The organism is Acinetobacter sp. YH12063 (genome assembly GCF_013419715.1).
Classification (GTDB): domain Bacteria; phylum Pseudomonadota; class Gammaproteobacteria; order Pseudomonadales; family Moraxellaceae; genus Acinetobacter; species Acinetobacter amyesii.
Genome location: NZ_VOZO01000008.1, coordinates 57,672 through 115,342, shown reverse-complemented (window position 1 = coordinate 115,342; position 57,671 = coordinate 57,672). Strand labels below are relative to the sequence as shown.

At 41.1% G+C, this 57,671-nt stretch carries 54 protein-coding genes (2 of these 54 cut by a window edge); 21 read left to right on the top strand and 33 right to left on the bottom strand.

The features are described 5' to 3' along the window. Window positions 1-436, bottom strand: the 5' portion of a protein-coding gene (fur, locus tag FTU12_RS10670) for a ferric iron uptake transcriptional regulator (protein ID WP_078193101.1). The gene continues 2 nt to the left of window position 1, outside the view; the window shows 436 of its 438 coding nt (coding positions 1-436); its start codon is at window positions 434-436; the stop codon is cut by the window's left edge — 1 of its three bases falls inside, at window position 1. A 112-nt stretch (window positions 437-548) separates the two neighbouring features. Between fur and FTU12_RS10665 the strand changes: the two genes are divergently transcribed. Further along, window positions 549-947: an outer membrane protein assembly factor BamE gene (locus tag FTU12_RS10665; RefSeq protein WP_078193102.1), complete on the top strand. Its 399-nt coding sequence runs from the start codon at window positions 549-551 to the stop codon at window positions 945-947. A 43-nt stretch (window positions 948-990) separates the two neighbouring features. Here the strand turns inward: FTU12_RS10665 and FTU12_RS10660 are convergent, their stop codons facing one another. From FTU12_RS10660 to FTU12_RS10620, 9 genes are all read right to left on the bottom strand, one after another. Next, window positions 991-1,317, bottom strand: coding sequence for an RnfH family protein (locus tag FTU12_RS10660; RefSeq protein ID WP_111885267.1), 327 nt, complete (start codon window positions 1,315-1,317; stop codon window positions 991-993). After that, the gene (locus FTU12_RS10655; RefSeq protein ID WP_180114332.1) at window positions 1,317-2,399 is read right to left on the bottom strand and encodes a hypothetical protein; all 1,083 of its coding nucleotides are present in this window, start codon (window positions 2,397-2,399) and stop codon (window positions 1,317-1,319) included. The genes FTU12_RS10660 and FTU12_RS10655 overlap by 1 nt, the downstream gene beginning before the upstream one ends. A 141-nt stretch (window positions 2,400-2,540) precedes the next feature. Beyond that, window positions 2,541-2,996 (bottom strand): bacteriohemerythrin, encoded by a 456-nt coding sequence (locus tag FTU12_RS10650; protein WP_078190032.1) that lies wholly within the window; start codon window positions 2,994-2,996, stop codon window positions 2,541-2,543. Between the two features lie 263 nt (window positions 2,997-3,259). Beyond that, window positions 3,260-4,108, bottom strand: a complete 849-nt coding sequence (locus FTU12_RS10645; protein ID WP_111885279.1) for a class II glutamine amidotransferase — start codon at window positions 4,106-4,108, stop codon at window positions 3,260-3,262. Between the two features lie 209 nt (window positions 4,109-4,317). After that, window positions 4,318-5,226: an acetylglutamate kinase gene (gene argB / locus FTU12_RS10640; RefSeq protein ID WP_078190033.1), complete on the bottom strand. Its 909-nt coding sequence runs from the start codon at window positions 5,224-5,226 to the stop codon at window positions 4,318-4,320. Window positions 5,227-5,236: 10 nt separating this feature from the next. Then, window positions 5,237-6,661, bottom strand: coding sequence for a phosphomannomutase/phosphoglucomutase (locus tag FTU12_RS10635; RefSeq protein ID WP_180114331.1), 1,425 nt, complete (start codon window positions 6,659-6,661; stop codon window positions 5,237-5,239). 545 nt (window positions 6,662-7,206) lie between these two features. After that, window positions 7,207-7,659 (bottom strand): dUTP diphosphatase, encoded by a 453-nt coding sequence (gene dut, locus FTU12_RS10630; protein ID WP_111885270.1) that lies wholly within the window; start codon window positions 7,657-7,659, stop codon window positions 7,207-7,209. 62 nt (window positions 7,660-7,721) lie between these two features. Then, entirely contained in the window at window positions 7,722-9,761 is a 2,040-nt protein-coding gene (locus tag FTU12_RS10625; protein ID WP_180026556.1) for a UvrD-helicase domain-containing protein, read from the bottom strand. Window positions 9,762-9,898: 137 nt separating this feature from the next. Continuing rightward, window positions 9,899-10,531 carry an OmpA family protein gene (locus FTU12_RS10620; RefSeq protein WP_078193108.1) on the bottom strand — a complete coding sequence of 211 codons (633 nt, stop codon included), beginning with the start codon at window positions 10,529-10,531 and terminating at the stop codon, window positions 9,899-9,901. Between the two features lie 247 nt (window positions 10,532-10,778). Here FTU12_RS10620 and FTU12_RS10615 point away from each other — a divergent pair, with 247 nt between their 5' ends. The 6 genes from FTU12_RS10615 to FTU12_RS10590 all read left to right on the top strand — a co-directional run bounded on the left by FTU12_RS10615 (window position 10,779) and on the right by FTU12_RS10590 (window position 15,356). Next, window positions 10,779-11,702 carry an acyltransferase gene (locus FTU12_RS10615; RefSeq protein ID WP_180114330.1) on the top strand — a complete coding sequence of 308 codons (924 nt, stop codon included), beginning with the start codon at window positions 10,779-10,781 and terminating at the stop codon, window positions 11,700-11,702. Between the two features lie 15 nt (window positions 11,703-11,717). Next, on the top strand, window positions 11,718-12,782 hold the full coding sequence (locus FTU12_RS10610) for a preprotein translocase subunit SecA (protein WP_373684117.1): 1,065 nt from the start codon (window positions 11,718-11,720) through the stop codon (window positions 12,780-12,782). A 125-nt stretch (window positions 12,783-12,907) separates the two neighbouring features. Further along, window positions 12,908-13,627, top strand: coding sequence for a septum site-determining protein MinC (gene minC, locus FTU12_RS10605; RefSeq protein ID WP_078193110.1), 720 nt, complete (start codon window positions 12,908-12,910; stop codon window positions 13,625-13,627). Window positions 13,628-13,692: 65 nt separating this feature from the next. Beyond that, the gene (minD, locus tag FTU12_RS10600; RefSeq protein ID WP_067670152.1) at window positions 13,693-14,505 is read left to right on the top strand and encodes a septum site-determining protein MinD; all 813 of its coding nucleotides are present in this window, start codon (window positions 13,693-13,695) and stop codon (window positions 14,503-14,505) included. 2 nt (window positions 14,506-14,507) lie between these two features. Then, window positions 14,508-14,780 (top strand): cell division topological specificity factor MinE, encoded by a 273-nt coding sequence (gene minE, locus FTU12_RS10595; RefSeq protein WP_078190039.1) that lies wholly within the window; start codon window positions 14,508-14,510, stop codon window positions 14,778-14,780. A gap of 288 nt (window positions 14,781-15,068) precedes the next feature. Next, complete coding sequence (locus tag FTU12_RS10590; RefSeq protein ID WP_067766167.1) at window positions 15,069-15,356, top strand: PA4642 family protein; 288 nt, start codon at window positions 15,069-15,071, stop codon at window positions 15,354-15,356. 82 nt (window positions 15,357-15,438) lie between these two features. Here FTU12_RS10590 and FTU12_RS10585 read toward each other — a convergent pair whose 3' ends face one another. Further along, window positions 15,439-16,341, bottom strand: coding sequence for an AEC family transporter (locus FTU12_RS10585; protein WP_180114329.1), 903 nt, complete (start codon window positions 16,339-16,341; stop codon window positions 15,439-15,441). Between the two features lie 104 nt (window positions 16,342-16,445). On the opposite strand from FTU12_RS10585, the gene FTU12_RS10580 reads away from it, so the two are divergent. Beyond that, window positions 16,446-17,342, top strand: coding sequence for a LysR family transcriptional regulator (locus FTU12_RS10580; RefSeq protein WP_168379094.1), 897 nt, complete (start codon window positions 16,446-16,448; stop codon window positions 17,340-17,342). A gap of 42 nt (window positions 17,343-17,384) precedes the next feature. Here FTU12_RS10580 and FTU12_RS10575 read toward each other — a convergent pair whose 3' ends face one another. After that, the gene (locus tag FTU12_RS10575; protein ID WP_180114328.1) at window positions 17,385-20,498 is read right to left on the bottom strand and encodes a DNA translocase FtsK; all 3,114 of its coding nucleotides are present in this window, start codon (window positions 20,496-20,498) and stop codon (window positions 17,385-17,387) included. A gap of 253 nt (window positions 20,499-20,751) precedes the next feature. Between FTU12_RS10575 and trxB the strand changes: the two genes are divergently transcribed. From trxB to FTU12_RS10560, 3 genes are all read left to right on the top strand, one after another. Next, window positions 20,752-21,705, top strand: coding sequence for a thioredoxin-disulfide reductase (trxB, locus tag FTU12_RS10570; protein WP_180026552.1), 954 nt, complete (start codon window positions 20,752-20,754; stop codon window positions 21,703-21,705). A gap of 110 nt (window positions 21,706-21,815) precedes the next feature. Continuing rightward, on the top strand, window positions 21,816-22,547 hold the full coding sequence (gene aat / locus FTU12_RS10565) for a leucyl/phenylalanyl-tRNA--protein transferase (RefSeq protein ID WP_180114327.1): 732 nt from the start codon (window positions 21,816-21,818) through the stop codon (window positions 22,545-22,547). A 21-nt stretch (window positions 22,548-22,568) separates the two neighbouring features. Continuing rightward, complete coding sequence (locus tag FTU12_RS10560; RefSeq protein ID WP_168379088.1) at window positions 22,569-23,384, top strand: arginyltransferase; 816 nt, start codon at window positions 22,569-22,571, stop codon at window positions 23,382-23,384. Between the two features lie 84 nt (window positions 23,385-23,468). Here the strand turns inward: FTU12_RS10560 and rimI are convergent, their stop codons facing one another. The 7 genes from rimI to FTU12_RS10525 all read right to left on the bottom strand — a co-directional run bounded on the left by rimI (window position 23,469) and on the right by FTU12_RS10525 (window position 31,334). Further along, window positions 23,469-23,927: a ribosomal protein S18-alanine N-acetyltransferase gene (gene rimI, locus FTU12_RS10555; protein ID WP_168379089.1), complete on the bottom strand. Its 459-nt coding sequence runs from the start codon at window positions 23,925-23,927 to the stop codon at window positions 23,469-23,471. Window positions 23,928-24,045: 118 nt separating this feature from the next. Then, window positions 24,046-24,927: a metal-dependent hydrolase gene (locus tag FTU12_RS10550; protein ID WP_168379090.1), complete on the bottom strand. Its 882-nt coding sequence runs from the start codon at window positions 24,925-24,927 to the stop codon at window positions 24,046-24,048. A 216-nt stretch (window positions 24,928-25,143) separates the two neighbouring features. Continuing rightward, entirely contained in the window at window positions 25,144-26,334 is a 1,191-nt protein-coding gene (gene tuf / locus FTU12_RS10545) for an elongation factor Tu (RefSeq protein ID WP_180002848.1), read from the bottom strand. 93 nt (window positions 26,335-26,427) lie between these two features. Continuing rightward, complete coding sequence (gene fusA, locus FTU12_RS10540) at window positions 26,428-28,563, bottom strand: elongation factor G (protein ID WP_180114326.1); 2,136 nt, start codon at window positions 28,561-28,563, stop codon at window positions 26,428-26,430. A gap of 131 nt (window positions 28,564-28,694) precedes the next feature. Next, window positions 28,695-29,165, bottom strand: coding sequence for a 30S ribosomal protein S7 (gene rpsG / locus FTU12_RS10535; RefSeq protein ID WP_005011815.1), 471 nt, complete (start codon window positions 29,163-29,165; stop codon window positions 28,695-28,697). Window positions 29,166-29,343: 178 nt separating this feature from the next. Further along, on the bottom strand, window positions 29,344-29,718 hold the full coding sequence (gene rpsL / locus FTU12_RS10530; RefSeq protein WP_000246374.1) for a 30S ribosomal protein S12: 375 nt from the start codon (window positions 29,716-29,718) through the stop codon (window positions 29,344-29,346). 155 nt (window positions 29,719-29,873) lie between these two features. Continuing rightward, complete coding sequence (locus FTU12_RS10525; protein WP_180114325.1) at window positions 29,874-31,334, bottom strand: EcsC family protein; 1,461 nt, start codon at window positions 31,332-31,334, stop codon at window positions 29,874-29,876. Between the two features lie 273 nt (window positions 31,335-31,607). Between FTU12_RS10525 and FTU12_RS10520 the strand changes: the two genes are divergently transcribed. Both FTU12_RS10520 and hemJ read left to right on the top strand, forming a co-directional pair. Beyond that, window positions 31,608-32,837: a beta-ketoacyl synthase N-terminal-like domain-containing protein gene (locus FTU12_RS10520; protein ID WP_180105703.1), complete on the top strand. Its 1,230-nt coding sequence runs from the start codon at window positions 31,608-31,610 to the stop codon at window positions 32,835-32,837. Between the two features lie 68 nt (window positions 32,838-32,905). Then, the gene (hemJ, locus tag FTU12_RS10515; RefSeq protein WP_078190051.1) at window positions 32,906-33,358 is read left to right on the top strand and encodes a protoporphyrinogen oxidase HemJ; all 453 of its coding nucleotides are present in this window, start codon (window positions 32,906-32,908) and stop codon (window positions 33,356-33,358) included. A 69-nt stretch (window positions 33,359-33,427) separates the two neighbouring features. Here hemJ and FTU12_RS10510 read toward each other — a convergent pair whose 3' ends face one another. From FTU12_RS10510 to FTU12_RS10480, 7 genes are all read right to left on the bottom strand, one after another. After that, a complete protein-coding gene (locus FTU12_RS10510) occupies window positions 33,428-34,690 on the bottom strand; it encodes a hypothetical protein (protein WP_180114324.1) in 1,263 nt (420 codons plus the stop codon). Between the two features lie 108 nt (window positions 34,691-34,798). After that, on the bottom strand, window positions 34,799-35,272 hold the full coding sequence (gene lysM, locus FTU12_RS10505) for a peptidoglycan-binding protein LysM (RefSeq protein WP_180008199.1): 474 nt from the start codon (window positions 35,270-35,272) through the stop codon (window positions 34,799-34,801). A gap of 191 nt (window positions 35,273-35,463) precedes the next feature. Beyond that, window positions 35,464-35,700, bottom strand: coding sequence for an acyl carrier protein (acpP, locus tag FTU12_RS10500; protein WP_078190054.1), 237 nt, complete (start codon window positions 35,698-35,700; stop codon window positions 35,464-35,466). Between the two features lie 85 nt (window positions 35,701-35,785). After that, complete coding sequence (gene fabG / locus FTU12_RS10495; RefSeq protein WP_180008197.1) at window positions 35,786-36,520, bottom strand: 3-oxoacyl-ACP reductase FabG; 735 nt, start codon at window positions 36,518-36,520, stop codon at window positions 35,786-35,788. Then, the gene (fabD, locus tag FTU12_RS10490) at window positions 36,517-37,497 is read right to left on the bottom strand and encodes an ACP S-malonyltransferase (protein ID WP_168379587.1); all 981 of its coding nucleotides are present in this window, start codon (window positions 37,495-37,497) and stop codon (window positions 36,517-36,519) included. Before fabD ends, fabG begins: the two co-directional genes overlap by 4 nt. Before the next feature lie 204 nt (window positions 37,498-37,701). Further along, a complete protein-coding gene (rpmF, locus tag FTU12_RS10485) occupies window positions 37,702-37,884 on the bottom strand; it encodes a 50S ribosomal protein L32 (protein ID WP_004279227.1) in 183 nt (60 codons plus the stop codon). Window positions 37,885-37,961: 77 nt separating this feature from the next. Beyond that, window positions 37,962-38,519: a DUF177 domain-containing protein gene (locus FTU12_RS10480; RefSeq protein ID WP_078190057.1), complete on the bottom strand. Its 558-nt coding sequence runs from the start codon at window positions 38,517-38,519 to the stop codon at window positions 37,962-37,964. Window positions 38,520-38,616: 97 nt separating this feature from the next. Here FTU12_RS10480 and FTU12_RS10475 point away from each other — a divergent pair, with 97 nt between their 5' ends. The 3 genes from FTU12_RS10475 to FTU12_RS10465 all read left to right on the top strand — a co-directional run bounded on the left by FTU12_RS10475 (window position 38,617) and on the right by FTU12_RS10465 (window position 40,395). Beyond that, the gene (locus FTU12_RS10475) at window positions 38,617-39,279 is read left to right on the top strand and encodes an elongation factor P hydroxylase (protein WP_180114323.1); all 663 of its coding nucleotides are present in this window, start codon (window positions 38,617-38,619) and stop codon (window positions 39,277-39,279) included. Window positions 39,280-39,368: 89 nt separating this feature from the next. Beyond that, on the top strand, window positions 39,369-39,986 hold the full coding sequence (locus tag FTU12_RS10470; RefSeq protein ID WP_078190059.1) for an L-threonylcarbamoyladenylate synthase: 618 nt from the start codon (window positions 39,369-39,371) through the stop codon (window positions 39,984-39,986). 103 nt (window positions 39,987-40,089) lie between these two features. Further along, window positions 40,090-40,395, top strand: coding sequence for a hypothetical protein (locus FTU12_RS10465; protein WP_180114322.1), 306 nt, complete (start codon window positions 40,090-40,092; stop codon window positions 40,393-40,395). A 35-nt stretch (window positions 40,396-40,430) separates the two neighbouring features. Here the strand turns inward: FTU12_RS10465 and FTU12_RS10460 are convergent, their stop codons facing one another. Further along, a complete protein-coding gene (locus FTU12_RS10460; RefSeq protein WP_180026726.1) occupies window positions 40,431-41,150 on the bottom strand; it encodes a GNAT family N-acetyltransferase in 720 nt (239 codons plus the stop codon). Between the two features lie 339 nt (window positions 41,151-41,489). Between FTU12_RS10460 and FTU12_RS10455 the strand changes: the two genes are divergently transcribed. The 3 genes from FTU12_RS10455 to rluB are packed head-to-tail and all read left to right on the top strand — an operon-like array spanning window position 41,490 to window position 44,037. Beyond that, the gene (locus FTU12_RS10455) at window positions 41,490-42,284 is read left to right on the top strand and encodes a ScpA family protein (RefSeq protein ID WP_180114321.1); all 795 of its coding nucleotides are present in this window, start codon (window positions 41,490-41,492) and stop codon (window positions 42,282-42,284) included. Beyond that, entirely contained in the window at window positions 42,281-42,877 is a 597-nt protein-coding gene (gene scpB / locus FTU12_RS10450; protein ID WP_168379583.1) for an SMC-Scp complex subunit ScpB, read from the top strand. The genes FTU12_RS10455 and scpB overlap by 4 nt, the downstream gene beginning before the upstream one ends. 41 nt (window positions 42,878-42,918) lie before the next feature. Next, window positions 42,919-44,037 carry a 23S rRNA pseudouridine(2605) synthase RluB gene (gene rluB, locus FTU12_RS10445; RefSeq protein ID WP_180114320.1) on the top strand — a complete coding sequence of 373 codons (1,119 nt, stop codon included), beginning with the start codon at window positions 42,919-42,921 and terminating at the stop codon, window positions 44,035-44,037. A gap of 50 nt (window positions 44,038-44,087) precedes the next feature. Here rluB and FTU12_RS10440 read toward each other — a convergent pair whose 3' ends face one another. The 6 genes from FTU12_RS10440 to FTU12_RS10415 form a co-directional block, all read right to left on the bottom strand. Further along, window positions 44,088-45,827, bottom strand: coding sequence for an ABC transporter ATP-binding protein (locus tag FTU12_RS10440; protein WP_180114319.1), 1,740 nt, complete (start codon window positions 45,825-45,827; stop codon window positions 44,088-44,090). Window positions 45,828-45,840: 13 nt separating this feature from the next. Further along, complete coding sequence (locus FTU12_RS10435; RefSeq protein WP_078190066.1) at window positions 45,841-46,980, bottom strand: ABC transporter permease; 1,140 nt, start codon at window positions 46,978-46,980, stop codon at window positions 45,841-45,843. Window positions 46,981-46,987: 7 nt separating this feature from the next. After that, window positions 46,988-47,926 carry an ABC transporter permease gene (locus FTU12_RS10430; protein ID WP_078190067.1) on the bottom strand — a complete coding sequence of 313 codons (939 nt, stop codon included), beginning with the start codon at window positions 47,924-47,926 and terminating at the stop codon, window positions 46,988-46,990. 10 nt (window positions 47,927-47,936) lie between these two features. Continuing rightward, window positions 47,937-49,952 carry a M3 family metallopeptidase gene (locus FTU12_RS10425; protein WP_078190068.1) on the bottom strand — a complete coding sequence of 672 codons (2,016 nt, stop codon included), beginning with the start codon at window positions 49,950-49,952 and terminating at the stop codon, window positions 47,937-47,939. 23 nt (window positions 49,953-49,975) lie between these two features. Then, window positions 49,976-51,739 carry an ABC transporter substrate-binding protein gene (locus tag FTU12_RS10420; RefSeq protein ID WP_373684160.1) on the bottom strand — a complete coding sequence of 588 codons (1,764 nt, stop codon included), beginning with the start codon at window positions 51,737-51,739 and terminating at the stop codon, window positions 49,976-49,978. Window positions 51,740-51,806: 67 nt separating this feature from the next. Continuing rightward, complete coding sequence (locus FTU12_RS10415) at window positions 51,807-53,534, bottom strand: ABC transporter substrate-binding protein (protein ID WP_180114354.1); 1,728 nt, start codon at window positions 53,532-53,534, stop codon at window positions 51,807-51,809. A gap of 772 nt (window positions 53,535-54,306) precedes the next feature. Here FTU12_RS10415 and FTU12_RS10410 point away from each other — a divergent pair. Continuing rightward, a complete protein-coding gene (locus FTU12_RS10410) occupies window positions 54,307-57,018 on the top strand; it encodes a TonB-dependent receptor (protein WP_180114317.1) in 2,712 nt (903 codons plus the stop codon). 148 nt (window positions 57,019-57,166) lie between these two features. Beyond that, window positions 57,167-57,671: the 5' portion of an energy transducer TonB gene (locus FTU12_RS10405; RefSeq protein ID WP_180114316.1), read on the top strand. Its footprint extends 194 nt past the window's final position; the window shows 505 of its 699 coding nt (coding positions 1-505); the start codon lies at window positions 57,167-57,169; the stop codon falls past the right edge of the window.

Below are 57,671 nucleotides of genomic sequence, written 5' to 3'. Positions count from 1 at the left end.
ATTTTTTACGATACGCTTCTTGGCATTCAGGCGCATCACAATAGCCATAAAGATTTAATGAGTGACCTGTAAGTTGGAAACCAAATTTTTCTGCCACTTGATGTTGCTCATGCTCAATCACATCATTAGTAAATTCCACCACTTTATTGCAGTTTTGACACACAATATGGTCATGGTGATCTTCTTGCATAATCTCAAAAACAGAATGATTGTTTTCAAAATGATGGCGTTGAATAATACCTGCAGCTTCAAACTGTGTTAACACGCGATACACAGTTGCTAAACCCACATCTTCACCCTGTTCAAGTAAAGTCTTATAAATATCTTCTGCGCTTAAGTGATGTTGTCTTGAATTTTCAAGCAATTCCAATATTTTAATTCGTGGAAGTGTAACTTTAAGTCCAGCTTTACGTAAATCTTGATTTGAAATAGGCATGAAAAAAGGTCTCTCAACAAAATTAAAGTTGGAATATGCAACAAAGTGTAGATGCAGTATGATCTATCCTTGGATCAAATGCATCATAATTAATTTGGGATAGTTTAGCAAAATGCAAAAAATCATGCTGACGTTATTCGTCACTTCATTGCTCGTAGGCTGTTCAACCTTGGGCGTTTATAAAGTTGATATTCCACAAGGTACACCTTTAACTCAAGCACAAGCGGCTAAAATTCAAGTGGGAATGAGCCACCAACAAGTTCGCTTTTTGCTAGGTAGTCCAACTGTTGCCGATCCAATGAATCCGTTACGTTGGGACTACATTTATAAGTATACCCCAGGAACATATGCTAAAAAAGCCAAGATTCCTGCTGCACATGGTCAACACTTAAAAATCTTCTTTGACCAAAACGGTATCGTTCAAAAAATTGAAGGCTTAGAAACCATTCCAGAGTCTCAACCTGGCTTACCAGGTTCTAAAGAAGCGATTTTAACTGCGCCACCACTATAGTCGCTTTCAGATAAAAATAAACCCCTAAATTTAGGGGTTTTTTTTATAAGTACAATTGTTTGAAACGATTGCCTCGACAATAACGGCCAACGGGATTTTTCTTGGCGCGATTACGACGAATATCTTTCGGATTAATGGTTAATGCACGATAGATTTCGACACGATCACCTGCTTCAAGTAACTGAGATGAATCGCTTACACGCGCCCCGAAGATTCCTAGTGTTAATTCTTCGGGTAAATCCACTTGTTTTCGAATGCCACTTTGCACAATAGCATCTTCAACCGTCATACCGGGATTAAAGCTCAGCGGAATTAATATCTGCTGTTCCACGCTCGCATAAGCGACCCATACTTGTAACTGAGCTGTCATTAGAATAACTGCCCAATCACAGCCACCAATGCCAATATTATTGACAAGGGCACTACGATACGTACGGCAATACGCCAAATATTATAAAAGGTTTCATGACTGAAGTTCATTGACTTACGTAGATGACTAATCTTCATAATCCAACCTGCGAAAATCGCATAAATCAGACAAATAATTAAGCCCCAAATCAACAAGGCAATATTAAATACTGGAACAACAGTGCTCAGTGCCCATACAAAAACCGCAACCAATAAAATCGCCCATTGCACCACTACGGCCAATTGGCGTTGTTGTAATTGTTCACGTGCCATCTGAATCAGTAATGCTGCAGCAGCGACTAAACCCACAACCAATGCTAAAGCAGGTACTTGTGCTTTTGCTGCGAAAAAAGCAAAGGCAACCACTGCCAAGAGTTGAGCAATCCAAATTGGAAATACCGTTTTGCTTGCAATCTCTTGTTGCTTCACGGCTGGCAAACTTGACTGCCAGTATAAGCCCATCCCCAAACCACTTGCTACGAGCGCCAAGACAGTTGCATTGCCCCACTCACTAAATTCGAGTGTAGTCATTTTCCATTCTGGCAATGCCGTTCCCATAACATTCGCCAAGACCACTGCAGCAATCACACCTATAGTGGTCAAGATCACTAAAAATTGGCGTGGTACAAATGATAATGCAAATGCAATCACTGCAAGGACAGCTAAAATAACGCTATAAGCAAAACCATTGGCTGTAAAAGTTGCCACATATTGCGAAGCGGCTGAAAGCATGGCACCTGCTAGAAATGGAATAAATACTACGGCAAGCCACCCCACCAAACGCCATTTTGGCGAAGCATCTGCATCACGTGTCAGCGAAGACAGCGCTTGGACTGCTGTGGTTTTTGAACGTTTTGCTAACGCAATCTCCAAATAACATAGCGGTAAAGCTAAAATAAGCATTGTACCTAGCCACAACAGCCAGAAATCTAGCTGACGTTCAATTTGAATACCTGTTACCGGTGCTAAAGTTGCAATAATGATAAAAGATAAACAGAACGCCATCAGTGGCGATAACCATTTCGACATCGCATTGTCCTGCATGACAAATTCCTTTGAAAATTCTAGCGCTATTTTGCCTTGCCGTGCCTTGAAAATCAAAAACAAAAAGCAAACCACCTTAAAGGTGATTTGCTGCGCAAATGATATTATAAGAATTTAATTGTTTTTATTTCATTTTTGGGCTTATGAAAAGAAACGAGCAAACCAATTTTTGCCTTTTTTCTTTTCTTTTTCTTTGATGATACCCATCATATTTTCTTTAACCGCACCGACATAATCAGCATCATCGTGCTGAATATGGTTAATCAGCCATTTTGAAAGCACTTCATGTAATTCATTTTCAATCGCATGCCCCATTTCAAAACGGTCGCGGTAAGATTCAATTTTTTTAATAAATAAATCATGTACGCGTTTATGTGGCACACGATATTTATACCCCGCTTCTTCTTGTAAAGATTCTTCGAAGGTAAAATGTGATTGCGTGTAATCAATAATGTTTTCCAGAATTTGTTTTACACGATCACGATCTGTATTTGCGTCAATGCCATCAATTTCATTGATGTAGTCAAGAATCCGTTTGTGTTGATCGTCAATCACATCGATACCAGTATTGTATTCTGGAACCCATTTCATTTTCATTACGACCACCTATAAATATGAAGGACTTATCACGTAAATTTCATCATATAATTAAAGAACTTAAATAAAAATGAAGTAAAAAGGTTGGTTTTAATTGAAATACTGCCATTTATATTGTAATCAATTGTTTTTATTATGTTAATTTATTTAATCCCGAGTATAAAGCTAAGATATTTTTTAATCAATTCAATATCTTAGAAAACACCCTTAATTCAATAAAGTGTAAGATATTCATTTTTATAATGAATATCTTTCATTCAAAATTAATACTGATCTGCACGTGTGACACGTTTTAAAGATGGGTCCAGCCGCTCACGTTCTAAACGTTCAACAACCGTCTTTGCAGCACGTATTGGACGGCCATGTTGAAATAAAATCATTTCACCCGGCTCAAATGCTGTCCAAACTTCGTTTTGCGTTAGGGGTTCAGTGGTAATCACGGCAACACGGTCTTCAGGCGTGGTGACTTCACTAAAATCGACTTCAACATCAATATCAATCAACTGTGCAGGTTGAAATGGGAACTCTCGAACCAACCAATGCAGCTTGGTAATCGCATAACTAAATAGCGCCTGCCCATTCGACAAACAAAAATTAAAGGTGCCATGTTCTGCAATTTTCGGAGAGATTTCTAATAACAGGTCAAACACCTGATCAAGTGTAGGTTCGGTATAACCAAAACGTTTCACCATTTGCTCAAGCAAATAGCAAAAGGCCAATTCACTGTCGGTATTGCCGACGGGGCTGAAGCGCCCCGTGAGCTCAGGCTGAAAGCCATGTAGGTCGCCATTATGTGCAAAAATCCACTGTCTGCCCCACAATTCACGACTAAATGGATGTGAGTTTTCAAGATTAATTTTGCCTTGTGTCGCTTTACGAATGTGTGCAATCACATTGCGAGATTTAATCGGGTAGTTTCGGATCAGCTCAGCAATCGGAGACTCTACAGCAGATTGATTGTCGACAAATAAACGACATGCTTTATCTTCAAAAAAAGCGATACCAAAGCCATCACAATGATCTGAGGTAATTCCTGCTCGCTGCGAAAATCCCCGAAACGAAAAAGTAATATCGGTAGGAGTCGCACAATTCATTCCGAGCAGCTGGCACATATCGATCATTTCAGCAGTAAATCTATGATTTCTCTATTGTGCATGACAGTTTTAGTTGTTGTAAATCTAAAATCGGCGCCATTGTAAGAGTTTTTATAATCCAACAGGGCAAATACATTATTTGATCTTTTCAAATCTCACTTAGCCAACTGATAAATAATAAAAAAGCCTCAAAAGAGGCTTTTTTATATCAAAAAATGCTAAGTATCTTAAGCTTTTTTCACATTGGTTCGATTGGTGATTAAAGTCCCCACACCATGATCTGTAAAGATTTCAAGTAATGTTGCATGAGGTACACGACCATCAACGATATGCGCGCTGATTACGCCGCCTTTGACTGCATCTAATGCACAGCCAACTTTCGGAATCATGCCGCCATAGATCACGCCAGTTTCAATCAAACGATCGACTTCTTGGGTGGTTAACCCAGTCAGCAGATTTTTATTTTCGTCTAAAACACCCGTGATATTGGTCAATAAAATTAGCTTTTCCGCACCCAATGCTTCCGCCACTTTACCTGCAACCAAGTCAGCATTGATGTTATAGGTATTGCCGTCTTCGTCTACACCTAATGGTGCAATCACAGGAATAAAATCGCTTTGGGTAAACATTTCAAGTACGTCAGTTTTCACACCAACCACTTCGCCAACTAGACCTAAATCAATCTGTTTTACTGAACCATCTTCGGCAGTTTTTTCCATCAATAATTTTTGCGCACGGATCAAATTACCATCTTTACCGGTTAAACCAATTGCACGGCCACCGTGTTTATTGATTAAGTTCACAATCGATTTGTTCACGCTGCCGCCCAAGACCATCTCGACAACTTCCATCGTTGCAGGATCAGTCACGCGCATACCGTCGATACGATCAGACTCACGGCCTAATTGTTTGAGGAATGAATCCACTTGTGGACCACCGCCATGTACCACAATCGGATTTAGACCAACCGTTTTCAGCAATACGATATCACGTGCAAATGAACTCTCAAGCTCAGGATCGGTCATGGCATTACCACCATACTTCACTACCAGCGTCTTACCCGCAAAACGTTGAATATACGGCAAAGCTTCCGTCAGGATTTGTGCTTTGTCGATGCCAGTATGTTGATGTGGCATTTGCCTCTCCTTATTGAGCATCTGGAATGTCATGAGCAATGTCTGGATAGTGCTCAACTAACATGAAAACAAACAGATCTCGTATTTCTTTTAAGCGTGCTGATGAGTTGGCATCAAAGCGTAAAGTGAAATACTCACCTGTATTCGATGCTCGAATGATGCCAAATCCATCATCAAAATCAAGGCGTATTCCATCAATTTTACTGATTTGTGCCAGAATTCGCGTAGAATTGGCTTCAACCTGCTTTAAAACTTCCGCTGGATCATGCTGATGCGTACTGACATATAAATCTTCGGTACTAAAGCGCTCTGGATATTTCGCCAAAGCTTCTGACAATGTCAGTCCCTGAGCTTGAATATATTCTAAGACTCTTAGTGCAGCATATAGACCATCGTCATAACCGCCGCCGCGGCCGTCATTAAAAACATAATGCCCTGCGTACTCTCCGCCAAAAACCGCTTTGCCTTTAGATTGGGAAATATATTTTCGCAAGAAACTACTGCCCGTTCGAATCATGACAGGCTGCGCATCTAGATCAGACACGGTATCCCGAATCATTGTTGAACATTTCACATCAAATACCACCTCTGCATGTGGTTTTTGAGTCAAACAAATTTCAGCAAATAAACACAATAATCGATCTGCAGAAACGACTTTGCCTGTTTCATCAATCAGCACTAAACGATCACCATCACCATCTAAAGCAATGCCAATATCGGCTTTTTGTAGCTGTATGGCTTGGCGGAGATGGGTTAAATGTTTGAGCTGTGATGGATCTGGAGCATGATCAGGGAAATGTCCATCAGCTTGGCAACGTAATGCCAAAACTTCACAGCCTAATTTGTTTAATAATAAGGCTGCACAATGCCCAGCTGAACCATGCATGCCATCGATCACAACTTTAAGCGGTTGCTGTAAATGAATGTCATCTAAAATAAATTTCTGATAGGCCAAACAATATTCAGGTTTGATTTCGTGTGGCTCAAGTTCAGTCATCAAGTGCACGCGTTCCGATGAAAAACAATTTCGTGCTTCGACTGCAACGTGTTGAATCATCTCCGGACAAGGTGGCTCACCTTTGATAATCCACTTGATACCATTATCTGATTTTGGATTATGGCTCGCCGTCACCATAATGCCATTGCCTTGAAATTGTCCCGCAATAAAATACAACATCGGGCTTGAGCAGCAGCCAATAATTTCCGCTTCAAGGCCAGCATCATGGCAGACTTTTTGAATTATTTTTGCATAGGTTGGACTGGTTAAACGCGCATCATAGCCAATGGCAAGTCTCTTTTGCCCTACATCTAAATATTGTTTGACTAAGCCACAAGCAATTGACTGAACTAAATCAGCATTTAAGAGCGATATTTTCCCGCGAATGTCATATGCACGAAAAATATGTTGCGGAAAGTGACTAAACAGTGAACCCATACTATGTTCTTCTAATTACATCTTTATTAATTAAAAAATCTAAAATTCTATTGAGAATTTAAGCTTTTAATTAAAGGATAAAATCCTGAAAAAAAGTGTAGCTTTTTTATAACAAATTTAGTTAACAATCAATTAATAATATTTAAATACTGATCTAAAAATTACACTCACATTTATCCACTAATTTATTTTTAAAATTAAATCAATAACTTACATTAATAAAAATATCAATTTATCATTTAGTCTTAAATATTTTATTTTTCAAATATTTTTGATTATTTATTTAAATGTGTATAAATATAGTAAATCGATCAAATTTAAACCAATACACAAAATTCTAATTATTCTTTACCCTCACCCCTAAAATATAAACCAAGTAAACTCATCAGAATTAAAAATCCTAATAAGATCCAAAGTACTCTAAATATAGATTTGAATTTGAATAAAATGATATAAATAAAAACCATCACGAGGATGGTTTTTTATTAGCTACTTGATTGTAGGCATTTACTTGTCAACACACTGGAGCAAAAGTCTTGCGCTGATTAGTTTTTACCTGTATGACCAAAACCGCCTGCACCACGTTCAGTGGCTTCAAACTCATCCACAATATCAAACTGAGCTTGTACAACTGGCACTAAAACATATTGTGCTAAACGCTCACCCGGCTCTAGGCTAAATGCCGTTTGGCTACGGTTCCAAACAGATACCATCAATTCACCTTGGTAGTCTGAGTCAATCAAACCGACCAAGTTACCCAACACGATTCCGTGTTTATGACCTAAGCCTGAACGCGGCAAAATTAAACCTGCAAAGTTAGTGTCTTCGATATAAATCGATAGGCCTGTTTTTACCAGAACAGTTTGACCCGGCTCAATCACGGTAGTCTCTTCTACACATGCACGTAGATCAAGGCCTGCCGAACCTGCTGTTGCATAAGTTGGCATTGGCCATTCTGTACCTAAACGTGTGTCGAGAACTTTAACTTGAACTTTCATGGTTCATTCCTGTTTCAATAAAACGAATTTTCAAAAAATAAAAATAATCTACGCTTTAAGCTTTAACGCTTAATCAGCGCACGTAAATTTTCTAAATAATGCTGTGCTTGCTGTTTAGGATCGATATCCCCTGCTAGCTTTTTCTTGCGCCCTAACCACTCCAATTCATCTTGTGGCAGTTCGTCCAAGAAACGGCTTGGTGTCATTTGCCGCATTTGACCACCGGCTTTACGTTGCTCTGCTAGAGTCATGGTTAAGCCTTGACGTGCACGAGTAATCCCCACGTACATCAAACGTCGTTCTTCCTCGACCGTGTCGGCAGCAATGGAATTTTTATGCGGCAGAATTTCTTCTTCCAGACCAATCAAATAAACGAATGGAAATTCCAGACCTTTCGACGCATGAAGTGTTAACAAATTGACTTTATCGGTGTCTTCTTCTTCTTGTTGCTGTTCTAACATATCGAGCAGCACCATTTTACGAATCACACTTTCAATGTTCTTTTCATCTACATCTTCAGCGCGGTTTATCAAACTTTGAATACTGCTATATAGCACTTCAATATTATCCAGTTTGGTTTTTTCCTGCGCAGGTGTAGCTGCAGATTCTTTAACATAGTCGATATAACCTGCTTCAATCATCATGCGACGAATGATCGGAACAGGTTCATCATCTTCTACTAATTCACGAGTAAAGGTCGAAATAAAGTCCGCAAATTCGGCCAATTGGGTTGTGGCTTTTTTCGGAATCGCCATGCTTAAGCGCTGGTCACCTGCTGCACTGAGTAAGGATAAATTACTTTCCTGCGCAAATAAGCCAAGCTTTTCCAAAGTCACAGGACCAATCGCACGTTTTGGCGTATTGATAATTCGTAAAAATGCACTGTCATCTTCAGGGTTGATGATCAAACGTAAGTAGCTCATCAAGTCCTTAATTTCAGCACGAGCGAAGAAAGACTGACCACCCGATAATTTATACGGGATCTGCATTTGGCGTAGCTGTGTCTCTAGAGCACGCGCTTGGAAATTACCACGGTATAAAATGGCGTAGTCTTTCCAATTTTTACCGTTCATCAGCTTGTGCGTAATCAAGTCTTTTACGACGCGTTCTGATTCATCATCGTCATTACGACAAGTAATCACGCGGATCACTTCACCATGGCCTTTATCTGACCAAAGCTTTTTATCGAAAATATGTGGGTTATTGCCAATAACTGTATTGGCAGCTTTTAAAATACGACTGGTCGAGCGATAGTTTTGCTCAAGTTTAATCACTTTCAGATTACGGAAATCTTCCTTCAATAAAGCCATATTCTCAGGCTTAGCACCACGCCATGCATAAATCGATTGGTCATCATCACCTACCGCGGTGAACTGTCCCATGACACCCACGAGTAATTTCACCAAGATATATTGCGCGGTGTTGGTATCTTGATATTCGTCGACCAATAAATAGCGGATTCGATTTTGCCAACGATCACGCACTTCTGCATTTTCTTGTAATAAGCGCGTCGGCATGACAATCAAATCATCAAAATCCACAGCATTGTAGGCACGTAAATTACGCTCATACAGTTGATACAAATGTGCAAATTGAACGTCTTCTGCTGTTTCACAGGTGGTGTGCGCTTGCTCTGGTGGAATCAAATCGTTTTTCCAATCTGAAATCATTTTCATGGCTTTGGCAATCAGCTCTTTACTTTCTGCACCGGATAAATTGTCGCGATGCATTAAGTCCATCAAAATGCGTTTGCAGTCATCTGCATCTAAAATTGAAAAGTTATTTTTGAGCGGTGTATTTTTTAATTCCAAACGAAGCATGTTTAGCCCGAAGTTATGGAATGTAGAAACCGACAGCCCTTTTGCCTCTTCACGGCTCATCAGCTTCGTCACACGCTCTTTCATTTCACGCGCAGCTTTATTGGTAAAGGTCATCGCGGTGATACGGTGCGCAGGAATACCACAATGCTTCACCAAATAGGCAATTTTACGGGTAATCACCGATGTTTTGCCTGAACCTGCCCCTGCAAGTACTAACAAGGGTCCTTGAGTGTATTTCATTGCTTCAAGTTGCTTGTCGTTCAACTGACTTGCCAGTGACATAGTCTTTCCTCTTATTAATTCGAGGATGATTATAGTCATCTGAAACGATCTTGCCTAATGCAAAATGTATTTTATCGGTCATTAAAAATGCCATAAAAAAAGCCACCCGAGGGTGGCCTTTCGTTTCGAACTAAAACTTATTTAGTTTCGTAAACTGAGATTTCTACGCGACGGTTTTGTTCACGACCTGCAGCAGTTGAGTTATCCGCTACTGGAGAAGTTGAACCGTAACCACGTGCAGTAATACGAGTTGAAGAAATACCTTGAGACGCTAGGTAGTTTTTCACTGAGTTTGCACGGTTTTGAGAAAGTGGGTTGTTGATCGCATCAGTACCAGTGTTATCTGTGTGACCATGTACAACGATTGCAAGTTTGTTTGCAGTACCGTCTTCACGCAATACTTTAGCAACATCATTCAATGCAGATTGGAACTGAGATTGAATAGTTGAAGAGTTAGTTGCGAAAGTTACTGATGGCATAACAAGGTTGATCGAACCATCTGGATTACGACCTACGTCAACACCAGTACCAGCCAATTCTTGTTTAAGACGTTTTTCTTTCTTATCAAGAAGAAGACCTGCACCACCACCAACTACAGCACCAATTGCAGCTGCTTGACCCATTTTGTCTTTATCAGCATTAGAATAAGCAATACCAGCACCTAAAAGAGCACCTAAACCAGTACCGATCGCTGCTTTGTCATATTCCATATTTTGACAACCAGTAAGTGCCATTGCCCCAACTACTGCCGAAATTACTAGTGCACGCATTGCATGCCTCCTTCTTTGTGTTTTGTTGTATGGTTGAAATGATGAAGTAAAACAAATGGCTGAACCATTGATTTTTTGTTAATAATAAAACGTTTAGTTACAATTTGTAATATGAATACGAGATTTAATTGTTAATTCCATCACAATTTCTTCACAGTTCAGCAGATGCCCTTTTTTATTTAATCAACTCGAACTATATTTATTAGAATCAATCATTATTTGGACAATTTCCGCTAGGACTTTTTATATGTCATCTCAAACAAATAAGCAACCGACACTAAAAAAAATTAGCAAAGGACTTACCGTCGGTTCTATTATGACAGGCAGTACTTTTTTCCATGGCCCTCCTGTTTTAGCACTGGGTCTAACCAAACTCTTTAAAAAATCAAAAAAGGTTGATGAAACCAACATAAAAATTACCAACAGTTGGCTCACGGTCAATAACTGGTTAATTGATCACGTTTTACCCAACACAAAATGGGATATCACCATCGATGAAGGCCTCGACTTAAATTTGCATGGTCGCTATCTCATGACCTGTAACCATCAGAGTTGGGTCGATACAACAGTTAACCAATATTTTGGTTTAACCCGTATGCCTCTGACGCGTTTCTTTACCAAATGGGAACTCATTTTCATTCCATTTGTTGGACAAGCTTTTAAAATTTTAGGCTTTCCAATGATGAAACGACACAGCAAAGAACAAATCGCGAAAAATCCTGAACTTAAATATCGAGATATGGAAGAAGCGCGTAAATCTTGTGAACAGTTATTGAGCCAGCCTTTTACCCTGCTGAACTATTTGGAAGGCACTCGCTTTACCCCTAAAAAACATGCGCAGCAGCAATCACCGTATCAAAACCTTCTTAAGCCGAAAGCGGGTGGTTTAGCACTGGCACTCAATATTTTAGGGGATCAAGTTGATGCTCTCGTAGATATGACCATCGTCTATCCAAATGGTGCACCAGGTTATGGCGAATTTTGGCTCGGTGAAGTTCCGCGTATCGCCGTGGATTTACGTAAAATTGAAATTCCAACGTGGGTGCATGGCGGCAACTATGAAGATGATGCAGAATTCCGTGAAAAATTTCAGCATTGGGTAGATGAGCTGTGGACGGAGAAAGACCAACTCATTACTCGTATGAAAGCTAAATACTCAGTTACTGAATAATTAAGAAGAAGTTTTATGTCGCAGAACAGCATGCCGCAAAACAAGAAATCTAAATATCATCATGTCAATCCAGACAGTTGGTCATTCAAACTGTTTTTGATTTATGACATATTCATGGTGTTTATTATTGTTTTTAACTTGTTCTGCCTGTGCATGAACTTTTTCCTCATGAGCAATCTTGGCAGTTGGTTCTTTAACAGTATCCACCTGCCCGATGTGCTGAGTTTTTACCGTGAACATTTGCATCCGTGGGTGATTACCACCGAAGCGTGGTTCATTATCTTTTTGATTGTAGAACTGTTGGTGCGTTGGGCGATTGCCATCATCAACAAGCACCATCAGCGCTGGTTCTTCTTCCCGTTTATACATTGGTACGAAATTTTAGCTATTGTGCCGCATTTACGTTTCCTGCGTTTATTTCGTGCGGGCATTATTGCTTATCGACTGTACGAAATGGGCTATCAAATCGTGCCTTCTGCATGGCAGAAAAAGGCATTGTTCTACTATCGAGTCGTGATGGAAGAACTGTCAGATCGTGTGGTACTTACCGTGTTAGATGGTGTTAAGCATGAGCTCAATACCAGTACAACCCATAAAGACCTAATTAGTAATCTTGTGCAGCATCACCGTGAGATGTTCACCCAAGTTTTAGCTGAGATTTTGCAAGAAAATTTAAGCAAAGAGCTACGTACTGAACGTGAATTGATCGCCAAAAATGTCGGACAAATCGTCAGTCAGGCCATCGAAGATACCCCAGAACTCACGCAGCTATTGCGCTTAGTGCCAATCGTTGGCAGCCGCATTGAACAGCAGATTCAAAGTATCGGGCAACGTTTGGGTGAAAATATTACCCAAGGTTTAATTTCCCCATTGGCTTATCCCAATACATCGACGGCTCAAAAACCCAATCTATATTTAGACATTTCACAGCGTGTTAGCCGTATTGAGATCGAAAATAATGCCCAGCTGGATGAGTTGGTTCGCTCTGCGGTTTTTGAAAGTCTAGAGGCTATTCGTAAGCAAGTGAAAGTAAAACAGTGGCAGCAGATTATGCAGGAACAGGACCAAGCTACAGAATAAACACTTAGTCAAAAATAATTGCGAACTCCGCTAGAGTATTCATGCAAATTGTTCTAGGATTTGCTCTATTTACAACATAACTACTTCGGCACAAAAGTAATAGTTAGAAGTCTCAAGGATTCAATATGGCTGATATACGGATAAAAGGCAAAATGGTCAATGCGATTCGCATTCACCTCGATACCAATGATCATGATGCGATCCGCCAGCAACTTACTCCAATGTTCCAAAAGGCTTTTCCACCCGGAACATTAGCCGTGATTGAAAGTACGGTTGATCAAGAACTAATTGCACTGATTCAACTACTTATTAGTATTGAAATTCAACCGATTGGTGTCACTGAAGGTCCGCTATCGGACCAAGCACGTGCTATCCAATTTCCCGTGGTTCCTGCGGATCGAAAACTACAACAAGTTAAACCGACACGCGAACAAGTGGTTGAAGAACCCGCGCCTGCAGAAGAAAAAACCGAAGATAAAATTGCTGCAGTCGAAGTACCAACCATTCGTCATGCTACGTCGTATCACAATGAAATCTTGCGTACAGGTCAATGTTTAGTCCAAGACCATGGCGATATCATTATCAATGCTGGGATTAATAGCGGTTCAGAAGTAATTGCTTCAGGAAATATACATATTTATGGTAGTGCTCGTGGTAGAGTCATTGCCGGAGCTGGTGGGAACACGGCTGCACGTATTTTCTGCCATTCATTAGAAGCTGAATTGGTTTCAATTGCAGGGACTTACTGTGTCGCTGATGACATTCCACCTCATGTGGTCAAACAGCCAGTACATATTTATTTGAATGACCAGCAAGAGCTAGTATTTGAAGCTTTGCAATTTTAATGTATAAATAATCACCAAACCCCTAATTAAAAAAGGGGATTTAAACCATAACAGGAGTGGATTCGGTGGCGAAAATTGTTGTCGTAACATCAGGTAAAGGTGGCGTAGGTAAAACAACTACAAGCGCATCTTTTGCAACAGGTTTAGCCCTTCGCGGCCACAAAACTGTTGTGATCGACTTTGATGTGGGTTTACGTAACCTTGACTTGATCATGGGCTGTGAACGCCGCGTTGTATATGACTTTGTAAACGTATTGAATAACGAAGCTCGATTACAACAAGCGCTTATTCGCGATAAAGATATTGAAAATCTCTACATTCTGCCAGCATCTCAAACACGTGATAAAGACGCATTAACAGATGAAGGTGTAGCACGTGTAATGGACGAACTTTCTCAAGAGTTCGATTACATTATTTGTGACTCACCTGCGGGTATCGAACGTGGTGCAATTTTAGCAATGTATCATGCTGATGAAGCGATCATTGTGACGAACCCAGAAATTTCTTCGGTACGTGACTCTGACCGTATTATTGGTATGCTCGACAGCAAAACCAAAAAAGTAGAACAAAACGAAGGTCGTATCCGTAAGCATCTATGTATTACACGTTTCAATCCAGAACGTGCGGATAAACAAGAGATGTTGACGATTGATGACATTTCAAAAGATATTTTACGCGTACCGACTTTAGGTGTTATTCCTGAATGTAAAAGCGTTCTACAAGCATCAAACGAAGGTAAACCAGTGATTCTGTTTACAGAAGAAGCGGCTGGCCAAGCGTATGATGACCTTGTTGCACGTTTCCTTGGTGAAGAGCGCCCTTACCGTCACATTACGGTAAAACCTAAGGGTTGGTTAGCACGTCTATTTGGAGCGTAATCATGGCAGGATTTTGGAGCAAACTTTTTAGCAGCGACGAGAAACCCTCAAGCGCACAAACGGCAAAAGACCGTTTAAAAGTCATCGTGGCATCTGAAAATGGTTTAGGTAAACGCCTCAGCCAAGACAAGATTGACATGATGAAAAAAGAAATCATGCAAGTAGTAAACCGCTATGTTCGTGGTGTAGATGAGCAACATATTCAAATGTCTGTTCGTTCTGAAGCGAATATTGAAATGCTTGAAATGAATATCAATTTGCCTGAAGAACGTTAATCTGAATTCTGATTAGCCAAGTAAATTGAATCAAGGCAAAATGTGAGGCTGGATCAGTAAAGTGCTGCTTTACCCAGCCGCAAGATGAGAAGCTTTGCTTCGAGTGGGCTGGATTAGTTTTATTCCTTTGTTAGATCAAAAGCTTTGCTTCGAGTAAACGGGATAAAAAAAATAACTTTAGATCCAACCATAAAATGAGTCGCTTAACTTAGAGATGGCGAATAAAACCATTTTACTTGCGTACTCATTTTTGCCTTTTTGTATTTTTAAACCAGCAAGGAGATTGCGATGGCATTATCTCAGCCAGCAACATTCAACGAAGAATGGTCAGATGAGCGTGTATTTGCCTACCTTACTCAGCTTCCTCCTGAAGGAGTGAATGGCGACTTTCACGTGCTTTACCATGCTTTCAAACATATGCGTCCAAATGACTATGAGCGTCTTTTGACTCAATTCGTTGCCGATGGCCGTGATGTGAACGCAACTAATCCTGAAGGTCAGCGTATTCATGACGTGATTGCTCAATACCCACGTCAAAGCGCAGGTTTCCTCGAAGTATTGGCAAAATTTGCTTAATTTCGAGTAACAAAAAAAAAGCCCGCATCATGCGGGCTTTTTTTATCTGATTTAAAATTAGCATTATTGAATATCATCATAATCAATGCATAGTCAACATGAGCAATGGAAACATCAAGCCAAAACCAATGGTTTGTACACTAATAATGGCCGCCATCAGTTGTGAATCACCTTGATAATAGCGTGTCAAAATATAAGACGATGATGCAGTTGGCAAAGCAAAAAAGACCACTAAAATCATTCGCTCAAAATCAGTCAGACCCATCCAAGTACTCAATAGATAAGCCATACATGGCATTAACATGAGGCGCCCTATCGTATTTAAACTTAAACGACGTAGATCGGCGCGCATTTGCTGAAACTGTAATGCTGCCCCAACGGAAAGTAGTCCGAGCGGTAAACTCATGGCTGCCAATATTTTTAATAATTCAGGTAAGCCTTTAAACAGACTCAAGCCTGATAAATTAAACAATACCCCTGCCACACAGCCTAAAATTAAGGGATTTTTTGCGATGGACTGACAGGTCTGCCCCAATTGCTTCACACTTAAATTTGAAAAAGCCAAGACTGAAATAATATTGACTAAGGGCACAGCAACGGCAATTAACATGGCAAACATCTGCATGCCTGTAGAGCCAAATAAAGCGCCCATTAGGGATAAACCAATATAGGTATTAAAACGGATATGACTTTGGATATACACGCCAAAACGCTGCACGGGAATATGCATAAACTGCTTGATCCCCCACAACACGATGCTGATCAAACAGGTGCCCGCAACCAGTACTGTCAACATTCGTGAAACAGTGTTCATATCCAATTGCACGGCTGATACATTCAAAAAAAGCAGCACAGGAAATAAAACGTAGTAATTGAGTTTTTCTGAATTTGCCCAGAATTCATCCTGAACAAACTGTGTGTATTTAAGCACATAGCCCATCGCTATTAATGCAACGAGGGGAAACAATGCGACGACGATATTCATGCTGTACGCCTTGAAATAAACAAGCTATTTCATCTTTAACCATTTATGTAGCACAATATAATCCTCATCTAGACTCATAACAAAATGAGCAATTACTCATGGCAATGACATTTTCTCAGCTTGAAATTTTTATTAAAGTCGCAGAACAACAAAGCTTTACTCTCGCTGCTCGGCAACTGGGAATTACTCAGTCGGCTGTCTCTCATGCATTAAAGTGTTTAGAGCAACATTGGAATGTCAGCTTATTTAGCCGTGAGCAAGGCGAAATAAGCCTGACCCACATTGGTCAGCAGTTATTGCTGCATGCCAAAGAAGTCATCAATACCGCACAAATCATGCAACAAGAAGTGCATGCCGCACATGGTATTCAACAAGGAACACTGAGAATTGGTTCTTTTGGTTCTTCTAGTTCGATTCATCTGCTTCCAGAGCTGCTCAAAGCGTATCGGGAGCGCTATCCGCATATTGAAATCTATGTCGAAGAAGGTACCGATGCAGAAGTGTCACGTTGGATTTCTGAACGTCAGATTGATGTTGGTTTTGCCGTACTCCCTAAGCCGCAGCTGTTCACTTTCCCCCTAATTCAAGACATTTTCATTGCCTTGATTCCAGATAGTTATTCAGTTTCCAAACACAGTCATTTAAATATCCAAGACCTGCAAAACTACCCCTTTATTATGACCCGTGCAGGCAGCCAGTCCCATGTGGAAAAACTGCTTAAACAACACCACATACAACCTAAAATCACCTATCAAATGTCGCAACTGCTAACCATTTTAAACATGGTGAATTTACAGGAAGGGATTGCTATTGTTGCGGATATGGCGATGCCTACTGAGCTGTTGGCGCTACATCCACATGTGGTTAAACGTCCACTCTTTCCAAATACCCAACGGCAGATTGGACTCGCCGTAAAAAATCAAAAACTCATGAGCCCGGCTTGCAAAGCCTTTATCGAACTGGCCCAGTCCATGTTCTACCAAGATGAGTTCTCAATCTAAAAATAAAAAAACCTGCCGAAGCAGGTTTTTTTATTTTAGGACTTAGACCAAAATATCTCGTTTACCATTTGGCCCCATCCCACTGACGATGCCATTTTCTTCCATCTGATCAATAATCCGTGCAGCACGGTTATAGCCGAGACTGAATTTACGCTGTAAAGATGACGTCGATGCTTTACGTGTTTCTAAAACGAAACTAACACATTGATCATACAACGCATCACGGTCTGATCCGCCATCACCATCTTCAAAACCGCGAGATGTCGGCTCTTCATCATAAGGCGTGAGGATTTCATCGACATAATTCGGTTCACCGCGCTCACGCCATGCATCACAAATACGGTTCACTTCATCGTCTGAAATAAACGCGCCATGTACTCGTTCAGGTTCAATTTTACCCGGTCCGAGGAACAACATATCACCATGACCCAGTAAGTCTTCCGCACCACCAGCATCTAAGATAGTACGTGAATCCAGTTTACTGTTCACACGTAGCGCAGCACGGGTTGGAATATTGGCTTTGATCAAACCCGTCACCACATCTACGGTTGGACGCTGTGTCGCCAACAGCAAATGAATCCCTGCTGCACGTGATTTTTGTGCAAGACGGGTAATCATTTCTTCGGCTTTTTTACCCACTTGCATGATCATGTCAGCAAATTCGTCGGCAACAATTACGATCAACGGCATTGGCTGTAAACGTGGCGCACGACTTTGGGTTGCAGAGTCATCTGGCTTCCAAGTTGGATCAATCAGATCTTCACCATTGGCCATTGCTTCTTCAATTTTGCGGTTAAAGTCAGTCAGCTTACGCACTTTCATCAAGGACATCAGCTTATAACGACGCTCCATTTCATTGACACACCAGTTCAATGCACTCACCGCATCTTTCATGTCGGTTACAACAGGCGTTAATAAATGTGGAATATCGTTATAGTTGGCAAGTTCCAACTGTTTCGGGTCAATCATGATGAGACGCAGTTGCTCAGGTGTGTATTTCAACAACATCGATAGCAACATGGCATTGACTGCGACTGACTTACCAGAACCTGTAGTACCTGCCACCAACATATGCGGCGCTTTCGCCAAATCGGCCAAGACAGGATTACCCGAAATATCTTTACCCATCGCCATACTAAGTAAGGCATTTGGATCACGGTATGCCGGCGTTTCTAACAGTTCAATAAGACGAACCATTTCACGTGAACTATTCGGAACTTCAATCCCGATATACGGTTTACCCGGAATGACTTCCACCACACGTACAGAGGCCATAGACATCGAACGTGCCAAGTCACGTGAAATATTGGTCACTTTCGACGCTTTCACACCAGGTGCCAAATCAAGTTCAAAACGTGTCACGACAGGTCCCGGCTGTGCCTCTACAACTTTGGCTTTGACATTAAACTCTTGTAGTTTAATTTCTAAAAGTTCAGACAGGCGAGACAATTGCTCTGCAGTGAAATTGACTTTCTTATTTGGGTCAACCGGATCTAAGATTTCCAAGCCCGGCAAAGTCGGTAAATCCAAGCGTTTTTGTGCCACTTGCATCGCACGTGACATTGGACGACCAGAAGCATCAGTTAAAGGCGCATCAAAGTCAAAATCATCTTCGAGATCTAAATCGATGTCTTCAGGTTTGCCCGCCGTTTCTTGCCACACTTCACGGAAAGCATCTTTATTCGAGCTGATTAAGGCTTTTTCATCATCAGATACAAAAGTCTGCGGCTGCGTATTGATTTCAGCACGAACCAAAGGCGTAGATTGCGCGTAACTACTGGTTGTACGAACCGGCTGCGCCTGTTCTATCGCTCGCTCTGCTTCTTCAACCAGCAAATCATCGAGATCATTAAATTCAGTTTCAGCACTGATATTTTTTTGTGTGGTCAGCGGTGTAATCTGTGCAGCAGCTACACCTAAACCTGCAACTGTGGCAGCAGCACCTGTAGCAAAGTCATTTGAATGCGTTGCAGGACTTTCACTTTGCGCTGTATTAAATGGGCTATGTACATCCGTCGCTGTTTTACTATTCGGGACAGCCGCTAACAGCTCATCAAAGATCTCATCATCATCCCAATCTACTGATTTTTTAGCCGCTGTCACCGCTTCTGTCGGAGAAGTCGAATGCACATCTGCTGTTTTGTTGAAATATTCAGTTTGATTGGCAGGCTGCTCTTCTTCTGCAGCTTTCAGTAAAGCATCAATATCTTGTTTGTGGCGTTGGTCATCATTGGAATGTAATGCGCGCCAAACTTCACCTGTTGCAACAACACGTTGTTGATCTTGTTCAAGCTGATGCACTTTCGCCAAGGTATGTTCAAAATCTTCATCAGATGGTGTAGCAGTCTCTGCCAAGTCGACTGCAGATGAATGTTGTGCGTTCCATTCTTTGTCTGCCCATTCTTTATCGGCAATATCATCAAATAAACGTTCAGCGACGCGATCACGTACCACAGGATCGACATCGACCGCATGATGTTCATCGGCTGGTGTTACTGGTGCAACCACTTTTGATGCATGCGCAGCAGCACTCTCTTTTTTAGTCGTTGGCACTGTACGGTCAAAAGCGGTATCGCCTTCAGGGACATTACGATAGAACAAATCTTGCAGATAAGCTGGTGTGGATTTCATGGTTGCCCATGTCTTATTCCACTTAATGCCAAAGGCCAAAGTGAACAACATGATCCAAAATGCAATAAGAAATATTGCTGCACCATAGACCGTTAATATTTGTTCAAGACTTTGACCCAGTTCATAGCCAATGATCCCGCCCGATGCATTTTCTAAAGTATCTTCAGGGACATTCCAAAACAGGAAAAGTAAACTTGAAGTTGCCAGTAAAATAAAGAACTGAGCGGCATAGCGAAATGGACGGTTTAGAAAACTACGTGGCCACCACACTTGAATTGCTTCGAGAAATAAATAGACAGGTATCAGCAGACTTGCCCAACCTAAAAATCCATAGAGTAAGTCAGCTATCCATGCACCTGCGACGCCGCTGGCATTTGAAACTTGCTGAGTATCACTGGATAAATGCATCCATCCCGGATCAAATGGCGTATATGTGACTGTTGCAAGGAACAGATATATCCCAAATGAAACAAGGAATAATGTCATTATTAAGCGCTGTGCATATGCACCCGACACCGCTGTCATATACGTTCCTGTAACCAATTCTTCATGAATGTTTTTGTCATTACCCACAACAAAAATGGGCTGAATCTAAACCTGTTATTATGCACCTGTTCAATAAAAAAGATGCAAGATAATTTAAGTATAGTTGTTAACTTTATTCTATATAGCTCAAAACGATTTCGATGATCAATAATATCGACTTTAATCTCACACAATCGTTTCAAACTTTGACGTATAATTCCACAAATTATCATATAAAAAAAGGATTCTACGGATGAGCGCTCGTCACTCACGTCTAATTATTTTAGGTTCTGGTCCTGCAGGTTATAGCGCTGCGGTATACGCTGCCCGTGCAAACCTGAAACCGACACTCATCGCAGGTATTCAATTAGGCGGTCAATTGACTACAACGACAGAAGTAGACAACTGGCCAGGTGGTGCAGAAGGTTTAACAGGCCCTGCCCTAATGGAACAAATGCAAGCGCATGCTGAACGTTTTGGCACAGAAATTGTGTATGACCATATCAACGAAGTAGATCTCAATGTTCGTCCGTTCGTGCTTAAAGGCGATATGGAAGAGTTTACTTGTGATGCATTGATTATTTGTACAGGTGCAACTGCACAATATTTAGGTCTTGAATCAGAAGCTGCTTTCATGGGTCAAGGCGTGAGTGCATGTGCAACATGTGACGGGTTCTTCTACAAAAACCAAAAAGTTATGGTTGTCGGCGGCGGTAATACTGCTGTGGAAGAAGCGCTGTATCTTTCAAACATTGCTTCTCATGTCACTCTTGTACACCGTCGTGACACTTTACGTTCAGAGAAAATTCTGCAAGATCATCTTTTTGCAAAAGAAAAAGAAGGTAAAATCAGTATTATTTGGAATCACCAAGTGGATGAAGTCATTGGCGATAACACCGGTGTGACTTCTGTACGTATTAAATCTACGCTAGATGATTCAACTCAAAATGTTGATGTCACTGGAATGTTTGTGGCGATTGGTCACAAACCAAACAGCGGTATTTTTGATGGTCAATTGAACCTACGTGATGGCTACATCCAAGTTCAAAGCGGAACTGCGGGTAATGCAACACAAACGTCTATTCCGGGTGTATTTGCTGCGGGTGATATTGCCGACAGCATTTACCGTCAAGCCATTACTTCTGCAGGTTCAGGCTGTATGGCTGCACTCGATGCTGAAAAATACCTTGATGCACTCGGTGAATAATCTTTTGCTTAAGTCATTTGCTTAGCTAAACAGTTTTAAAAATTAGCCGACCTGATGGTCGGCTTTTTTATGTATGATAAAAATCCGTATACCTCAATAAGAAGCTTGGCATGCCGATACTCCCTCCTTCTGAATTTACTTTCCCCGAACCTGTTGAATGCGATCCCGAAGGTGAAGGTTTAATTTGCATCGGTGCTGACCTCTCCCCTTCCACACTGTTTGAAGCCTATAGTCACGGTTTTTTCCCGTGGTTCAGTGAAGGTGATCCAATTTGTTGGTGGTGTCCTGAACCCCGCTGCATTATTCGACCGCATGACTATCATCCGAGTAAATCGTTATTACGCAGCATGAAAAAAATGGACTATAAGATCACCATTAATCATGCGTTTGAAACTGTGATTCGCTCATGTTCTTTGCCGCGTAGTTATGCCAATGAAACATGGATTTCAGAAGATATTATTCAGGGATATTCTGCGCTGTTTGACGCAGGCTATGCTTATAGCATTGAAGTTTGGGAAAACGAGACTGTTGTAGGTGGCCTCTATGGGGTCAATATTGGTCATGGCTGCTTTGGCGAGTCTATGTTTAGTACACGAACAGATGTCTCTAAAATGGCGTTTTACACCTTAATGCTCATCGGGCAAGAGAATCAGTTGCCATGGATTGATTGCCAATTGGTCAACGATCACCTCTTAAGCTTAGGTGCGAGTACACTTTCTCGCCAACAATACCTTAATTCGTTACAAGATGTTGTTAAACAACCCTCTATCGATTGGAAAAAGTATCAGGACAGTGTATTTTCAAGTAAAACAATAGCGCAATGGGCAAGTCTCAGCGCATGACAATAAAAGAGGGATATTACGATGAATTCCTATCAACCGAAGTCCCTGTTGAACGAATTACAGTACTACATCACGCCTCCGCATGATTGTAGCTACTTAGAAAATAAATCTGCCCGGATGGTCTTTCTTGACCCTGTCCATCGTATTGATGTGGTCACGTTATCTGAACTTTCCCGCATGGGTTTTCGTCGTAGTGGTGATTTTGTCTATCGCCCTGAATGTCATCTTTGTCGCCAATGTCTGTCCTCACGTGTGCCTGTTCTTGAATTTCAAATGAACAGCGTGCAAAAAAAAGCGTGGAAACGGAATCAAGATTTAACGGTGAAAATTAGCCGCCCTCAAGATGCCGATGCAAAGCATTATGCCCTGTACGAACGCTATATCAATGAACGGCATGCTGATGGTGATATGTACCCACCCAGCCAAGATCAATTTGAAAAATTTTTAATCAATAGCTGCACTGACAGTTTCTTTTTAGAGCTGTGGTTGGATGAGCAACTGATCAGTGTATCTACCTGTGATCCACTCGATGATGGTATTTCAGCGGTATATACCTTTTTTGATCCTGATGAAAGCCGTCGCTCATTAGGTACTTTTGCCATTCTGAAACAAATCGAGCATGCACAAAAGCTTGGACTGCAATATGTCTACTTGGGCTATTGGGTGCCCGATTCGCAAAAAATGAATTATAAATCTCAGTATATTCCACTGGAACTTCTGCTTGATGGACAATGGCGTCGACTCAACCGACCACTGACCCAAGAAGAAATCAGCCAACTGGGGGATTCCCTTATGACCACCCTGCCTTCTGGTTGGAATAATCCTATTATTAAATAAAAGCGATCAACAAAAGATATTCAATAAAAAAGCATCCGTTTATTCACGAATGCTTTCTTTAAATCTGACTACGCTTCACCACTTTTATTTAAATAAAGCTGCAAAATCATCACTACAAGCCTTCACCATAATAATGGCATGTTCTCGTGTTCCATCGGCATTTGGATAATAATTCTTTCGCAAATCGATTTGATGAAAATCCGCTTTTTCATATAAACGGATCGCAGGTTGATTACCTTCTCGTACTTCTAAGAAGATTTGAATGGGGTTATTTTTGAGTAAAGCAATAGATTCATCGAGCAATTGAAAACCTAAGCCTTTGCCTTGCTGGCCCGGATCGATCGCCATTAGCAATAAATTTGCTTCATCCAAAACGGGTTGTAAAATGCAAAAACCTACAACTTTTCCTTGTCGCTCAATCACTGTACTTTGATAGGCAGCAATCGATTCTTGAAATTGTTTTATGGTCCAAGGATGGCTTTGTACGCGGCGCTCGATATCGTAAACCTGCTGTACATCAGCGTCTTGCATCAAACGAATCATCTTCGTTTATCTTTCTATAGCTAGGGTATGCGCATTATAAAAAGTTTGCCTCTAAAGTTGAATAAAAAAAAAGAGCGATTTACATCGCCCTTCTCAAAAAGTCACCACAGCGCTGTGATTAGAGCCCCAAATATACTTTCCACGTTTTTAACAAACCTGAAGTATCTAAATCATTCGGGTGAAAACCGGGTTTAAAATACATCAGCATTTCTTTCCCCATACCAGTGATGATGCCTTTTGAAGGGCTATAACCATAGGTATAAATATCTTTTAATGCTTCAAAATTAAGCTTGTTATCTTCTTTTAATAAACGAGCGACAAAATAACTTTGTACGAAGAATAAAGTCACCATTGCGCCAATCAATGAACCTGTACGGAGTGCGTAGGCCTTTATTCCCTGACCAAAGACACCTTCAAAAACATCATAAGCCACGGCTTTATGTTCATTTTCTTCAATCGCATGCCACAACCACATATTTTTCATGGTTTCATCTGTCATTAAAGCTTGAATATGCGGGTTAACTAATAACTGTGAAGCAATGGTTGCAGTGAAATGCTCAAGTGCCGTGGTTGCGGTTAGATCCACCATTTCTTGAGTAATGCCAACAGGTTTACCAATACGTGCAAAGACTTTGCGCACACCTTGGATAACACGACCCGTTGCCTTATCAAGTGTTTCGACATCATGACCGTATTTTTGTGCAGAAGCATTAAAACCCTCATGCTCTTGCGTATGCATCGCTTCTTGACCAATGAAAGCACTAATTTCTTTTTGTAGGGCTTCATTATTTGCGATTGCTGGGTGTTTACGTACGGCACGCACACTATCAATAAAGAACATTTCACCCGCTGGAAATAAAGCAGATAATGCGGTCATAAAATGTGTCAAACCTGCTGAGCCATTCATCCAGTACTCTGGTACCGCATCAAAATCAAAATTCATGCGACGTACAGGGAAACTTGCACCTGCTCGATTAGTAATCTTTACTTTAGCGTTCATGCCTAACTCCTTTTTGAGTTATGAAATACTCAAACTTTTATTGGTTTTCTTGATTTCATATTACGGTTTTATTGAAGCGTAATTATTTCAGTTAAGGACAGTGAATTATCACTAAAGGACAGCTTTAAAAAATATTGTCAGACAATTTCCCTATCACATTGAATAAGCATAAAAAAAAGCGCCTCAAAGAGGCGCTTTTTTACACACATTTAGTGATTATGCAGTTACTTTAGAAACAACACCAGCACCAACTGTACGGCCACCTTCACGGATCGCAAAGCGTAAGCCAGCGTCCATTGCGATTGGGTGGATTAATTCTACTGACATTTCTACGTTGTCACCAGGCATAACCATTTCTACGCCTTCTTTAAGCGCGATCGCACCAGTTACGTCAGTTGTACGGAAGTAGAACTGTGGACGGTAACCGTTAAGGAATGGAGTATGACGGCCACCTTCGTCTTTAGAAAGTACGTATACTTCTGCGTCGAATTTAGTATGCGGTTTGATTGTACCTGGTTTAGCAAGTACTTGACCACGTTGAACGTCTTCACGTTTAGTACCACGTAGAAGAACACCACAGTTCTCGCCCGCACGACCTTCGTCAAGAAGTTTACGGAACATTTCTACGCCAGTTACAGTTGTTTTAACTGTATCTTTAATACCAACGATTTCAACTTCTTCGCCTACTTTCACGATACCAGTTTCAACACGGCCAGTTACTACTGTACCACGACCTGAAATTGAGAATACGTCTTCGATTGGCATAAGGAATGCTTGGTCGATAGCACGTTCTGGTTCTGGGATGTAAGAGTCAAGCGCTTCAACAAGAGCAACTACAGCATCTTCGCCGTATTGACCAGCTTCACCATTAAGCGCTGCAAGAGCAGAACCACGGATTACTGGAGTGTCGTCGCCTGGGAAGTCATAAGTAGAAAGAAGTTCACGAACTTCCATTTCTACTAATTCAAGAAGTTCTTCGTCGTCAACAAGGTCGCATTTGTTTAGGAATACAACGATGTAAGGTACACCTACCTGACGAGAAAGAAGGATGTGTTCACGAGTTTGTGGCATTGGACCGTCAGTCGCAGCACATACAAGGATCGCACCATCCATTTGCGCAGCACCAGTAATCATGTTTTTAACATAATCGGCGTGACCTGGGCAGTCTACGTGAGCGTAGTGACGGATTGGAGAATCGTATTCTACGTGTGAAGTATTAATTGTAATACCACGTGCTTTTTCTTCTGGTGCAGAGTCGATTGCAGCGTAATCTTTCGCTTCACCACCGAATTTTTTTGCACATACAGTTGCAATTGCAGCTGTTAAAGTAGTTTTACCGTGGTCGACGTGACCAATTGTACCCACGTTAACGTGTGGCTTATTACGTTCGAACTTAGCCTTAGCCATGAGATCTTCCTTTTTAAACTACTCATGCAGGGATACTGCATGAGCATTTGGTTTTTAACTATGAATTAGTTTGGGCTTATAGTAATCGAAAGATTACTCGTCGTCACCTTTTTTACCGCCAGATTGGAACTTAGCGATGATGCCTTCAGCCACGTTACGTGGTGTTTCAGCGTATTTAGCGAATTCCATAGAATAAGTCGCACGACCTTGAGACATAGAACGCATATGAGTTGCGTAACCAAACATCTCAGAAAGTGGAACTTCTGCACGGATAGCTTTAGTACCACCAGGTAAATCGTCCATACCTTGAACAAGACCACGACGACGGTTTAAGTCACCCATGATATCGCCCATGTAGTCTTCTGGAGTTTCTACTTCAACTTTCATGATTGGTTCAAGCAAGATAGGATCTGCTTTCATGAAACCGTCACGGAATGCGTAAGAACCCGCCATTTTGAACGATAATTCGTCAGAGTCGACGTCATGGTAAGAACCATCGAACAATGTCGCTTTGATGCCAACCACTGGATAACCAGCTAGGACACCATTCTTCATACGTTCTTGGATACCTTTGTCAACCGCACCGAAGAATTCTTTAGGTACTACACCACCTACAACTTCTTCAGCAAACTCGTAATCTTTGCCAGCATCTTCAGCAAGTGGTTCTAAACGTACGTATACGTGACCAAACTTACCTTTACCACCAGTTTGACGTACGAACTTACCTTCTTGTTCAACTGATTTTTTGATCGTTTCACGGTAAGCTACCATTGGTTTACCAATGTTCGCTTCAACGTTGAATTCACGCTTCATACGGTCAACAATAATGTCAAGGTGAAGCTCACCCATACCAGCAATAATTGTTTGACCAGATTCTTCGTCAGTACGTACGCGGAATGAAGGGTCTTCTTTCGCCAAACGACCTAAAGCAACTGACATTTTTTCTTGGTCTGCTTTAGTTTTAGGCTCAACCGCAAGCGCAATTACTGGCTCTGGGAATTCCATACGCTCTAGTGTAATTACATTATTTTCATCACATAATGTATCACCAGTCGTAGTATCTTTAAGACCTACACATGCTGCGATATCACCCGCACGAATTTCTTCAATATCGTGACGGTCATTTGCGTGCATCTGTACGATACGGCCAACACGTTCGCGCTTCATTTTAACTGGGTTATAGCAAGGGCTACCTGCTTTAAGCACACCAGAGTAAACACGTACGAATGTTAAGTTACCTACGAATTTGTCGTTCATGATTTTGAACGCAAGCGCAGAGAACGGAGCATCGTCAGACGCTTCACGAGAACCTTCAGTTTCGTCTTTGTCGTCAAGGATACCCTTGATCGCTTCAACGTCAGTCGGCGCAGGTAAGAATTCAATTACAGCATCCAACATACGTTGAACACCTTTGTTTTTGAACGCTGAACCACAAAGCATTGGTTGAATTTCATTCAACAATGTACGTGCACGTAAACCTGAAACGATTTCTTCTTTAGTTAACTCACCTTCTTCAAGGTACTTGTCCATAAGTTCTTCTGATGCTTCCGCAGCAGCTTCAACCATGTTAGTACGCCATTCGTTAGCAGTATCAACTAATTCAGCAGGGATTTCGCCATATTCAAACTTCATACCTTGAGACGCTTCGTCCCAGATAATCGCTTTCATTTCGATTAGGTCAACAACACCCTGGAAGTTTTCTTCTGCACCGATTGGAACAACGATTGGCACTGGATTACCACCAAGACGTGTTTTAACTTGTTCAACAGCACGGAAGAAGTTCGCACCAGTACGGTCCATTTTGTTCACGAATGCAATACGTGGAACTTTATATTTATTTGCTTGACGCCATACAGTTTCAGACTGAGGTTGTACACCACCTACAGCACAGTAAACCATGCATGCACCGTCAAGAACACGCATAGAACGTTCAACTTCAATAGTGAAGTCTACGTGTCCTGGGGTATCAATTACGTTAATACGGTGCTGTTCGAATTGGTTACCCATCCCTTTCCAGAAGCATGTTACTGCCGCTGAGGTAATAGTAATACCACGTTCTTGCTCTTGTTCCATCCAGTCTGTAGTTGCAGAACCTTCGTGAGTTTCACCAAGTTTGTGACTCTCACCTGTGTAGAACAAAATACGTTCTGAAGTGGTAGTTTTACCAGCATCAATGTGCGCAGAGATACCAATGTTACGATAACGAGAAATTGGGGTTTGACGAGCCATGATTTCTAGCATTCCTAAATTTTGTTGTTTAAAACAGGACGCTTTAAGCTGCATAGCAACTTAAAGCGATTCGATGACAAAACAGTGACAACTGATTTGTCACCCTCCTGAATAGGGGCTGTTTTATCCGCTTAGAAACGGTAATGAGAGAAGGCTTTGTTGGCTTCAGCCATACGATGCACATCTTCACGTTTTTTGATCGCTGCGCCTTTACCTTCAGCTGCATCAAGCAACTCACCAGCAAGACGTAAAGCCATAGTTTTTTCAGAACGCTTAGCAGCAGCATCTACTAACCAACGCATAGCCAAGGCAGTACGACGGGATGGGCGTACTTCCATAGGCACTTGGTATGTAGCACCACCAACACGGCGTGCTTTTACTTCGACCATAGGACGAACTTTTTCAAGAGTAGTCTCGAAAAATTCAACTGGGTCTACTTTAGATTTTTCTTGAACGCGGTCTAAAGCACCGTAAACGATACTTTCAGCAATAGATTTTTTACCATCTTGCATTACGTGGTTCATGAATTTAGCGATTGTTTGGCTGCTGAACTTAGGATCCGGAAGGATTTCACGGGCAGCAACTACGCGACGTCTTGGCATTTTAATACACCTAATAAATATGACACTTCAGGTTACTCCAGCAGGTGCACAAAGTGTCATGTGCTTTCGCTGGCCTTACTATACGTCGCTTGGAATTTTCACAAAAAATGCAGAAATCAGACAAGCGAGACGATAAAGGATTGCAGTTCTAACGAACTAAGAAGTTAATCTTTTCAGATTATTTCTTAGGACGTTTAGCACCGTATTTAGAACGAGACTGGTTACGATCTTTAACACCAGCACAGTCTAAAGAACCACGAACGGTATGGTAACGTACACCTGGTAAATCTTTAACACGACCACCACGGATAAGAACAACACTGTGCTCTTGTAGGTTATGGCCTTCACCACCGATGTAGCTAGAAACTTCAAAACCTGAAGTTAAGCGAACACGGCAAACTTTACGCATTGCTGAGTTAGGTTTTTTAGGTGTAGTTGTGTAAACACGTGTACAAACACCACGACGTTGTGGACAAGCCTTCAACGCAGGAACTTTAGATTTTTCAACTAAAGTTGTACGACCCTTACGGATCAACTGATTTGTTGTTGCCATTTGGCAATTCTCCCGTTAATAAAAAGCCCCAAAAAATACTACTTTTTGAGGGCATGCAATTGTAAGCGAAGACTTAAAATTGGTCAACAATATACGATCATCGAAAACATTTATTCATCATGATTTGCGCAATTTTTCACCCACAAATAAATAGTTTATTTTTCAGAAGAATCTGCTGATTTTTTTGTAACTTTATCTACGGCTGCTGTTTTGGCTTTACGCGGCTTAGTTTTGGGTGCAGCTTTTTCCACTGGGACATCCTCCTGCTGTACAGCGTCCAACACATCAAACTCATCTGTTTCAGCTAAAGCAGGTTTTTGCGCAGCCACGGGTGCATGAGGCTCAACAACTTTTTCTGCGAGTGCTTCCAAACCTTCTGAAACTTTTTGCTCCTGCTCTACTGCTACTTCGGCTGCATCAGCGGTTTTAGCTTGTGCTTTTTTGGTGACTTTTACTGCGCGGATACTCTCATGACCTGCAACATCTATGGTCTGATCTAGTACCGGCTCAGCCAAATCAAGATCTTTCGCCTTAATACCTTCTAGTAATTTAGGTGTCGCTTGAGCAAGCAACTCAAGAGAGCGCTCATAGGCATGCAAAGGCGACAAGGTGATATCTTGATGCTGCAAAATATATTGGCGAGCATTAGAAAAGACTTGCTGTGCCTTCTGATTCACTTCATCCACCAAACGGCGACTATACACCACACTTACACCAGCACTCGCCACAGGAGATAACCGTGATAGCTGGTTTAACAGTGAAACTTTTGGCATTTGATTGAGCCATGCCCACTTGAACTGACCATTTTCATCCAGTACATATTTCTTCAATGCAGCTGCATCGGTGTCTGAACCCACCAATTGCTGCAACTGATGCAAATCACTATTTTGCAGTGTGCTACTCAGGGCTTTAATCGCCATAAGCAAAGTTTGTTTTTCTGCAATTAAACTCAGATCGACCTGTTTAAAAATAAACTGAACGATATCTTGATCACTTTCTTTACTTAAGTCGAAACCATAAGAACGTCCAACTTGATAAATCACTCGTAAAGTCATAATCAGTGAAGCAGGGATATCAATACTTGAACCGATAACACCTGTCGCACCTGTTAAAGCCCCTTGAATTGAAGCAATCCATTTATTTTGCTCGCCTAAGGCCTGACTAATGCGGCGTGAACGATCGACATCTTGTGTCAACTCTTCTAAATCACGTACGCCAGCTTCATCAAGCACTGCATCTACAGATGAAATATCCGAACTAAAATGATTCAATCGATCAAAAAGATAGTCAGAAATCTTGTCGCTAAATTGAGGGGCAACAAAATTAGCTACATTATTTACGGTATTAAAATGTCGACCGAATAATTGTCTAGAAACATTCGGAACATGTTCACGCAGAATTTGCTGCGGATTATCATATTTTTTCACATCAAATACGCTCATCTGACGTGACTGACCTTCCAAGGTTTGACCATTCTTTTGTGGCTGAATGACCTTAGTTACAGATTCGGGTGCAACATGATTGATAATAGACACCCCTGTAGAACTGAGCTTTTTAGCCACTCCAAAGGCGTTTGAGAGCAGACCAGCCGTTGGTTTATTATTCGTTTTCGCCATTCCCTACCCCATTCAGACTATTCTTGAAATTCTTGATAAATACTAGGTGTAGTCAAACTTTATCACAACTTGAATATGTATCTTTAAGTTAAGTTTTTTGCTGCATCGTTGCAAATTAGCTCAGTCAAAAATAGGCATAGGATTTGCCATAAGAATTCAAAAAGCTTTCTGCTATCATTATTCCAATCAAATTATATGAGTTCGTCTATTTAGAAAGTTTCCTTCGTATACTTTCAATAGCTTGCTCACACACTACCTATAAAGGATCTGTAGATGAAACGTGTTGTAATCACTGGTATGGGCATCAACTCATGCATTGGTAATACATTAGAAGATGTCACTCATTCTTTGCAAAACGGGATTTCTGGAACACGTTTCAACCCAAGTTATGCTGAACTTAATTTCAAAAGTCATGTCAGTGCGGCTGCAGAACAAAACTTTGACGGTATTGACCGCCGCTTAAAACGCTTTATGGGCGTATGCGCAATGTATGCATACAACTCAGCTTTGGCTGCAGTAGAAAATGCAGGCTTAACAGCAGAACAAATTGGTGGTAATCCACGTTACGGTATTGCTGGTGGTTCAGGTGGTGGTTCAACTGCATCTGTTGTTGAAATGAAAGAACTTCTAGACACTAAAGGTGCACGTAAAGTTGGTCCATTCTTTGTACCACGTAACATGACCAACACCATTACCGCAAACGTGGGTGTTGCATTTAAAATGCAAGGTATTGCACACACGATTACTAGCGCATGTGCAACATCTGCAGATGCCATTGGTTATGCATACAACCTGATTCAATTGGGCAAACAAGACTTAATGCTTGCCGGTGGTGGTGAAGAAGACCATTGGTCACAAAGTCTTTTATTTGATGCAATGGGCGCACTTTGTTCAAAATATAATGACACACCAGCGACTGCTTCACGCCCTTACTCTGCTGACCGTGACGGTTTCGTGATCGCAGGTGGTGGTGGCTTCGTTGTACTAGAATCTCTTGAACATGCTCAAGCACGTGGCGCAAACATTTTGGCTGAAGTTGTCGGCTATGCAGCAAATTCAGATGGCGCAGACATGGTTGCACCATCAGGTGAAGGTGCGACTCGTTGTGTCCTGATGGCGCTTGAAGAAGCAAAACAACACGGCGTAGACAAAATTGACTATGTAAATACACACGGTACATCTACTCCGGCTGGTGATGTTACTGAACTTAAAGCGATGGAACGTGCTTTCGGCGAAGGACAAGTTCCTCCGCTCAGCTCGACTAAATCAATGACAGGTCACAGCCTCGGTGCTGCAGGTGTACAAGAAGCGATTTACTCTATTTTGATGATGCAAAATGACTTTATTGCACCAAACATCAACGTGACTGAACTTGATGAAGGTGCAAAACCTTTTGATATCGTACTTGAAAAACGTGATGCAAAATTGAATACTGTGATGAGTAACAGTTTTGGTTTTGGCGGTGTAAACGCTTGCCTCGTTTTCAAAAAATGGGAAGCTTAATATAAAGTTTGCTGCTTTGGCGCTTCGGTGCCAAAGCACACACCCACCGCCCTTTTAAGGGTCAATATATGGATGCTCCATCAGATGCTTTCCTCTGGGTCAAAGCATTACATATCATCGCAGTTGTTTGCTGGTTCGCAGCGCTATTTTATCTCCCTCGCCTTTATGTCTACCATGCCATGAGTGATGATGCTACGAGTCATCAGCGCTTTCAAATCATGGAACGCAAGCTATATCGCGGCATTATGTGGCCCGCAATGATTGCTACACTGATCACGGCGCACTTCCTCGTCGATTGGGGTGATGCAACTCGACACTACCATGAAGCGCTTTGGTTCTACCTAAAAGTTGGATTAGTTGGACTATTGGTGATTTATCATTTTGTATGTGGTTATTACCGTAAAAAGCTTATCGAAAATGCACATTATAAATCGCATAAGTTCTGGCGTTATTTTAATGAAATGCCAACTTTGATTTTATTTGCAGTGATCATTTTAGTGGTCGTGAAGCCAAGCTTCTAAACGACTGTAAAAAAGCCCCTACTCATTGGGGCTTTTTTATTTCTATACCAAAATGTTTATATACAAAAACTACAACTGCACACAGCTATCTAAAATATTCCAATTGTGTGCTCTAAATTGCTCACGCGGATACGGCACCTCAGCACACAGCATACCCTCCTTCTTAAAGAAACGTCGGCCGTGGCTATTTTGATTCAACTGCGTTAAATCAGTCGCACCCTGATTCAACAAATTAAAAATCATAATTCGATCATTCAAAATGTGCCCTGCAAGCACATAGCGCTCCCAAGGCACCCCCTCTATATTGGACAAAGTATTGCCCAAATAGTTTTTGATATGCCAAGATGAATACTGTCCCTGTTTTTGACCAGCCTGCATCCTAAACGAATCATAAGAAAGCTCAGATAGCTGTGCCGCCTCTTCATATTGCTTAAACAATTGATTTACAGTTTGATTTGGCAAATACAACCAATACATCAACGAGGTATTCCAGTCCGATAATTGCTGCACCTGCTTCAACACCGCATATACGCCATAGGCTTCCAATTGCGCTGCTGAGCGCAAACTTAACTGACTGGCACTTAAAGGCTCTAAATAAACAACTTGTCCAGTCTTTAATTGCTCATTACGTATAATTCGAACATAACGTGCCAGCCAGCTTTGAATCAGCATCCTTTCAACCAATGAGATCGGGCGCTCAAGTATCTGCTGCAATCTGTGATATTCAGCCATATATGCATCCAGCTTATCCTCTTTATTTAACGCAATATTGATCTGATAAAGGATCGCCAACTGATTTAAATACTTAAAGTCTGGATATGCGGAATTGCTCGGCATACTTAAACTGCGGTATTGGTCTGCATGCTGCAACCATGTGTTAAAGCGCTGCAACGGCACCTTTTCTTGCTGTATCAGCGCACCGAGCACCTGATGATGCTCAACAACAAATGCGCTAGCTGCCTTAGGATCATCGACCAGCAATTGCTGAAACTCCGCAACTAAATTCGTCTGTTCTTCTGACCACTTTTCACGTGTTAGCTTCGCATTCAATGGCTGGCCCAATACATTCTGATGCTCTTGCCCCAACAAACTAAATGCCCAATCTTGATGATAACGATAGCGCCCAACATTCAATGCCGAAAACCGATCTGCGGCATTCAGCCCAAGCAAGTTAAAATACGGCTCTTGTGTGTAATTTGAATGATAAGAAATTTCAGACTGCTGCCACTTGAGCACCCGAGGATCAATACGCTCATCCCACCGCAGCCAAAGACAAAAACACACAACAACTGCAAGCAACAGCAAGAAAATAAAGATGATTTTTTGTTTCATTGATTTCTTATTTTGAATTATTTCAGCCGCATTATATTCAACTTCACCATTCACGCATACAAAAAAAAGCCATCACAAGATGGCTTTTTTTACTTTAAACACAAATATTTATGCAGGAATACGAAGCACCTGACCTGGGAAAATGTCATCGGCATTTTTTAGCAAAGGACGGTTTGCTTCAAAAATTTTATTGTATTGATTTGCATCACCATAAAATTCTTTAGAAATCTTAGAAAGATTATCGCCTGATTTAACTGTATAAAATTTACTTTCTGGTTCTGGCGTTGCTACAGTCAACTGATCATCCACTTGCGCCACATGATCAATATTCCCTACCGCCAAGATAATCTTTTCACGATCTGCTTGGCTTTGCACCTGACCTTTCACTGTTGCTAGATCTGAAGTCCCGTTATAACTCACAGACAAGCCAGTTACAGGTAAGCCCAGTGCTTTGATATGACCCAATAACTTATTGGCAATTTCTTGTGCAGATGGTTCAGAAGGTGTTGCTGGCGCTGCCTGAGGTTCTGCAGGCGCTGTATTTTTTTTACCAATTCCTTTTACAAAATCAAAAAGACCCATGTTTTTCTCCGTTGTTTTTACTGTTTTAAATAATTTAACTATTGTTCAAACTCTATTTTTATAGCTAAAAAATAACCGCTTTTGAGTTGTTGTTGGTGACAGAAACGTAAGCTAATGTAAAAACAAAATATTCAGCATAAAAAAAGCCACCGAATGGTGGCTTTTTAAATCAGCATCGCTGAAATCTAAAATTAACCTAGTTTCTTAGAAACATAGTCAATTGCAGATTGTACAGTAGTGATTTCGTTTGAATCTTCATCAGGAATAGTGATGTCGAAATCGTTTTCGAAAGACATAACTAATTCAACTAGGTCTAGAGAATCTGCACCTAAGTCATCCATGAAAGAAGCTTCGTTTTTGATCTCGTCTGCTTTAAGACCAAGTTGTTCAGCTACTGCTTGTTTTACGCGTTGTTCGATATCGCTCACAGGAATTCTCCTCATTGCTTGTGGCGTTTTTAATGCCGTTAGTTTAATTGAATCTAAATCGTTTTGAAAGTTTATACTTGAGCGCTTAGCTCATGTATAAACCACCATTTACATGTAATACAGTTCCGGTAATGTAACTTGCCTTTTCAGAAGCAAGAAAACTTACGGCATTTGCGATATCTTGCGGCTCACCTAAACGGTTTAAAGCCACTTGATCACTCATCTTTTTACGAATTTCTTCGCTTAACTGTTCTGTCATTTCTGTTGCAATAAAGCCCGGAGCCACTGCATTTACAGTGATTTGGCGGCTTCCCATCTCTTTTGCAAGGCTGCGACCAAAGGCCTCAATCCCTGCTTTTGCAGCAGAATAGTTTGCTTGTCCTGGGTTAGCAAAATGTGCAACCACAGAACTAATATTAATAATTCGGCCAAAACGTGCTTTGGTCATGCCCTTTAAAACACGTTTAGAAAGTCGATAAACGGCTTTCAAATGAATGTTGAGAATGTCATCCCAATCATCTTCTGACATACGAAGTAACAAATTATCTTTGGTAATACCCGCATTGTTCACTAAAACCAATACAGAACCAAAGTTTTGCTCAATGTCTGATACCAATGCATCAATTGCAGTTGCATCACGTACATCTAAAACTCTACCCGCACCATTTTCAGCAAAAGCTGCAGATAATTTTTCTGCACCCGCTTCTGAAGTTGCAGTACCTACAACAAAATAACCGTCTTGAATCAATTGCTGAGCAATTGCTGCTCCAATCCCTCGGCTCGCACCTGTTACTAAAGCAACTTTGCGTTCTTGTGTCATGCAATTTTCCCTTCTGCCACTAAAATGGCATTCAGTGCATCTTCCATACGACCTTTCGTGTCGAGTGGGAATGCTTTTTCAATATTTGGCAAACGTTTTGCGAGATTCGCAAGGACATTACCCGGACCACATTCAGCAATGTACTGAATACCTTGGTCTTGCAAATACTGCATGGTCTTTGTCCACTGTACAGATTGGTATAACTGTGCAGTTAACGCCTGACGTAATTGCGCTACATCAGTCGCGATTTCAGCGCCTACATTTTGTATTACAGGTATAGTAGGCAGCTCAATGGCAGTTTGTTCCAATGCTGTCGCAAACTGTTCAGCAGCAGGTTTCATCAATGCACAATGCGATGGCACAGAAACCGGAAGTGCGATTGCCTTACCGCCATTTTCTTTAGCAGCAGCCATAACCGCTTCAACCATGGCTTTATCGCCCGCAATGACAACTTGACCTTGTGCATTGTAGTTTGCAGCATCTACTGAACCTGGGCCTTCTGCTTGAGCACAAAGTTCAATGACTTTAGCATCATCTAGACCCAAAATTGCCGCCATTGCACCTTGACCTTCAGGTACAGCACTTTGCATTAACTGACCACGTAGGTTCACCAGTTTAACGGCATCACCTAGGCTCATCGCTCCCGCAGCAACCAAGGCGCTGTATTCACCTAAAGAGTGACCCGCAAGGTATTTCGGTGCAACACCACCTAACTCTAACCACACACGCCATAAAGCAATACTGGCAGTCAGTAGCACAGGTTGAGTAAATTCTGTTTGGTTTAACCCTTCACCACTTTGAGCAATTTGCCAAAGATCAAAACCAACTGCTTCTGATGCTTCTGCAAATGTTGCTTGCACACTACTAAACTGTTCTGCAAGTTCAGCGAGCATGCCGACTTTCTGTGACCCTTGACCCGGGAACACGAATGCAGTTTTAGTAGCTTGAGCTGCTTGCTCGAGTTGTTTAGCAGACATAAAAAAATCCTTTATTAAGACTGGTGAATTTATGCTATTTGGACACTTATTCAACACAATCCCATGTAAGCTTGTTTCAGGACGGAAATTTAACACTTAATTTTTGTCTTGGTAATTGCCAAATGCAACAAAAAATCGGTACAAAAAAAGGGAGCTTAACGCTCCCATTTTTTCTACTAAGCTTGACGCTTAATACATCACCAATTATTCAGCAGATGCTTTAGCGAATAATTGACGACCACGGTAGATACCATCTTTAGATACGTGGTGACGACGGTGAGTCTCGCCAGTAGCTTGGTCTACAGTTAATGCATTCTCGGTTAAAGCGTCATGTGAACGGCGCATGTCACGGCGAGAGCGACTTTTACGGTTTTGCTGAACGGCCATGATGGCTCCTTACAAAGATCGAAAAAATGGATCAGAACAAATTCGATTGTCTTATACTCAAGAGTATAACACAAAAATTAGTTAAGTTTACCCTTCAAACCTGCCAAAACATCAAACGGGTTATCCCGTTTTTCTTCAACAAGCTCTTCAGCGGCAGGTTGATGCTTATGTTCACAAGCGTCGTGCTTAGGTGACAAAGGCATCAACAATAACAATTCATCCTCTATCAGTGAGAGTAAATCAGCAGTCGCAGGTGCATCATATGAACCTTTGGTTGTTGCTTCACTTTCACCTAAAACGATGAAATCAGCATCCTCATCCAAGCGCTCTATCAGTGACTCGTCATCTACAAGAGCTAGATGAAAACTTAAAACAAGTGGAATCTCAACAGTATCCAGACAACGCTGGCATTCCATTGGAACATTTGTTTCAACATGACCATCTAGCCATACAATGCGATGATAAGCATCCATTGATAGCTTACAGTCTATGTTAATCAATTGATCATCAATTGATCCAACAGCTTCACGAGCAATACGAACAAAGCGAGATAATGGCAGTGTTCCTGACCATTTAAAGCCCTGTTCAGCCCATTTAAACGGCTCAATCTGTGCCGGAAAGGTATTTGCTGACATAATTAAGGCGGCAATTCTACAAATTCATCAGTACTCTGTCAAAGATTAAGATACAATTTTGTACTTATTTAGACAGACCATTTGGGTAACTTAAGTTATGCATCTGTTGCAGCCGCAAACAGAAGTGAATGTTTCATCACTTATGAGCACAATTTCAACGCTTGATTCTGACATTTCAGCCGACCAAGTGCAACTCTCGGCTTGGGAGAAACTTTCCACAGAAACAGAACACGTCGATTGGCTCATCTTACACTTTAATCATTGGTTTTCCCACCTGAATGTGAGCTTAGTAAAAGGTGACTTTGAGCCCGAGTACTTTCCTGCCGATTTAAACGGCCCTGCCCGTATTCAATTTGCCCATGGTTATTTCAATAGCGCCTTGCATGAAATTAGTCATTGGACTATTGCTGGTGATCAACGTCGTTTACTTCCCGATTTAGGCTATTGGTATGCACCTGATGGTCGTAGTAAAGAGCAACAAGCCCTCTTTGAACAGGTAGAAATTAAGCCGCAAGCGATCGAATGGTTATTTGCAAAAGCCTTTGGGCGCAAGTTTCGTGTCTCACTTGATAACCTCACTGGTGAAGGAGGAGATGGCAGTAGCTTTAAAGATAATGTCTACGCACAATTACAGGCTTATTTTAAGGGCGATGCCAAACTTCCACGCGATGCTTGGCGCTTTATCCAATGCATTTGTCACTGTACACGTGCTGGCAAAATGTTACAGGCGAATGAATTTCAACGTGAAATGCTTGATTAAATTATACAATTTGACTGCATTTCACATTGCACAAAGCAAATAGACCGCGACATAATGTCTAGAGCTTTTAATAATAAGAGGAAAACGACATGTTGCATTTAAGAATACATCCGGAAAATCCTCAGCCCCGTTTAATTACGCAAGCCGTTGAACGGATTCGTGCCGGCGATGTGGTGGTTTATCCTACAGATGCCGCCTATGCCATCGGTTGCCAGATTGGGAACAAAAATGCCATGGAACGCATTGCCCAAATTCGTCAGCTCGATGCTAAACATCAATATGCGATTATTTGTGCAGATTTATCTGACATTGCCACGTATGCCAAAGTCGACAATGCCATGTATCGTTTATTGAAAAATAACACCCCTGCAGTCACCACCTTTATTTTGCCTGCGACCAGTGAAGTTCCTCGCCGTTTAATGCATCCTAAAAAGAAAACCATTGGACTACGCATTCCAAGCAACCCGATTTGCCAATTATTACTCAAAGAACTCGGTGAGCCTTTATTAACATCGACCTTAATTTTACCGGGTCAAAAAGAACCGATTGATGATCCTTATGAAATTGAACTGCAAATCGGCAAACGAATAGATGTATTAATTGATGGCGGTTTAGGTACTTTAAATACCACTAGCGTTGTAAACCTTGCAGGTGAATACCCTGAAGTGATTCGCCGTGGTGTCGGTGATGTCAGTGCCTTTGAATAGCATGTACTGTTAAATACATGCTGTTACCGATCAGAGGCACAGCATGTAAAGGTCATCTGCTCAAAGCGCGGTTAAATTACCTTTCGATAAAGGAATCGACCTGATGACTTTATTTCAGATTTTACTCAAGCTCCAAAATGCGACAGACCTCAGTGTCTCCGAGCAAAGCAGTCTCAATCATTTTGCTATATATGCCACTGAGCCGTGGACTTTAGAATCCACGGCTCAACTGAGGGCAAAAGATGAAAATTTAATTTCACCAATAGCGACAACACAGCCGCAGGTTTTTCGTTATTTTCTGCATGCATCAACGGTCAAATCACTGTTTAAACGTAGAGCTAATCAAAACCTCTGCTCGCAAGCGCAGTGCCAACTCATCATAGAATTTGCACTTGAACAAAAGATATGACTAACAGGCTCAAAGCCTTGAATAGTGGTTTTTGCTCAAGCGCAATAAAGCTGCATAAATTCTTTTAAGTGAATTTTTTGTTGTCCCAGCTCATCAAAATTATTTGTATCGAGCCAAGCTGCATAAGCTTGAGACAACATTGGCCAATCCTGATCTAACATCGCAAACCAAGCGGTATCACGGTTACGACCTTTCACAATCACATGTTGACGAAACAACCCTTCAAATTGAAAGCCAAAACGCAAAGCAGCGTTTTTCGAAGGCGTGTTCAAGTCATCACACTTCCACTCCACCCGTCTATATCCCGCTGAAAAGCATGCTTTTAACAATAGATAAATGGTTTCTGTTGCGGCGGTTGATCGCTTCATTAAACTTGAAAAAAAGACATTGCCAATTTCGATGACAGCATGTGCTGGGCGTACATTGAGCAATCCAATCCACCCTACAATGGCATCACCGACCTCAATGACATAATGCATCGAACCGGTAAAATGAAAGGATTGCTGAAAATAATCACGCAATTGCTGCATGCTTTGAATTTGAGAATAAGGCAAATACGTCCAACAGCGTTCATCAGGTTCTTGTTGTACTGTCTGCCATAGCCGCTGTAAAAGACTATCATCAAGCTGATCGGGTAGCATCGGAATAAGCCGAACAGATTGCCCCACTTCGGTTTTACATCTGAACTGGCAAGGTTCAAACTGCGTCAACGTCATCCCTACAGACTGACCCCATTGATTATATTGTTGTGGCATAGCTAATATTCTTTTAGTCAATTCATTCAAATCATTTCATGAAGGATGCCCATCATCCAGACATCACAGCTTAAATGAGTTCACGGATTGACGAGTGTATTTTTTATAATTAACACAAGATGTGATCGATATCACAGCTTTAAAATTTTACATGTGTATAAATAAAGCCTATTCCCTATAAATTTTAAGTTTTTTACCCAATTCAACCGTTCAGTAATTTCTTTAAACGCATTTTTCCATTACACTATTCCTTATAACTTTTGTGCTTTTACTTTCGATGTGAGATCGAAGCGAAAGCTGTCTGCATGCCTTTGAAAATTCGCGTGGCCTATAATTGCAATGAACCAAACTGTCCATAATTCTATGGAAGATGCTCCACACATTCGCGTTTTGGATGAGTGGCAAGAAGCTATTCCAGAAGATTTGTACATTCCACCCGCTGCATTTGAAATTCTATTAGAGCATTTCGAAGGACCACTCGACTTTCTGATTTACCTGATTCAAAAAAATGGCTTCGACTTATTACAAGTCGATATTGCTCCAATTGCATCCCAATATTTGTCCTATATGGATGCAATGAAATCGCTAGATATTGAATTAACCGCAGACTATATGGTGATGGCAGCCCTATTGGCCGATTTAAAATCGCGTCTATTATTGCCAAAACCTAAATCGACCGCGGCACATGAACAAGATCCTAAACAAGAATTGATTGACCGTTTAGAAACCTATTTGCGCATCAAACAAGCTACGGAAAGATTAGGTCAAATGTCGGTGTTGGATCGAGATACTTTCGATACCAATGTCAGTTTAGGAACGATTGTCGAAACCAATGATGGCTATGACATTCAATTACTTCGTGATGCCATACTCTGTGTTTTTAATCGACCAGAACCAGTTACCCACCAAATTTTGCAAGAGCCTGTCTTACTCGAAGAACGTATTGCTTATATTGAAACTAAGCTTGAGTCAGGTGAAGTATTAGACTTTGCGGACTTACTCAAACCAAGCCAAGGCCGCATGGGTGTTGTCGTGACATTTATGGCCGTGTTGGAACTGACACGCCAACAAAAAGTCCAAATTGTCGCATCAGGTGTAGAAGCACCGCTTGCAATTCAGGGAGCACGTGCATGAACACTGAACTTAAACAAATGACTGCGGTGACTTCAGAAGATAATCTGCATGAAATTTTGATGCAGCTTGAAGCCATTATTTTTGCCAGTGAAGCGGCAGTGAGTATTGCCCGTTTAAAAGAGGCTTTCCAAGACCGTTTCAGTAAAACCGAATTACGCCAATATTTGCAGCAGCTTTCAATGCTGCAACACGGCAGATCAATTGAACTTGTTGAAACCGCTCAAGGTTTCCGTTTTCAAGTACGTGCAAAATATCGTAATATTATTGCACAGACCTGGCCTGAACGACCAACTCGTTTATCGCCATCCTTGCTCGAAACTCTTTCTGTCATTGCTTACCATCAACCGGTAACCCGCGCAGATATTGAGCAAATCCGTGGGGTGACCAACAATAGTCAAATTTTACGTACGTTATTTGACTGGAACTGGATTAAAGAATCTGGTTTTCGTGAACTCCCAGGACGACCCGCGTTGTTAGTTACAACGCCTCAATTTTTAAATGCTTTTGGTCTAACCTCTTTGGGCCAATTGCCTCCCCTGCAGGATGCCAAGGAAGCTTTTATGGCCCTCGATGCGAATGCACCGAAGTCATAAATAGGTGAACTGTTGATGATAATTTCTAAGGTTATGCTGTCATGAGTGAAAAATTGCAAAAGGTGCTCGCACGCGTTGGTTTGGGTTCTCGCCGTTATATGGAAGAAGTCATTGCCGCTGGTCGTGTAAGCGTAAATGGGCAAATTGCCCAAGTGGGTGAACGTATTGAACCGGGTGATGAGCTTCGCATCGATGGTCGTAAAGTTCAGTTCCAAATTGAAGACGAAATTCGTCGCCGTGTGTTGATTTACTATAAACCCGAAGGCGAAATTTGTTCACGAAATGACCCTGAAAACCGTCCAACGGTATTTGAACAATTACCTCAAATTACAGGTGATCGTTGGGTGATGGTGGGTCGTCTAGATATTAACTCTACAGGTCTATTGCTGTTCACGAATGACGGTGAACTGGCGAACCGTTTAATGCACCCTTCTAGCGAAATCGAACGTGAATATGCCGTTCGTGTCATGGGTGAAGTCACTCCTCAATTAAAAAACAACATGTTACAAGGCGTTGTTTTAGATGATGGTCCAGCAAAATTTGAGTCATTCTCTGAAATTGGTGGTGACGGTATTAACCGTTGGTATCAAGTGGTCGTAAAAGAAGGTCGTAACCGCGAAGTTCGTCGTATTTTCGAATCTCAAGGCTTAAAAGTGAGCCGTCTTTTACGTACACGTTATGGTTCAGTAATTCTGCCACGCGAACTGCGTACTGGTCGCTGGATCGAGCTAGATAAACAAGATATCGACAACTTGACCAAGTCTGTTGAGCTTAAACCACGTCAAGGTACTGGCCTGTTTGGTATGGCGAAACGTCGTACTGAACGTATGCAAGACAAACCAATGGCTGCACGTCGTGGTGGTTACTTACGCCAACAACGTCGTGACAGTGACGAAAACCAGCCACAACAAAGCAATGGTTATCAAGATAACCGTGGCGAACGTCGTACTGGTCGTACTGAAGGTGGTTTCCAAGGCAATGGATTTAACCGTTCAGAGCGTCGCAACGACGGTTTCAACAATAACCGTAATGATCGCAACAGTGAAAACTTCGGTAACCGTGAACGTCGTAACGACAATTTTGGCAATCGTGAGCGTCGTAATGACTCTGTGCCAAGTCGCGCATTTAGCGGAAACAACAAAGGCTTTAAGAAATTTTAATTTCTTAAGTATAAAAAAACCGCTCATTTGAGCGGTTTTTTATACCAACACTAAACAAATTGTTCAGTGGTTTGTGGAATCGCATTCAGCAAACGCTTGGTATATTCATGCTGAGGTGATTGATACAACTCATCCGAGTTTGCAATTTCAACGATATCACCATGGTTCATCACCATGATTTGGTCAGAAATATATTTCACCACAGATAAATCATGTGAAATAAAGATATAGCTCAAACCAAATTCATCTTGTAAATCTTGCAATAAATTAAGAACTTGGGCTTGAACCGAAACATCTAGCGCAGAGACAGACTCATCACAGATTAATATTTCTGGCTTTAAGGTCAAGCATCGTGCAATGGCAATACGTTGACGCTGACCACCAGAAAACTCATGTGGATAGCGATAAAATGCTTGGGCAGGCAAACTGACTCGCTCTAGTAAATCAAACGCCATTTGCTCTCGTTCTGCATCATCCTTCCCAATCTGATGCACTTGCATCGGCTCCATCAGAATTTGACCCACCGTAAAACGTGGATTAAGCGAAGCATATGGGTTTTGGAAAATGATCTGTATTTTGCGCTGATATTGGGTAAATTCTTTTTCGCTCATCGCCAAAATATCATGACCTTCAAACAGCGCCTGACCACCTGTCGCTTCCTGTAGACGCATCAGTAAAAGGCCGATTGTGGTTTTACCTGAGCCAGATTCTCCAACCAACCCGAGCGTTTTACCTTTCGCCAGTTGAAACGAGACACCTTTGACCGCCTGATATTCATCCTTACCAAATAAACCCTTGCGGCTATAAAACGATTTTTTCAGGTCTTTGACATCTAAGATAATCTGTTCATTACCTGTGAGACCACGCGTTCGTTGTCTACGGGTTTCTTCTGATAAATGCACATCCTCAATCAGCTCATCACCATTTTGACGCATAAAATCACTGATCATCGGTAATTTATAAGGACGTTCTGACATCTGCGGACGGCACTTGAGCAAAGCTCGAGTGTAGATATCTTTAGGATGATCCAGCACTTCATTGACCAAGCCTTGTTCACGGATTTCTCCATGACGCATGACAATCACCTGATCGGCAATTTCGCTTACCAATGCTAAATCATGCGTAATGAACAGCATCGACATCTCACGTTTCTTTTGCAAGGCTTCAAGTAAATCTAAAATTTGCTTTTGAATCGTCACATCAAGTGCTGTGGTTGGCTCATCTGCAATCAATAACTTCGGCTCACATGCAATTGCCATTGCAATCATGACCCGCTGTTGTTGACCACCTGACATTTGGCTAGGATAGGCATCAATTTTCGTTTCAGGAGAAGGAATACCTACTTCCTTCAATAATTCCAAAGTCCGTGCTCTTGCCTGCTTACGCCCCATACCTAGATGAAGTCGTAATACTTCTGCAATTTGATCACCCACCGTAAAGACAGGATTGAGTGACGACATCGGTTCCTGAAAAATCATTGCAATATCTTTACCACAGATATTACGCATTTCTCTTGGAGACAGACTCAGTAAATCCTGCCCTTCAAAAATAATTTTACTGCTTGCATCTATACGGCTTTGATCACGTGGCAACAGCCCCATAGTTGCCAACGAGGTCACCGACTTGCCACTGCCAGATTCTCCCACAAGCGCCACAGTTGTATTGGCAGGAATGTCAAAAGATATTCCTTTGACCGTTTCGATATAGCTTTTATCTTCGGCTTTAAAGCTCACTTTCAGGTTTTGAACACTGAGGAGCGTTGGTTTAACAGTTTGATTTTGTTCCGTCATCCTTTACTCCTCCTTATTTCAATTTTGGATCTAATGCATCACGCAGTGCATCAGTAAACATTGAAAATGCCGTAACCAAAACCGCCATCGCTACAGATGCTGCGATAAGTTGCCACCATTTACCTAAAATCAATTCACTTTGTGCTTCATTAAGCATACTTCCCCATGACACAACCCCAACAGGAACACCAAATCCCAAGAAGCTCAAAATCACTTCTGACTTAATAAAGGCCACCACTAAAATCGAGATTTGCACCAATGCAATATGACTGACGTTCGGAAAGATATGCACAAAGATGCGTCGGAAATGACTCACCCCTATCGCTTTGGCAGCGAGTACATATTCACGCGAAGTATGTTTCATATACTCTGCGCGAATCAGACGATACACCCCCGTCCACCCAGTAAGTCCTAGAATGAGGACAATCGATAAGATCCCCTTTTGTTGTAGTACAGCAGCAATCGCAAGAACCAAGAGCAAATACGGAATCGAGGTAAAAATGTTATAGAACCAGTTTAAAATATCATCGACCCAACCACCGAAGTAGCCAGAAATTGCCCCTAAAATTGTCCCAATCACGACAGCAAGTAATGCAGCTACCACGCCAACAATAATAGATGTTTCAGCACCCTTAATGGTTTTTTGCAGGACATCCTGCCCCCATTTATCCGCACCAAATGGTAAAGTTTGTTTTAGCTCACTTTGTTGATCTAACAAATGACCACCCAATTGCTGATCAATCGCCTTCATATCTTCTGCTAGTGGATCGACAACGCCATAGTAGTCAATTGCATTGGCACCACCTTGCTCAGTCGCAATCTCTGCATTCAGTTCAGCAATTACATCCTTTAAAGGATCAACAGGATTTTCAGGCAATGCCATATCTTCTGCTGATGCTTTGGTTTTGGCTGTTTCATTGAGTTCCGCCCCAATAAAACTTGGAGGTGCATAACTCACAGCCACTTCTTTATTCCAATTGGATGCAACCACGCCTGTCATCGACAATAGCAACACCACGAAATAACACAGTACAACGAACAACGACACCATCGCTAATTTATCGGCTTTTAGGCGTCGCATCGCCAACTTCCACAAGCCAGTCGATGCAGGTGTTGATGCCGTTGCTTTGGTCTTATTGAATATTCCTAGCATAGGCCACCTACTTCAACTGAACGCGAGGATCGACAAGTTTATAAATCAAATCCGCGATTAAGTTAAAAATCATTGTAGCCGCTGCAACGTAGACCGTAATCGCCTTAATGACAGGGAAGTCACTGCGTTCAACAGCAATAATGACTTCACGACCAATACCCGGAATACCAAAGAATCGTTCAATTAGGAAAGCGCCTATCAGCAGTGCCGGTAGACTCGACATGACATCGGTAATAATTGGAATTGAGGCGTTACGCAGTACATGTACACCTAAAATACGGCTTTCACCCACACCTTTTGCGCGCGCAGTTCGAACATAGTCTTGATTGACTTCATCCAATACAAAACTGCGGTATAAGCGCAAAGTTGGCGCAATACTCACCACCAACATAATTAAGATAGGCAGTAAACCGTATTTAAATAAGTTTTCGCTAAAGTGATCACTCCAGCCTTGAACCGGAAACCAACTCAACTGATATGCAAAAACGTATTGGAAAACAATAATGTAAACCAAAATACTGATCGACATACCAATCGTACAAAGCATCATAATCATACGATCAGTTAATGTGCCACGAACTGAAGCCACAGCAAGTGCCAAACCAATTGAAATGATCGTTTGCAAAATGGTTAAAGGAATTAAAATCGTCAGTGACGGTCCTAGACGGGTCAAAATAATATCTGACACCGACTCACCTGTACTCCAACTCATTCCATAATCAAAAGTTAAAATCTGCTTAATGAAAATCCACAATTGGACATAGTAGGGTTGATCAACCCCCAACTGTTGACGGATGTTTTCAATTTGCTCTGGGTTCGACATTTTGCCTGCTAAAATATAAGCAGGGTCCCCACCTACCCAGTTAAATAAGAAGAATATGAGCAGAACAACCCCCAACATCGTTGGGATCATCTGCCATATACGCCGTATGATATATGCCAGCATAAAGTTGTCCTTACTTCACTCGTTGTCCAGTAATTTCATCAAAGAAAGCTTTGTTATCAGGTTTACGACCTAAGAAATCATGCACCAGTTTCTCTGCTTCATATTGACCACCTTGCGACAAGATCGTTTTACGGTAGCGTTGTCCCACTTCAGGGTTATTTAGGTTATCTCCGAAAGCAGACAACATATCGAGTGCCATCACTTCAGACCACATATAGCCATAATAGCCGACTTGGTAACCGCCCATGATATGGTTGAATTGTCCTGGGAATTCAGTGCTTGGGACATAGCCTAAAGCTGTCTCGCCTTCCATTTTCTTCCAGACATCTAGAGGTTTAACACTCAAAGCATCTGATGAGTGAAGTGCCATATCATATTTTGCATACAAGGCTTGACGTGCATAATGCAAACCACGTCCATAGCTATGAACTGCTTTTAATTTATTAATCAGTGCATCATCTACAGGTGGACACGCTGGATTACAGTAATTTGCGAGTGTAGATAAAGTTTCTTTACGACGCGCCCATTCTTCATACATTTGTGAAGGTGCTTCTACAAAGTCGCGCTCTACAGAAGTCCCCGATTGGGATGCATAGCGTGTATTCGACAAAATACCGTGTAAAGCATGACCAAACTCATGAACAAAGGTTTCAAGTTCATCACTATTTAAACCTTTACGGTTAAAGTTGGTCACCAAAGCAGAAATAGGTTTACGCTTAGTCAAGGTACTACCACCTTTTACACCCCAAACAGCCGCATGCCCATACTTCCCTTCACGTGGGTATTTATCGATATATAAACCACCAAGCAGCTCACCGGTCTTTTTATCTTTTACATCATAATATTCAACTTCTGACTGCCAAACATCAACTTTCGCAGGCTTAAATTCAATGCCATAAAGGTCAGATGAAATGGCAAAAATCCATTCTTGAGATGCTTGGGTTGGGAAATAGTCACGCAATTTTTCTTGATCGATTTGATACTTTTCTTTGCGAAGTTTTTCACTCCAATAACTCTCACTCCAGCGATTGATTTCAGCTTTTTCGAGTGGAATTTTCAGGCTTTTCGCTTTGAACTCACGTAAAGTCTCAACTTCTTTTTTCTCTAAAGGTGCCACCGTTTGATGAACATCGGCTAAGAACTTATTTACTGTTTCAGGGTCTTTTGCCATACGGTGTTGCAACACCCATTCGGCATAGCTTTTTTTGCCAAAGAGCTGCGCAATTTCATAACGTAAATCCATTGCTTGCTTTAACAATACTAAGTTTTTCTCAGTACCACGACGCGTGAATGCAGTTTGGTAACGCTTACGCGCATCATCGCTTTCTGCTAGTTCCATAAATGGACGGTATTCTGGGTATTCAAAACCGAGCAAATAATTGCCCTTTTCATTTTTCTTTAAGCCCGAAATATAGCTGTCTGGCAAGCCTTTCAACTCCGCCGGTGTAAACTCCAGTTTTTCTTTATTATCTCGTACATTACGAGCATATTCTTGTTCAATTTTTGCTAATTCATCAAAGATAGCTTTCAAACGAGCACGTTTTTCAGGTGTAAATTGTACCCCTGTATTTTCAAAACCATCCAAGATGTCTTGACGCATTTTTTTATCAATTTCGTCATTGGTTTTGAGTTTTTTAATTTGCTCGTAAAGTTTTGGATTTTGATAAACCGAAGTTTGAAACTCCATAATTTTAATTTCACAATCTTCCGCAGCCTTACGTAAAGCCTCATCAGGATCGACGTTACTATATAGTCCGATTGGTCCATAAAAATCTTCAAATTTGGCAAAAATTTGATCCCACTCCGCCAAAACAGGTGCTGCTTTTGCATTATTTTTTATCTTTTTTTGCTCAAATGCCGCTAAATCTGTTTTCACTTGCTGAATTTTGGCATCACACAGCGCAGGTATTTCTTTGGCTTGGAACTTTGGCAAAGTACTCCGTATTGAATCTTCGGCTTGAACGAATTGGCTAGCGCCGATCATCAACATACTGAGGGTGGTGAGTTTCAAAGCTTTATTTTTCATAATTTCTCCAGTTTTGTTCCATTTTATTTTTTCGGGTCAATATCGATGTACATCCATTCTGTTACCAAAATTGGATGCTTTTTATAACCAATCACGCGTGGTTGCGACAACACACTACGGTAACGTGCATAATTAATTTGGACAGGCATGTACACTTCTAATATGCGTGACATTTTCCGATAGATTGCATCACGCTCCGGTCCCGGTTTCATACGCTGCGTCTGTTCATATAAACGGTCGTATTCAGGAATTTTTGAACAGCCGTTGTTGGTGACATTGATATTTTTGCCATAGAACAATTGCATAAAATTGTCTGCATCTGGATAGTCTGCGATCCATGCAGATGCTTTAAACATGGTTTTACACTGTTTTTCGGCTTTTAAAGCTTCTGCAAATGGCATCGACTTTGTTGTCATTTTAATTTTGATGCTATCTAAAGTTTTCTTCCAAAATTCGCCCAACTGCTGACTACGGCTACTATTGCCCGATATCGTCATTTCAATCGTAAGCGGTTTACCATTCGGTTGAGTACGCCAGCCATCTGCGCCGACTTTATAGTTATAACGATCGAGCAATAAATTTGCCGCTTTAACTGAGTATGGAATACTCGACTTATAATTCGGGTCATAGCCGACAACGCCGAGTGGAATTGGGCTTTGTAATTTTTGTGCATCACCATTCATCAAAATTTTGATTTGATTATCTGCTGAATAAGCCATCGCCATTGCACGACGTAATGCAATTTTTTCTTTACTAAAACCTCCAACCACAGGGTTTTGCATATTCCAATAGTGATAGTCGATAGAGGGGTCAGAAATCCGCGACATTTGGATGCCTTTTTTAGCCAACTCAGGCTTTAGCTCTCCATCTTTTAAGGCTTGTACCGACAAATCTCCATCTAGTACCAACAAATCCGCTTCATTTTTTGCAAATGTCAACCAACGTGATTGTGATTCTTCCATCACCTGAATATCAATCACGCCAATTTGCGGCATTTTTTTGCCTTGCATGGCTTTTACAATCTTTTCATCTTTGGCATCTGATGCCTTGAAGTCCCAGACAAAGCCACGATAGTTTGGATTGGCCTTTAAAATAATTCGTGAACCAGGTGTCCAGCGTGTCAAAATATATGGCCCTGTGCCCACAGGTTTACCCATCACAAAACCCGCTTTGTCTCGATATTTTTCGACCACTTCACGTGCCATGGCCGATGCAGGTTGATGAGCCAATAACATTGGAAAGTTTTGATCTGGAGAATTTAAACGAATGACAAGGGTATAACGATCAGGAGTTTGTATGCCTTCAATTGGTGCATCATAGTCAAACTTACCTGTTTTTTTCGCCTTATCTAAAACCTTCTCCATGCCTAAAATGCGGCCATCGAGTAGCCAACTGTTTGGTGAGCGAAGTTGTGGATCGACTAAACGTCTAAAGGTATATGCATAATCAGCCGAGGTTAACTCTCTTTTCTTGCCCTTAAACACAGGATCATCAGCAAAATAAATGCCTTTTTGCAGGCGAATGGTATAAGTCAAACCATCAGCACTGATTTCTGGCATCGCAGCCGCCGTTTTAGGAACCAACTTTGCTGGTGATGCTAAATAGTCATAGGTATATAAGGTTTCAAAGATTGAGGTATTCACATGTGCAGAATACAGATCATGTACGCCAACTGGGTCAAAACCTGTTTCTGCGACAGGGAAAATATGACGTAAAACTTTATTTGGATCTGCTGGATTCTTTGCCATTGCTAATGTCGGCATCGCACTGAATAGCACTCCCCCCATCAAACACGCTGTAGCAAATTTGGTTAGCGTAAAATTCGAATTTCGCTTCATTGTAATCCTGACTCAATTATTTTTTACTAGGCTGAATATCGAGATATTGCCAACTGGTGTTCATCATTGGATGTGTTTTATACCCCTGAATTTCAGGGTGAATTAACCAATTACGAATCCGTGTAGAATGGATAATCCAAGGGTTATCCGCTTCAATTTGACGGTTCATTTTTTCATAAAAAGGTTCACGATCTTTAGGTTTCAACACAATTGCTTGTTTATATAAAGCGTCATAAGCTTTAGATTGATAACAACTTAAATTCCCTTGTCCTGAATTTGGCCCATATAGTAATTGAGCAAAGTTCTCCCCTTCAGGATAATCTGCAATCCACGCTCCTGACCACATCATATATTTACATTGCATTGCTTCTTTTAAATTATCAGCAAAGTTACTGACCTTAAACTGTACCCGTATTCCAATGGCATCGAGATTTTTTTTCCACAACTCAGATTGAATCACCGATTTAGAGCTATTTTCAGTATTTATTTTTAAGGTCAACGCTTTACCATCGGGCAAGGTTCGATAGCCATCAGCACCTTTCTTATACCCAAATCGATCCAGTAATTTATTAGCCAGCAATGGGTTATATCCCAAACTGCTGCGATATTTTGGATTAAAGCCACTCACACCTTCTGGCAAAAACATTTCAGCCTTTACGGCCTGCCCTTGATATAACTGTTTAATCGCTTCAGCTTGATTGTATGACATGCTGATGGCACGGCGTAACGCAATCTTTTCAAGGCTTTGACCACCGACAAGCGGGTCTTGCATATTGAACATGCTGTAGGTGATTTCAGCATCTTTATTTGGATAATGCTTAATGCCAAGCTTTTGCAAATCAGGCTTAAGTTTATTTTGCGAATCTAAGGCTTGCGGTACTGCATTTGAGGTCAATTTATCAAAATTCAGCTGCCCTGTTTTAAATGCTAACCACCGTGACTGTTCTTCTTCAATAATACTGACGGAAACCTTGCCGATTTGTGGCATTTTCTTCCCGTTCATTTCTTTGACTAACTGATTGTCCCAAGCTGTGCCTGTCGATTTAAAATTCCAGACAAAACCACGATAATTCGGGTTTGCAACCAATTCGATCTTGCTACGTGGCACATATTTACTGAGCTGATACGGCCCCGTTCCTACAGGATGTTGTGCAATTTTATTACCATAAAATTCAACAACTTCTTTTGAAATTGCACCAAACGTAACATAGGCCAAAATATATTGGAAATTATAGTCAGGGCGCGTCAAAGTAATTTGCAAAGTATAAGGATCTATCGCTTTTAGGCCGGCAATTGCTGCATTGTAATTAAATTTTCCTGACTTTTTTGCATCCGCAACGACCGCATCCCCCCCTAAGATCTTGCCATCAATAAATGAATAAGTCGGAGAACGGTTAGCTGGATCTAAAATTCGCTGAATTGCGTAAATGTAATCTTGCGCAACCAGCTCGCGTTTTTTCCCCTTAAAGGCTGGATCATCTGAAAAATGGATGCCTCGTTTGATTTTGAAGGTATAGACTTTTCCTTCTTGTTCAATCTTTGGCATCGCTTCAATGGTATTTGGAACAAGAACAACAGGACGTGCTAGATAGTCATATTTTAATAAGGGTTCAAAAATCGCTTCCGCAATATTGCCACTATAATAATTATAGGTTTTGACCATATCAAAACCATCATCCGGTGCTTCAAATGCAATATTTAAAACTTTATTCGATTGTGCAGAAGCTTGAACCTCGGCCATCATCCCTGTTGAAATTAATAATGCAAGGAGCGCTATTTTAAATTTTCTAGTTTCCAAACCTTTTCCTTTCTGATGATTTTTTAATAATACAAAGCCGCAAGCAGACTTTAAATAAAGCCACCCTCACTAAAATAAAATGAACCAGTTTAAATTAAGTTTTAAACGTAGAACTTAATACACTCATTAATATAAAGCGAAATTCATGCCACCACTCCTTGGTTGAAATTTATCTGAATTAAATATCCTTTTAAATTCATTTTTTAAGATAAATTTATACTAATAGCGACTTTCCGAGTAAAGCTCGTTTTTATCAAAAATTCAACTCTTGGATGTGTACTCATCCATGCACATTCTGCACAAATATAATACATTCCTGATTCATAATGGATCATGTTCAGATGAAATGACAGACAACAGACAACTAAGCCACTGAATTTATGGTTTTTATTTTTTATTTATTTCTCTTATTAGCCTTATAAATCAAACACATAAATATGAATTAAATCACACTTTTTATGGTTTAATTTGCACCTAATCATGTTTTTAAATTTTTTTTTGATCAAATGTTAAATTCCCAATAAACCCCAATCAAAAGGATAATTTTAAAAAATATACTTACCGTTCATCTTAAATTTCTCCAATTTAAAATCAATAATGTAGATATTTATCAGTATTTTATATTTGAAAATATAATTTAAATATAAATATGGCACTTGAATTGCTTAAAAAGAATCAAGCAATATCGCTAACTACAACAAAAAGGAATACTTTTACTATGAAAGAGAAAAAAAATGCTAAATCTGTGGGGGGCACACCATTTAGCAAAACAATACTTAAATTAAGTACTCTTAGTTTAAGTATGCTGTGTTTATCTTTAGCGCATGCAGCAGAAACAAATGAAGAAGAAACAGTTAAGCCAACAAAAGTAGCCAAAGTAACTGTGACTGGTTCATCCATTAAAGGGGTTTCTGCTCAAAGTTCTTCACCTATTACGGTGATTAAAGTTGAAGAATTAACTAAACAAGGGGTTACAACGACTGAAGAAGCCTTAATAAAAATTAGTGCGAACCAAGCGGGCTACAGTACAGCGCAAAACGTTGGTGCAAGTAATACGTCAGGCTCAACAGCGAACTTACGTGGCCTAGGATCAGATAAAACCCTTGTCCTACTTAATGGACGTCGTTTGGCTTATAGCCCATTTAGTACATCTGAGACCAACTTAAATACTATTCCGCTTGCAATGGTTGAACGTATTGAGGTTTTACGTGATGGTGCCTCTGCAACTTATGGTGCAGATGCAATTGCAGGTGTAATTAACTTTATTACCAAAAAACAATACACAGGCTTAGGTATTAGCGGTGGTTTACTCAAACCAGAAGATAAAGGTGGCGAAGAATACGATGTTTCGATTTTTGGTGGCTATGGCGACTTAGATGAACAAGGTTTTAACGTTTATGGCGCAATTGACTACCGTAAAGCCAAAGAAATTATGGCAAAAGACCGTAAAGTCAGCCGTCGTGGTGGCCTTCTACCTGAGTTAGGTATCGATGCTGGTTCAGCAAATGGCTTCCCTGCTAACTTTCTTGATCCAAACGGCGGGCCTTTAGATGATGAAGGCAATCCTGAAGGTGTTCTCGCAAACCCATACGGTGGAGCTGCAAACTGTAATAACTTAGTCAATGTAGTTGAAGATGGCGGACTATGTTTCCTCAACACCCAAGCATTAATTGGTATTCAGCCAGAAACTGAGGACTTGTCTGCAATTGGTCGTGCAACCATCAAACTTAGCGATAACTTCAACGCTATTGGTGAATATGTCTATGCAAAAAGCAAAGTGACGACTTCTATTGCTCCAGACGTCTACAGCCGCTCTGTCACGATTCCTAAAAGCAGTCAATATTATCCAGGCGAGGGTATTACCCCTGGTGTAGATGGTCTAAGTGGTGATCCATTACAACTCTACTTACGCTCTCAAGCCGGTAACCGTGTTTCACAATCTATCAATGAATCTCATCGTATTTTTGCTGGACTTGAAGGTGAAGCATACGGTTGGGATATCAACGGTGGCGTAACTTACGCAAAAGGCGAAGCATCAGATAGCTTTGTTAGTGGATACTTAAATCGTAACAAACTACAAGAAGGATTAAATGACGGCACAATCAACCCATTTGGTCCATCTGCAGATGCTAACGTTTGGAACTCATTAAATGTGAGTGGTACAACAAACGAAGCAACACTTGATTCCACAACATTTGACTTTACCGTGAGCCGCCCGATTTACACCTTACCAGCTGGTGATGTTGGTTTTGCATTTGGTGGAAGTTTTACAACTCAAGATTGGGAAGCAAAAGTAAACTCTGAGTTAGTACGCCTTGTACCGGGTAGTGGTATTGACCCTGACAAACCTCTGAGTAAAGGTGACCGAGATATTACTGCCGCTTTTGCTGAGCTTCAAATTCCAATTACCAAAACGATTGAAGCTCAACTTGCAGCACGTTATGACGACTACAGCGATTTTGGCGATACGTTCAATCCAAAAGTCGGTATTCGTTGGGAACCAATGAAGCAACTTATGTTCCGTAGTACATACAGTACTGGTTTCCGTGCTCCAAGCCTTTGGGAAATTAATGCGCAACAAAGCAAAACCTACACTGGCGCAAAATATAACGACCCTGTCCTTTGTCCAGGTGGTAATCCAACTTCACCTCAATATCAAACCGAATGTAATACTCAGTTCTACCGTATGCAAGGTGGTAACCCAGATCTTCAACCAGAAGAATCTAAAACATTTACCGCCGGTTTTGTTTACGAACCAATTAAAAACTTAGTTTTAGCTGTTGATTATTACAACATTGAAATTGAAGAATTAGTTGGTCAAGTAGGTGAAACTTCAATTTTTGAAGATCCTGAGAAATATGCTTCATTATTCGTGCGTGGTGCCGATGGTCGTATTGAATACATCAATACCATTCTAATGAATACAGGGGGTATTAAAACTCAAGGTATCGACATTAGCTTAGATTACCTTTCACCATTAACCGCGACAGGTCGTTTTGGCTTTGGCATTAATGGTACCTATGTCATCAAAAATGACTACCAAGAAGAAAAAGGCGGTGATTGGGAAGGCTTAGTAGGTGTGTATGACGACCCTGCTGTTTTACGTTGGAAGCACACAGCGAATCTAAATTGGAGCTATGAAAACTGGAAAATCATCTTCGAACAACAGTTCTTCCGTGGCTACGATGACCAAAACCAAATCGGCGAAGAAAAATTTGATAAACACCGTGTGCCTGATTACACACTGTATAACGTTGCAGGAACATACAGTGGTTTCAAAAACTTAGAAATCACTGGTGGTATCAAAAACCTATTTGCTGAAGAGCCTGCTGCATCGAACGTATTAGATAACTTCCAATATGGTTATGACCCTCGTTATAGCGATCCTACTGGTCGTACATTCTATGTCCGTGGTACTTACAAGTTCTAAAAGCTAAATTTGCAAGTACGATTCCAATAGGAATCGTACTTGCACTATTTATTTAATTAATTAGTCAAACATAAAAAATGCAAAAAACACTTATATCTCAAGTGCCAATTTCACTATTGATTGTTTGTCTCACATTTCAGGAGTAGTAATGGGCAAAAGCTTTTCCGAATTAGAAAATAATTCCGGCAAACGCCTGATCGGAATTGGGGCAGTCATTCTTCTGCATCTCATTGTACTCTACGGATTAATTACTGGGCTTTCCAAAAAAGGTGAGAAAACTGTAGAAGAACCTGTTGAATTAATCATTATTCAAGATAAAAAACCTGAGCCAGAAAAACCGAAACCAATTGAAAAACCACCTGAATTACCAAAACTGGTTAAGGAAGTGCTCAAAACACCAGCCCCTCAACCTGAACAAAAGGTTGTTGAAAAAGCTGCACCAACACAAACAGTTAAAGCCGTTTCAACACCTACGCCTACAGCTTCCCCATCTCCTAGCCCTGTTGCAGCACCTGCACCAGTCGTTGCGGCAGCACCCGCGCCTGCCCCTGCTCCAAAACCAGCTGGGGAAACACGTGGTGCATCTGAGGGAAGTGTGGGATGTAAGGAGCCAGATTATCCTCGTGAAGCTGCAATGGCAGAAGAAGTAGGAA

Coding starts and splice junctions, on each gene's coding strand:
- FTU12_RS10665 (WP_078193102.1), top strand. CDS start 549: ATGCAAAAAATCATGCTGACGTTATTCGTCACTTCATTGCTCGTAGGC.
- FTU12_RS10660 (WP_111885267.1), bottom strand. CDS start 1,317: ATGACAGCTCAGTTACAAGTATGGGTCGCTTATGCGAGCGTGGAACAG.
- FTU12_RS10655 (WP_180114332.1), bottom strand. CDS start 2,399: ATGCAGGACAATGCGATGTCGAAATGGTTATCGCCACTGATGGCGTTC.
- FTU12_RS10650 (WP_078190032.1), bottom strand. CDS start 2,996: ATGAAAATGAAATGGGTTCCAGAATACAATACTGGTATCGATGTGATT.
- FTU12_RS10645 (WP_111885279.1), bottom strand. CDS start 4,108: ATGTGCCAGCTGCTCGGAATGAATTGTGCGACTCCTACCGATATTACT.
- argB (WP_078190033.1), bottom strand. CDS start 5,226: ATGCCACATCAACATACTGGCATCGACAAAGCACAAATCCTGACGGAA.
- FTU12_RS10635 (WP_180114331.1), bottom strand. CDS start 6,661: ATGGGTTCACTGTTTAGTCACTTTCCGCAACATATTTTTCGTGCATAT.
- dut (WP_111885270.1), bottom strand. CDS start 7,659: ATGAAAGTTCAAGTTAAAGTTCTCGACACACGTTTAGGTACAGAATGG.
- FTU12_RS10625 (WP_180026556.1), bottom strand. CDS start 9,761: ATGTCACTGGCAAGTCAGTTGAACGACAAGCAACTTGAAGCAATGAAA.
- FTU12_RS10620 (WP_078193108.1), bottom strand. CDS start 10,531: ATGCGTGCACTAGTAATTTCGGCAGTAGTTGGGGCAATGGCACTTACT.
- FTU12_RS10615 (WP_180114330.1), top strand. CDS start 10,779: ATGTCATCTCAAACAAATAAGCAACCGACACTAAAAAAAATTAGCAAA.
- FTU12_RS10610 (WP_373684117.1), top strand. CDS start 11,718: ATGTCGCAGAACAGCATGCCGCAAAACAAGAAATCTAAATATCATCAT.
- minC (WP_078193110.1), top strand. CDS start 12,908: ATGGCTGATATACGGATAAAAGGCAAAATGGTCAATGCGATTCGCATT.
- minE (WP_078190039.1), top strand. CDS start 14,508: ATGGCAGGATTTTGGAGCAAACTTTTTAGCAGCGACGAGAAACCCTCA.
- FTU12_RS10590 (WP_067766167.1), top strand. CDS start 15,069: ATGGCATTATCTCAGCCAGCAACATTCAACGAAGAATGGTCAGATGAG.
- FTU12_RS10585 (WP_180114329.1), bottom strand. CDS start 16,341: ATGAATATCGTCGTCGCATTGTTTCCCCTCGTTGCATTAATAGCGATG.
- FTU12_RS10580 (WP_168379094.1), top strand. CDS start 16,446: ATGACATTTTCTCAGCTTGAAATTTTTATTAAAGTCGCAGAACAACAA.
- FTU12_RS10575 (WP_180114328.1), bottom strand. CDS start 20,498: ATGACAGCGGTGTCGGGTGCATATGCACAGCGCTTAATAATGACATTA.
- trxB (WP_180026552.1), top strand. CDS start 20,752: ATGAGCGCTCGTCACTCACGTCTAATTATTTTAGGTTCTGGTCCTGCA.
- aat (WP_180114327.1), top strand. CDS start 21,816: ATGCCGATACTCCCTCCTTCTGAATTTACTTTCCCCGAACCTGTTGAA.
- FTU12_RS10560 (WP_168379088.1), top strand. CDS start 22,569: ATGAATTCCTATCAACCGAAGTCCCTGTTGAACGAATTACAGTACTAC.
- rimI (WP_168379089.1), bottom strand. CDS start 23,927: ATGATTCGTTTGATGCAAGACGCTGATGTACAGCAGGTTTACGATATC.
- FTU12_RS10550 (WP_168379090.1), bottom strand. CDS start 24,927: ATGAACGCTAAAGTAAAGATTACTAATCGAGCAGGTGCAAGTTTCCCT.
- tuf (WP_180002848.1), bottom strand. CDS start 26,334: ATGGCTAAGGCTAAGTTCGAACGTAATAAGCCACACGTTAACGTGGGT.
- fusA (WP_180114326.1), bottom strand. CDS start 28,563: ATGGCTCGTCAAACCCCAATTTCTCGTTATCGTAACATTGGTATCTCT.
- rpsG (WP_005011815.1), bottom strand. CDS start 29,165: ATGCCAAGACGTCGCGTAGTTGCTGCCCGTGAAATCCTTCCGGATCCT.
- rpsL (WP_000246374.1), bottom strand. CDS start 29,718: ATGGCAACAACAAATCAGTTGATCCGTAAGGGTCGTACAACTTTAGTT.
- FTU12_RS10525 (WP_180114325.1), bottom strand. CDS start 31,334: ATGGCGAAAACGAATAATAAACCAACGGCTGGTCTGCTCTCAAACGCC.
- FTU12_RS10520 (WP_180105703.1), top strand. CDS start 31,608: ATGAAACGTGTTGTAATCACTGGTATGGGCATCAACTCATGCATTGGT.
- hemJ (WP_078190051.1), top strand. CDS start 32,906: ATGGATGCTCCATCAGATGCTTTCCTCTGGGTCAAAGCATTACATATC.
- FTU12_RS10510 (WP_180114324.1), bottom strand. CDS start 34,690: ATGAAACAAAAAATCATCTTTATTTTCTTGCTGTTGCTTGCAGTTGTT.
- lysM (WP_180008199.1), bottom strand. CDS start 35,272: ATGGGTCTTTTTGATTTTGTAAAAGGAATTGGTAAAAAAAATACAGCG.
- fabG (WP_180008197.1), bottom strand. CDS start 36,520: ATGACACAAGAACGCAAAGTTGCTTTAGTAACAGGTGCGAGCCGAGGG.
- fabD (WP_168379587.1), bottom strand. CDS start 37,497: ATGTCTGCTAAACAACTCGAGCAAGCAGCTCAAGCTACTAAAACTGCA.
- rpmF (WP_004279227.1), bottom strand. CDS start 37,884: ATGGCCGTTCAGCAAAACCGTAAAAGTCGCTCTCGCCGTGACATGCGC.
- FTU12_RS10480 (WP_078190057.1), bottom strand. CDS start 38,519: ATGTCAGCAAATACCTTTCCGGCACAGATTGAGCCGTTTAAATGGGCT.
- FTU12_RS10475 (WP_180114323.1), top strand. CDS start 38,617: ATGCATCTGTTGCAGCCGCAAACAGAAGTGAATGTTTCATCACTTATG.
- FTU12_RS10470 (WP_078190059.1), top strand. CDS start 39,369: ATGTTGCATTTAAGAATACATCCGGAAAATCCTCAGCCCCGTTTAATT.
- FTU12_RS10465 (WP_180114322.1), top strand. CDS start 40,090: ATGACTTTATTTCAGATTTTACTCAAGCTCCAAAATGCGACAGACCTC.
- FTU12_RS10460 (WP_180026726.1), bottom strand. CDS start 41,150: ATGCCACAACAATATAATCAATGGGGTCAGTCTGTAGGGATGACGTTG.
- FTU12_RS10455 (WP_180114321.1), top strand. CDS start 41,490: ATGAACCAAACTGTCCATAATTCTATGGAAGATGCTCCACACATTCGC.
- scpB (WP_168379583.1), top strand. CDS start 42,281: ATGAACACTGAACTTAAACAAATGACTGCGGTGACTTCAGAAGATAAT.
- rluB (WP_180114320.1), top strand. CDS start 42,919: ATGAGTGAAAAATTGCAAAAGGTGCTCGCACGCGTTGGTTTGGGTTCT.
- FTU12_RS10440 (WP_180114319.1), bottom strand. CDS start 45,827: ATGACGGAACAAAATCAAACTGTTAAACCAACGCTCCTCAGTGTTCAA.
- FTU12_RS10435 (WP_078190066.1), bottom strand. CDS start 46,980: ATGCTAGGAATATTCAATAAGACCAAAGCAACGGCATCAACACCTGCA.
- FTU12_RS10430 (WP_078190067.1), bottom strand. CDS start 47,926: ATGCTGGCATATATCATACGGCGTATATGGCAGATGATCCCAACGATG.
- FTU12_RS10425 (WP_078190068.1), bottom strand. CDS start 49,952: ATGAAAAATAAAGCTTTGAAACTCACCACCCTCAGTATGTTGATGATC.
- FTU12_RS10420 (WP_373684160.1), bottom strand. CDS start 51,739: ATGGGGGGAGTGCTATTCAGTGCGATGCCGACATTAGCAATGGCAAAG.
- FTU12_RS10415 (WP_180114354.1), bottom strand. CDS start 53,534: ATGATGGCCGAGGTTCAAGCTTCTGCACAATCGAATAAAGTTTTAAAT.
- FTU12_RS10410 (WP_180114317.1), top strand. CDS start 54,307: ATGAAAGAGAAAAAAAATGCTAAATCTGTGGGGGGCACACCATTTAGC.